The following is a 57,671-nucleotide window of genomic DNA, read 5'->3' on the forward strand; positions in this document are numbered from 1 at the left end:
GGATGGTCAGCTTCGGGCTGGCGAGCGGGGAGTGGTCCCCGGTGTCGGCGGAGGCCGCCACGGCACGGCAGGTCACAGTGGTCCGACCGGACGTGCCACCGGCCCGGCTGCGGGCGTACACCGAACAGGCCCTGGTGGACGCGGCGGCCGGTCAGCTGCGACCGCTCATCGGCCAGCGCTTCCCACTGGAACGCGCCGCCGACGCGCACGCCGCCATCGAGGCGCGCGCGACGGTCGGCAAGACCCTGCTGGACGTGGCCTGATCAGGCTCAGAGATACATGCCGGTGCGGTGCTCCGACTCGTCGCGCCGGACCGGCTTGTCACCCTCACCGAAGAACCGCTTGCCACCGAACTCGCCGTGCAGACGGTCGTCCAACTCGTCGGCGAGACCGGTCATCACCTGCACCGCCAGCATCAGATGGGTCGCCTGGAAGTTGCGGCCGAACACCGGGATGGACGCCCACACCGTGTCGTCGGCGCAGTAGAGGCGGCCGATCGGCATTCGGTTCGTCAGCTCCGAGAGCTTGACGTAGAGCCGCTCGGTCGGCTCCACCTCGGTGAGCACCGGGGAGAAGACGTCCACCAGGGGCGGATTGTCCCGTACCCGTACGAAGACCATCGCCGAGCCGGCGCGGATGGTGATGTCGCCGTCCGAGTCGATCTGCAACCGGTCGGTGTCCGACTTCAACATCGTGGAGACCACGGTGCGGACCCGCTCGGCCAGGTCGAGCACGTCGTCCCGCTCGACCTGCGCGGCGGCCGCCTCGGCCAACGCCTCCTCCAGGTCCGCCTCGACGTCGGCGTCCGGACCGAACTCACTGCGGGCGGTGCCCAGCGGCTCCACGGCCAACGGCTCGCCCTCGGCGTCGTGCACCAGATAGACGAGGAAGGCCGGGTGCGGAGCCCCGTAGACGTCCCGCAGCGTGCGGGAGAGCAGCGTGGCGACCTGGGTCGACTCGGCCGTCGTGGCGTTCAGCCCGAAGGAACCGCCGGAGCCGGCGACCACCCCGGGCGGGGACCAACCGAGCGCGACCATGTCCGCCACCGCGCCCCGGTCCAGCCGGTAGCCCGCCGGCAGAGCGGCGTTGCCGACCGCGCGGGCGGACAGCACCCGGTCCGCGTCCACGTCGACGCTTATCGAATAGACGGCGTCCCCGGTGCCGGAGGCGGTGGGGTCGAGGGTCACGTCGAGGTGCGTGCCAACGGGAAGTTCCCGCAGCCGTACGGCGAGCGCGCGGGCAAACTCCCGCCACGCCTCGGTCACCTTCGCCCGCAGGTCGGTGGTGCTGGGCTCGTCGAGCAGGATCGATTCCGGCGGCTCAGTCGAAGCGCCGGGTAGCTCACCGTGCGGCGCCGAGGGGTGGTCAGCCGTCATGATCGCCTCCGTCCGTCACGATCACCCTACCCACGCCGCCCGTGGGTCGAATCAGCCCGGACCGGGATCGGACAGCGGCGGTCAGGGGGCTGCCGGGTCCGCGGGTTCGGCACCCAGCTCGACCGGCCAGGCGGTGGCCAGCGCGCTGAGCCGGGCCGCGGCGTCCGCCGGCTCCGCGCCCCGGCCAACCGCCAACCCGAAGAGGTACGCGGTGACCGGCGCACCCGGACGCAGCACCTGGTGGGCAACGTCCCGGGCCAGGTCCAGCACCGCCGGCACCGGCACCGCGGCCGGGTCCAGATCCAACTCGGCGCACACCGCCGTGACCCAGTCGTCCATCACCGTCATCGCGCCCACTCCTCCGCCCGGCGTACGTCCTCGTCAGTGTCGCAGTCGAACCACGGCGGCGGGCCCTCGCCGGACCAGGCCACCTCCCGCACGACGAGACCGGCGAGCAACGCCCGGACCGGGGCTCCGGACAGACTTCCGCCCCGCTCGACCGTCAACCGCTGCACCGCTGCCCGCAGCGCGGCGACCCGCCAGACACCGCAGAGTGACTGCCGCCGCCCGTCCCCGTCCACGAAGCACGCCCCGTCCGGTCCCCGCTCGCCGTCGAGGCCGCTGTGGGCCGGCGGCGCCGGAGCAAGGCCACTGCCGGCCGGCGGCACCGGAGCAGAGCCGCTGCGGTCCGGCGGCGCGGGAGCAGAGCGGCCGCCCGCCGGTTCGGTGTCGGAGGTCTCCGGCTCGAGGTGCTTCAGCAGTTCACCGATCGCGGCCGGGGTGAGCAGCGGCAGGTCGGCGGCGAGCAGCGCGACCACGCTGACGGCGGGATCCAGCAGCGCCAGGCCAGCCGCCGCCGCCGCGACCGGCCCTCCGCCGGGCGGGTCCTCCTGGACGACCCGCACACCCGACGGCACGGCGTCGGCCGCACCGACCAGCACCCGCGGCGTCGCGTCGCTGACGGCGGCCAGCACCCGGTCACGCATCGATCGGCCACCGACCGGCAGCGCGGGCTTGTCGAGCCCGCCCATCCGTCGGGCGGCCCCACCCGCGAGCACCACGGCGGCGTACGTCCCCATCCGGCCACCGTAGCCGTGCCGGCGCTCGGTCGTGCCGACCCCGCGCCTCGCCTCGCCTCGCCTCGCCTCGCCTCGGTGATCATGGAGTTGTCGCTCGACACACCGACGACACGCGCGGACAACTTCATGATCAACGCGCGGGGTTGGGGGTGGTTGGGGTTGGAGTGGGGTGGAGGATGGCGGGATGGGACGGGCAACTGATCGACGGGGCGTACTCCGGATCGACCTGGACGCGGCGACCACCGGACGCGGATCCGTCCGCCGACCGGACACGCTCGCCGTTGAGGAGCCGCTGGAGATCCGGGTCGGCGCGGCCGGCCCCGGCCGACGCCGGCCGCTCGCCGTCACCATGCGTACCCCCGGTGACGATCTGGACCTGGCCATCGGGTTCCTGCTGACGGAGGGGCTGATCCGGTCGACCGACGACGTGTTGACCGCGCAACTCTGCGCCGGCGCGGAGACGCCGAACACGTACAACGTGGTGGACGTGGTGCTCGCCCCCGGCGTACCGGAACCGACCACCGACCCGTCCCGGAACTTCTACACGACCAGCTCCTGCGGGGTCTGCGGCAAGGCCAGCATCGACGCGGTACGCACCCGGTCGCTCTTCCCGGTCGCGGCGGACCCGCTCAGCGTGCCGGCCACGCTGCTCGCCGAGTTGCCCGACCGGTTGCGCGCCGCCCAGCGCGGCTTCGATCGGACCGGCGGGCTGCACGCCGCGGGGTTGTTCACCCCCGACGGTGAGCTGGTGGTGCTCCGGGAGGACGTGGGCCGGCACAACGCCGTGGACAAGGTGATCGGCTGGGCCGTACGGGAACGCCGACTGCCGCTCGCCGGGCACCTGCTGCTGGTCTCCGGACGGGCCAGCTTCGAACTGACCCAGAAGGCGTGGATGGCGGGGTTGCCGCTGCTGGCCGCGGTGTCCGCCCCGAGCACCCTCGCCGCGGAACTGGCCGACGAGGCGGGGATGACACTTGTCGGCTTCCTGCGCGGGCGGACCATGAACGTCTACACCGGGCCGCACCGGATCACGGTGGAGCAGCCAGCCTGACCCGAGCGGCCCGTCAGCGACCGATCCGGTCGATCAGGTCGAACAGGGCCAGCCGTGCGGCGGCATCACGGGCGATCAGGAAACCGGCGATGCCGAGGATCCAGCCCAACGCGCTGCCCGCCTTCGTGACGATCCAGTTGTTCAGGCGGGCCAGCACCGGCTCGACCAGTCGCGGGCGGGCCACCCTGGCACCCAGCAACAACACCGCCGGCAGCACCATGACCAGGCAGTACCCGGCAAGCAGCGCCACCACGCTCGCCGCTCCCACTCCCGAGGTGGCCAGCAGACCCACCGCACCGAGGTACGGAAGCATGGTCGCCACCTCGGCGAGCGCCGCGAGCAGCGCCAGCCCGACCAACCAGCGGGCCGAGGAATCTCCGGCGGTGGCCCGGTCCCGCCAGCGCAAAACACCACCGGTACGGGGGCGCCGCTTGCCGTCGTAGCGGAAGCTGAGCGCCAGCATTCCCACGCCGAGGACGAGTTGTGCCCAGAGGACGCCCCGGTTGTCCAGGGCGCCGCCCAGCGCGTCGCCCAGCCTGCTGCCTCCCCAGACCAGCAGCAGCCCAACCGCGAGGTAGAACACCGCGATGGTGGCGAGGTAGCCCAGGATTCGCCGGACGTTGACCGGCCCGGGGGCGAGCAACAACCAGACGGGGATGAAGAGGGTGCCGATGCTGGTGCTGTCGATCAACGCCAGCCCGGCCAGCGACAGCAGCAACTCGGGGGTCATGTCGTACCAACGCGGAGAACGGCCACGAGATCATTCTCCGGCGGCGGTGACCTGTCCGCGTCGGCCGTGGACAGGAGCAACGCGTACATCCTTCGACGGAGGCGTCGCCGGAGGACCCGTCACGCCAGGTTGAGGATGCTCCAGTTGGTGGGGAGCACCTTCGCCGCCACAGTGGGTTGCGCTGTCGCGTAGTGCGCCTCGTGGGTGAGTGCCGCACGGGCGGCCTGGCCGAACGAGATGTCTCCGGCCGCGGCGCGGGCCAGCCTGCCGGTGTCGCGCACGTCCTCGGCGTCGAGCGGCAGCAGTCGGATCATCGGGGCGGTCATCATCAGGGCCAGTAGCGCGGCATCGATCTCGTCGGCCACACTCGCGAAGGCGACAGCCAGGCAGGTCGCGGGGATGGCCACCTGCCGACCCTCGTCGGCGACCTCCAGCATCAACTCCCCCACCGAGACGTTGCCCTCGATGTAAGCCGTCAACGCCGACGCGTCGAACACGACAGCGATCTGATCGCTCATCCGGCGCCTCCCAACATCCGGCGTCCCTCGGCCAGAGCGTCCGCCGGAATGGGCGTCGCCAGGCGCTCCCGCCATCGCGCCCGACCCGCCTCGGTCACCTCGATGCCTGCTCGCCGCAGCACCTCGTCGAGGTGCACGCGTGCCATCTGCACCCGCACCGCAGCGGTGATGGCGGCCGAGACGTTGGGCTGCTGGTCGAGCCAGTCCGCGACGTCGTCGGGGAGGCTCACGGAGCGCTTCACGGTCACGTCCGCCAGCCTATCAACCTCGGTAGCACCGGCGGTATTACCGCGCGGACGGTGGGGCTGGTCAGCGGCGGCCACGTCGGCTCCGTCGGCGGGGCCGGATGACGCCGGGCATCCCGACCGACGGCCAGCCGTCCAGCTCGGCCGGAGGCACGCCCCGTCGGAGCAGGTCGTCCAGCAGCAGGGCGAGCGAGTAGTCGGGGTGCAGGCTCAGCGTGCGTTCGAGCGCGACCGCCGCCAACGCGCCCTGTCCGGCACGCCAGGCGGCGAACGCCAGCAGCGCACCCGGCGCGGCGGCCACCTCCGGCTCGGCGCGGCGCAGCACGTCGGTCCAGAGGGCGATGTCCCGGTCCCGGCCGTCGGTGCGTTCCCACGCGTGATCGCGGACCGGCAGGTGGGTCATCAGCAGGCTCAACCAGGCCACCTCGTCGTCGTCGAGCCGCTCACCACGCCGCTGCCGGCGCTGGGCCTCGCGGACCGCCGCCACCCCGGCGGCGCGCAGCGCCCGCGCCCCGAGCAGGTCACTCTCGGGTGCCTGCTCGACCAGCTCGGCCAGTCTCAGCTCGGCGCGGGCGGTGGCCGCGCGGGCCGCCTCCCGGGCCGGGCCGTCCACCGGTGCCACCTGCGCCACCAGGGCGCCCCGGTCGGGGAGTGCGACCTGACCGGCGAAGACCGCCGAAGCGGTCAGCCGGTTGACGGTCGGGTCGTAGCGGCGACCCTCGGGCGGGCAGCAGTCGGGCTCGGTGCAGAGATAGGACCACCAGCGGCCGTCGGTCACCCGCAGCGCGTCGAGCACGTGCAGCCCGAAGTCGTTGAGCGCGTCGCGCACCGCGTCCACGGCCGGGGTGACCCGCTCCGGTTGCCCGTAACCCACCACGGTGGCGGCCTCCGCGCCCTGCCTGCGGATCACACCGGCCAGGTGCCCGGCCAACCCGCCCAGCTCGGTCGGATCGGGCAGGTCCGCGCGGGCGGCGAAGACGATCTGTCGACCGACCAGCGCCACGGCGACCACGCTGTCGGTGGGATGGAAGCCGAGCAGGTACGGCACAGCGGCGATCAGATCGGCGGGTGAGCGGACGGCGAGCTGAGGGCGTTCGGTCGAGGTCATGTCGGAAGCCTGCGGCGGGCGTACCAGGCCCTGCCACCCCTGTGGACGACACGCGACTTATCCACAGTTACTGAACGTGTTTTCCCTGCTCACGCCACACCTACGGGTGCGGAAAGAGCGCCGATGTCGTCGGGCGACACCTGGCTGTCGTAAGGAGCGGTTACCGTGCGCTGATGGACCTGGCGTACCTGCGCGCGCATCCGACACACCTCCCGACCTTCCGTACCCATCAGCGGCTCCGGGAGACGCCGGTCGCCGGTGGAAACATCTGCGCGGCCGCCCGGCTCACCCTCGACGACGGCCACTCCGTCTTCGCCAAGTCCTGGCCCGAAGGCGCCGACCGGCCGGCGCCGGAGGGCTTCTTCGCCGCCGAGGCCGCCGGCCTGCGTTGGCTGCGGGAGGCGGGCGGGGTCGGCGTACCCGAGGTGATCGTGGTGTTGCCGGAGCTGCTGGCGCTCGACTGGGTGGAGCCCGGCGAACCGACGCCGGAGGCCGCGGAGCGCTTCGGCCGGGAGTTGGCCGGGCTGCACCGGGCGGGCGCAACCGCCTTCGGTGCCACCTGGCCCGGGTTCATCGGCTCGCTCCCACAGGACAACACCCCCACCGGCGGGCGCTGGTCGACCTGGTTCGCCGAGCGGCGCCTCACCCCCTACCTGCGACGCTCGGTCGACGGTGGCGCGCTGACCAGCGCCGATGCCGCTCTGGTCGAGCAGGTGATCGGTCGCCTCGACGGGCTCGGCGGCGACGAGCCGCCCGCGCGCATCCACGGCGACCTGTGGCCGGGCAACGTGCTGTGGGGGGCCGACGACCGGGCCTGGCTCGTCGACCCGGCAGCGCACGGTGGGCACCGGGAGACGGATCTCGCCCAGCTCGCCCTCTTCGGCGGCGTCCCCCACCTGGATCGGGTGCTGGCCGCCTATCAGGAGAGTTGGCCACTACCGGACGGCTGGCGTGACCGGGTGCCAGTGCATCAGCTGCATCTGCTGCTCGTGCACACCGCACTCTTCGGCGTCAGCTTCCGAGATGTGGTCGTCCAGACCGCCCGCGGCGTCCTGAGCCGGGCCGAGCGCGCTACGGTCGACAGGTGAGCGTCGCCCCGGGGACCGACGGCGTCCTCGTCGACCGGTACGGCCGTGTCGCCCGGGACCTGCGCGTGTCCCTCACCGACAAGTGCAACCTGCGCTGCACCTACTGCATGCCGGCGGAAGGTCTCCCCTGGCTGGCCGGCCCCGAGCTGCTGTCCGACGAGGAGATCGTCCGACTGGTCCGGGTGGCTGTCGAGCTGCTCGGCGTGACCGAGGTGCGGTTCACCGGCGGTGAGCCGCTGATCCGACCCGGGCTGGTCGACATCGTGACGGCTGTCGCCGCCCTCGAACCCCGCCCCCGGGTCTCGCTGACCACCAACGGCATCGGCCTGGACCGACTGGCCCCGGCGTTGCGGGCGGCCGGCCTAAACCGGGTGAACGTCTCACTGGACACCCTGGACCCGGACCGGTTCACCAAGCTCACCCGCCGCCCCCGCCTCGACGCGGTGCTGGCCGGGCTCGCCGGGGCGGCGGCCGCCGGGCTCAGCCCCGTGAAGATCAATTCAGTGTTGATGCGGGGTGTCAACGAGGACGAGGCGCCGGCGCTGCTCCGATTCGCCCTCGATCACGACTACCAGCTGCGGATCATCGAGCAGATGCCGTTGGACGCCCAGCACGGTTGGGCCCGCGACACCATGGTCACCGCCGAGGAGATCCTGGCGTCGCTGCGTACCGTCTTCCATCTGAGCCCCGACCCGGCCGAGCGCGGCGCGGCACCGGCGGAGACCTGGCTGGTCGACGGAGGCCCCGCCCGGGTCGGTGTGATCGCCAGCGTCACCCGCCCCTTCTGCGGGGACTGCGACCGCACCCGACTGACCGCCGACGGTCAGGTCCGCGCCTGCCTCTTCGCCACCGAAGAATCGGATCTGCGCGCCGCGCTGCGCACCGGCGCGGACGACGACGAGTTGGCCCGGCGCTGGCGTACCGCGATGTGGGGCAAGCGCGCCGGGCACGGCATCGACGACCCCACCTTCCTCCAGCCGACCCGACCGATGTCCGCGATCGGAGGCTGAGCGTGGAGGGGCCACCGCTGACCATCCGCTACTTCGCCGGCGCCCGCGCCGCCGCCGGCCGCGCCGAGGAGGCCATCCCCGCCGGGCGGTCACTCGACGCTCTCACGGCCGAGCTGACCCAGCGCCACGGAGACCGGCTCGCCGGGGTGCTGCGGGTGGCGAGTTTCCTCGTGAACGGCGTCACCTGTCATGATCGTCAGGCACCCCTACCGGCCGGGGCCACGATCGATGTCCTGCCCCCGTTCGCGGGCGGCTGAGGGAGGCGCACACATGATGGCGGTTCTGGGGTTCGTGGCTGTCCTGGCGCTGGTCACCGGTCTCATCCACCTCTACCTGTGGAAGCGACTCGTACGGGACACCACCACGCCGGGCCGTTGGCGACAGATCGGCGGGATCGCCGCCCTGGTGCTGGCCCTGCTCGTGCCGGTCACCCTCGCCGGGACGCAGGCCGGGCTCTACTGGCTCGCCTGGCCGGGCTATCTGTGGCTCGCGCTGATGTTCTACCTGCTGGTCGTACTGGTCGTGCTGGAAGTCCCGATGCTGGTCACCCGGCTGGTGCTGCGTCGCCGGGTGGTTGCCGCGGAGCCCACCACCGCCGCGCCCGAGCCGGTGCTGGTCGGTGCAGCCGGGCCGACCGAGCCACCGGCAACCGGCGCCGTAGCGGCACCGGACCACGACCCGTCCCGTCGGTTGCTGCTGGCCCGTGGGGCGGCCATCTTCGCCGGCCTCACCGCCACCGGCGTCACCGGGTACGGCATCCGCACGGCGCTTGGCCCGCCGCATCTCGACCGGGTGCGGATCCCGCTGGCCAAACTTCCCCGCAGCATGGACGGTCTGCGCATCGCCACCGTCTCCGACATCCACCTCGGCCCGCTGCGCGGCCGGGCGCACACCGAGCGGATCGTCGCCGCGATCAACCGGCTCGACGCGGACATCGTCGCGGTCGTCGGTGACCTGGTCGACGGCTCCGTGGCCGAGCTCGGCTCGGCCGCCGCGCCGCTGCGCGACCTGCGCTCCCGCTACGGCAGCTTCTTCGTCACCGGCAACCACGAGTACTACTCCGGCGTGGAGGAGTGGGTCCAGGAGGTCGACCGGCTCGGTCTGCGGGTGCTGCAGAACCGGCGGCAGGAGATCCAGGCCCGGGGCGGTGTGCTCGACCTGGCTGGCGTGAACGACCTCACCGGGGCGGGCACCGGCCTCGCCGCCGGGCCGGACTTCGCCGCCGCTCTCGGCGACCGCGACCCGAGCCGACCCGTGGTCCTGCTCGCGCACCAGCCGCTGGCTGCCAAGGAGGCCGCCCGGTACGGCGTCGACCTGCAACTGTCCGGGCACACCCACGGTGGGCAGATGGTGCCGTTCAACCTGGCCGTCGGGCTGGAGCAGCCGGTGGTCAGCGGGCTCGGCGAGGTCGACGGCACCAAGGTCTACGTGACCAACGGCGCCGGTTTCTGGGGGCCGCCGGTCCGGGTCGGCGCGGAGCCGCAGATCAGTCTGGTGGAGCTGCGCTCGGCATAGCGGAGGTCACGTCCGCGCGTGGCGGCGGGTGGCCGGCGCGGCGGGCGTGACAGGATGCGGCGTGCCCCCGTTCAGCGCCGTACCCCCCGGTGGCCTACCGCCATTCGTCGCGGACCTGCACATCCACTCGAAGTACTCGCGCGCGTGCAGCCGTGACCTCACCTTGCCGAACCTCGCGTGGTGGGCCCGGCGTAAGGGCATCGGCCTGCTCGGTACCGGCGACTTCACCCACCCCGCCTGGTACGACCACCTGCGGGAGACGCTGCGCCCGGCCGAACCGGGGCTCTACCGGCTCGGCCCGGAGGCGGAACGGGACGTCGCCCGTCGGCTGCCACCCCGGCTCGCGCAGACCGCGGAGGCGGACCCGGTCCGTTTCATGCTGAGCGTGGAGATCTCCACCATCTACAAGCGGGATGACCGGACCCGCAAGGTGCACCACCTGATCTACCTACCGGATCTGGACGCGGTGGCCCGGTTCAACACCGCGCTGGGCCGGATCGGCAACCTCGGCTCCGACGGCCGGCCGATCCTCGGACTGGACTCCCGCGACCTGCTGGAGATCACCCTGGAGGCCAGCCCGGACGGCTACCTGGTGCCGGCACACATCTGGACTCCCTGGTTCTCCGCGCTGGGCTCGAAGTCCGGCTTCGACGCGATCGCGGACTGCTACGCGGACCTGGCCGAGCACATCTTCGCAGTGGAGACCGGGCTCTCCTCCGACCCCGCCATGAACTGGCGGGTCGGCAGCCTGGACGGCTACCAACTGGTGTCCAACTCGGACGCGCACTCGCCGCCGGCGCTCGGCCGGGAGGCGACAGTGCTGACCGCCGAACGGGACTACTTCGCCGTTCGGGAGGCGCTGCGTACCGGTGACGGCCTGGCCGGCACGATCGAGTTCTTCCCGGAGGAGGGCAAGTACCACGCGGACGGGCACCGGCTGTGTGGGGTCAACTGGTCTCCGGAGCGCACCCGTGCGGCCGACGGGCGCTGCCCCGAGTGCGGCAAACCCCTCACCGTGGGTGTCCTCAGCCGGATCGAGGAGTTGGCGGACCGCCCGGACGGGCACCGGCCGGCACACGCCCGGGACGTCACCCACCTGGTGCCGCTGGCCGAGATCCTCGGCGAGATCAACAAGGTGGGTGCCCGGTCGAAGAAGGTCGAGGGACGGCTCAACGAGCTGCTGGCCACGCTCGGCCCCGAGCTGGAGATCCTGACCACGACGCCGCTGGCCGAGATCGCGCAGGCCGGTGGTGAGCTGCTCGCGGAGGGCATCGGGCGGCTGCGGCGCGGCGACGTCCGCCGGGTGCCCGGTTACGACGGTGAGTACGGCGTGATCACGCTCTTCGACCCGGCCGAGTTGGGCGCGCAGGAGACGCTGTTCGACGTACCGGTGCCGGCGCAGCGACGACCCGCGGAGTCGGCTCCCCGGGTCCCGGCCAAGCGCCCGGCGGCGGCGAAGGCGGAGCCGAAGCGGAAGCCGGCCCCGGCGCCCGCGCCGCCGATCGCGTCGCCGCCGTCTCCGCACGAGCCGTTCGAGCCGATGCTCTCCGGCATGGAGGAGGTCGGCACCGGCCTGCTGGACCGGCTCGACGCCATGCAGCGGGTGGCCGCCTCCGCTCCCGGCGGTCCGCTGCTCATCGTGGCCGGTCCGGGCACCGGCAAGACCAGGACGCTCACCCACCGGATCGCGTACCTCTGCGCTGAGCTGAACGTCTTTCCCGAGCACTGCCTCGCGATCACGTTCACCCGCCGGGCAGCCGAGGAGCTGCGGCACCGGCTCGACGGCCTGCTCGGCCCGGTCGCCGAGGACGTCACAGTGGGTACGTTCCACGCGTTGGGGTTGACCATCCTGCGGGAGAACGCCGACGCTGCGGGTCTCCCGGCCGACTTCCGGATCGCCGACGACGCCGAGCGGGCGGCAGCACGCACCGAGGCCGGCGACGACAGCGCCGCGTACGTGTCGCTGCTACGCAAGCAGGACCTGGTCGACCTGGACGAACTGGTGACCCTGCCGGTGGAACTGCTGCGGGCCGACCGGAAGTTGGTGGAACGGTACCGGGACCGCTGGCGGTGGATCTTCGTCGACGAGTACCAGGACGTCGACGAGGTGCAGTACGAGCTGTTGCGCCTGCTCAGCCCCGCCGACGGCAACCTCTGTGCGATCGGCGACCCGGACCAGGCCATCTACTCGTTCCGGGGCGCCGACGTCGGCTACTTCCTGCGCTTCTCCGAGGACTTCACCGACGCCCGACTGGTCCGGCTCAACCGCAACTACCGTTCGTCGGCCCCGATCCTGGCTGCCGCCGTGCAGGCCATCGCGCCGTCCTCGCTGGTCCGGGGTCGGCGACTGGATCCGGCCCGGCTCGATCCGGAGGCGCCGTTGGTTGGGCGCTACCCGGCGGCGTCCGTGGCGGAGGAGGCCGACTTCGTGGTGCGTACCGTCGACGATCTGGTCGGCGGGTTGTCGCACCGTTCGCTGGACTCGGGCCGGATCGACGGCCGGTCCACCTCGCTGTCGTTCTCCGACATCGCCGTGCTGTACCGCACCGACGCGCAGGCCGCCCCGATCGTGGATGCCCTGACCCGGGCGAACATCCCAGTGCAGAAGCGTTCCCACGACCGGCTGCGGGACCGGCCCGGGGTGGCCGCCATCGCCCGCGAGCTACGGCACGCCGACGGTCTGGCCGGCTCACTGGCCGCCCGGGTGCGGCTGGCCGGTCAGGTGGTCGCCGAGCGGTTCGCCGTGCCCACCCTGGATGGCGCCGGCAGCACGGTCCGTCCCGAGGACGTCCGCTCGGCCGTGGACCTGCTGACCCCGCTGGCGCGACGCTGCGGTGACGACCTGGAGGCCTTCCTGTCGCAGTTGGCCACCGGCGCGGAGGTGGACGCGCTCGACCCGCGTGCCGAGGCGGTCACGCTGCTCACCCTGCACGCCGCGAAGGGCCTGGAGTTCCCGGTGGTCTTCCTGGTCGGTGTCGAGGACGGGCTGTTGCCGTTGCGCTGGCCGGGCTCGACGCCCGACGAGGAAGCCGTCGCCGAGGAGCGCCGGCTCTTCTTCGTCGGCGTGACCCGAGCCCAGGACCGGCTGTACGTCAGTCACGCCGCCCGCCGCACCCGGCACGGCACCGAGCGCGACTGCGCACCTTCGCCGTTCCTCGGCACCATCGACCCCGGCCTCTTCGAACGCTTCGGCGAAGCCGAACCCCGTCGCCCCAAGGACCGCCAACTCCGCCTGATCTGACCCCCGGTCCTCCACGCCCCATGCCCTGTCGATCTTGCACTTTCGGTCGTCGTTGTGCGTGGGATGCACCTTATGTCGGCGCAGAAACTGCAAGATCGACGAAGCCGGGGGCGGGGCGAGGGGGCGGAGGCGAGGGCGGTCAGTCGAGGAGGACGGCGAGCCAGGCGCCCACCAGTAGGGCCGGGCCGAGGGGCAGCAGGGTGTTCCGGTGCACCCGCCGCGCGGCAAGGAGACCGAGCACCAGACCGCCGTGCAGCACGTGCGGCAGGAGCAGCCCGGCCAGCAGGGCGTCCCACCCCAACCAGCCGAGCGGCAGGCCGAGGACCGCGGCGAGTTTCACGTCCCCGAAACCCAGCCGTGAGCCGGGCAGCAGGGCCAGCAGCACGTGTGCCGCGCCCGCGACCGCCGCACCTCCCAGCGCGCCGAGCAGCCGGCCGGGAGTGCCGGACAGCAGCGCCGCGGTGGTCAGCCCTCCGAGGGCCAGCAACCCGGCGACGAGCACCAGTGGGTCGGGCAGCCGCAGGCAGGCCAGGTCTACCCGCGCCAGCACCAGACCGACCGCCGCGACCGCGAGGAAGACCGGCAGCGCCAGGTCGTCACCCACGGCGACGGCAACGCCGACAAAGACGCTGGCCGCCACCATCGGGTCGACCCAGGGCCGTCGGACCGGCTGCGGCAGTGGAAACTCCCATGGCCGGACGTCCGCGGTGGCGAAGCGCCGCGACACCAGGGGTACGACGAGGCCGACCAGCGCGCCGAGCAGCGCGATCGACACCAGCGCGGCGGCCGACATGGGCCGGACGTTACTGGCGGTCGCGCTCCGGCGTGTCCCCCGATCGTGATCCCGTGCCCGCCTGACGCGGCCGTTCGGTGGTCACCACCAGGGCGACCCCGGCGACGATGACAGCACCGCCGAGCAGCACCTGCGGGGTGATCGGCTCGGCCACCAGCAGCGCGCCGAGCGCCACCGCGACCGCCGGGTTCACGTAGGCGTACGTCGACACCAGCGAGATCGGCGCGTTGTGCAGCAGCCAGACGTACGCGGTGAAGGCCACCAGCGAGCCGGCCACCATGAGGTAGCCCAGCGCCAACCAGGACCGGGTGCTCACCGCCGCCGGGTGGAAGTCGGCCAGTTCGCCCCGACCGGCGGCGAGGGCCACCAGCGCCAGCGCGCCAGCCAGCATCTCGTACACCGTGGCCACGAACGGGTCGGCGGGCATCCGGATCCGTCCGGACAGGAACGACCCGACCGACCAGGAGGTGGCCGCCGCCACCACTGTCAACGCCCCGAGCAGCGGCACCGCGGCCGAACTACCGCCCGGCAGCACCAGCAGGATGAGGCCGACGAAGCCGAGGGTGACCCCGGCGAACGTCCAGATCGGCGGCCGGTCCCCGGTGGCCGAGCGCAACAGCACCACCAGCAGCGGCACCGTGGCCACCAGCAGCGCGGCGATCCCGGACGGCACCGCCACTCCCGGCGGCCCCGATTCGGCGAGCACCACCAGGCCGTTGCCAGCGGTGAGCAGGAGCACCCCGACCAACGCGGCCGAGCCGAGTTGCCGTCGGTCCACCCGCAGCGCGCCGGGGCCTCGACGCAGTCGCAGCACCACCGCCAGGACCAGGCCGGCCACCGTGAACCGGAGGGCGGCCGACAGCAGCGGAGGCATCGTCTCCACGGTGATCCGGATGGCCAGATAGGTCGACCCCCAGAGTACGTAGACCACGATCAACGCGGTCCAGATCACTGTCGGCGTGCTGCTGGCACGACGGCCGACGAGGGCCGTGGTGCTCGGTGGAGGTGAGCTCATCAGTGGACCACGCTACGGTGGCCCCGGAGCCCGCGTCGCGCTTTGGTGGCCGGCCTCTCACCACTCGTGCAGGAGGGCGGCATGACGAACTACGGACAACCGGGGAGCGGCCACCCAGGGCCGTGGCGTGGGCAAAGACCCGACGAGACGCCCGGTCGACCGGCGCAGCAGCCCTACCCGCCCGCGTCGGAGCCCTACCCGCCGGCGGTCCCGTCGTACCCGCCCGCACCGCAGGGACGACCCGGGCCGTACGGCGGCCCACCCAACCCGCCCTACGGTGCGGCGCCCGGCGCGCCCTACGGTGGCGGGACGGACACGCCCTACGGCCACGAGCCCCGCACGCCCTACGGCGGCGCGTACCAGCCGACCCCGCCGACCCCGCCGTACGGCGGGCAGCCGTACCGACCCGACGACCCGTACGGCGAGGATCCGGCACCGAACCGGCGCGGTCGGGGGCCGCTGATCGCGGTACTGGCCGTCGTACTGCTGGTGGTGGCCGTCGCCGGGGTGTTCTGGTTCCGCCGCGGGCAGAACGACCCGGCACCGGCGGCCGCGCCGAGCAGTTCGGCCGTTGCCGGTGAGCCCAGCGCGGACGCGGTCGAGCCCGCGCCGAGCGCGGCCGCGCCGGAGTCGTCGGCCGATCCCCGGTTCGCGAAGGTCGGCCAGTGCGTCCGCAACGACGGCACCGCCGGCGGCAAGCCGAAGCTGCTGATCAGCGGCTGTACCGCGAAGTCGTACGAGGTGTTGAGCCGGATCGACGGCCCGACCAGCGGCGAGCGGGACGCCGAGGCCAAGTGCGGCAAGGTCGAGGGCTACACCAACTGGTATTTCTTCGACAGTGAGCTGGACACTCTCGACTTCGTCCTCTGCCTCAAGCAACGCTGAGACCACCCACCCCCGGGGATGACATGACGACCTACGGACCTGCGGGTTCCGATCAGCCGGACGATCCGTACCAGCGCCCGCCCAGTGGGCCTGACAGCTCACCACCGGTGGACCCGACAGTGCCCCAGTGGAGCACCCCGCCGCCCGGTGACGACCCGACCCGGCAGCAGTGGGGTCCGCCGCCGACCGGCGCGGAGCCACCGACGGCACCCATGTGGGCGCCGCCGCCCACCAACCCGGAGCCGCCGACCACACCGATGTGGGCGCCGCCGCCCACCTCGGGCCCGGGTTACCCACCGCCCGGGCCGTTCCCACCGGCCGGGCCGTACCCACCGGCGGGCCCGATGCCCGGTCAGCCGGGCGGGCCGTTCCCACCGGCGGGCCCGATGCCGGGTCAGCCAGCCGGGCCGATGCCGGGTCAGCCGGCCGGGCCGATGCCGGGTCAGCCGGCCGGGCCGTGGGATCAGCAGCCTCCCGGTGGGTACGGGATGCCGCCCGTCGCGCCGGCGAAGAAGACCGGCCGCAACGTCGCTCTCATCATCACGGTGGTGGTGCTGCTCGTGCTCTGTCCGTGCCTCGGCCTGGCCGGATGGGCGGTCTGGAAGGTGGCCGACGCTGGCAGTGACGCGGCGCGTACCCCGTCGACGAGTGCCCCTGACGTTCCACCCGCGCTGCCCAGCGACGCCCCGACGTCGGCCGCCCCGACTCCGGGCGAGGAGTTCGCCAGGGGTGACTGCGTGGTGAACGACGGCAGTGAGACCGACGCGGAACTCCGCAAGGTGCCCTGCGGCCCGAACACCTATCAGGTGCTGCTGCGAATTCCGGCGACCACGGACGGCGACCGGTGCGAGACGCTCGCGCCACAGGCGACCGCGAACTACGTGCACGACAACTCGGTCGATCTGTTCGACTACGTGCTCTGTCTGAAGAAGCGTTAGTCCGATCTGGCCGATCGGTGGTCCGATTGCCAAAACTAGGGCTGTCTAGCGTCCACGCTAGACAGCCCTAGTTTGTGCTCGACGGGCTCAACACGCCGGTAGCCCCATCTATCCATGTCTAGCCTCGCAGCTAGATGGCCCGATAATCTGCGATGCGTGGATCCGGTCCGCAACCCGTACGCGCCGGGCGCCGGTCAGCGTCCGCCCGAACTTGCCGGGCGGGGGCGAGAGCTTGACGTCTTCGACATCGTGCTCGAGCGCATCGCCCGGGGCCGACCCGAGCGCAGCCTGATGCTCACCGGGCTACGTGGCGTCGGCAAGACGGTCCTGCTCAACACCCTCCGGTCCCAGGCGATCAACCGGCTCTGGGGCAGCGGCAAGATCGAGGCTCGACCGGACCAGTCGTTGCGCAGACCGGTCGCCGCCGCACTGCACATGGCGGTCCGGGAGCTCGCCCCCCGCCACCGCGCACCGGACCGGATCGACGCGTTCCTCGGCGTCCTCAAGGCGTTCGCCCAGCGGTCCAACCCGACCGGCCGGGCCGGTGCGGCCACCAAGCTGCGCGACCGGTGGCAGCCCGGTATCGACGTGCCGGCCGCCAGCGGCCGGGCCGACTCCGGCGACATCGAGATCGACCTGGTCGAACTGTTCAGTGACGCCGCCGCCGTGGCCAGCGACGTCGGCACCGGCATCGCCATCTTCATCGACGAGATGCAGGATCTCGGCCCGGAGGACGTGTCGGCGCTCTGCGCCGCCTGCCACGAGCTGTCCCAGCTCGGCGCGCCGCTGATCGTCGTCGGCGCCGGCCTTCCGCACCTGCCGGCCGTGCTCAGCGCCGCCAAGTCGTACTCCGAACGGTTGTTCCGCTATCAACGCATCGACCGGCTCGACCGGATCGCCGCCGACCGGGCGCTCTGCGCACCCGCCGAGCGCGAGGAGGTCGAGTACGAGCAGAAGGCACTCGACCTGCTCTACGAGAAGTCCGGCGGCTATCCCTACTTCGTCCAGGCGTACGGCAAGGCCACCTGGGACCACGCGCCACGCTCGCCGATCACCGCCGCCGACGTGCGGGTCGCCGCGCCCGAGGCGGAGGCCGAGCTGGCGGTCGGGTTCTTCGGTTCCCGGTTCGAACGGGCCACTCCCGCCGAACGCGAGTACATGCGGGCGATGGCCATGATGTCCGCGGTCGAGGGCGAGCCCGGCGCGGTGGTCCGCGACGACATGGACGCCGCGGTGCCCACCGCGGAGATCGCCCGTGCCCTCGGCCGCAAGCCGGCCAGTCTGTCCCCGGCCCGGGACGCGCTGATCAAGAAGGGGCTGATCTACTCCGGTGAGCGGGGCACTGTCGCCTTCACCGTCCCGCACTTCGGCCGGTACCTGCGGACGCAGCCAGCCTGACCCCCGACAATCGCGTCGACCCGGTCAGACCTTCGACCAGGGCGCCGGAAAGAGCACCTCACCGCGAGGCGGGGGCCCCTCCTCGCTGGTGGACGGCGGCAGCACCAGCGCCTGCCAGGGTTCACCGAGGCCGGCCCACGGGCCGGTCAGGCCCAGTTCACTCGCCGGGCCGAACCCGAACCGGCGGTAGAAGACCGGGGCACCGAGGACGACGACGAGCCGCTCGCCCAACTCGGTGGAGGCGTCCAGGGCAGCCTGCACGACCGCCGTGCCGTGCCCGACACGCTGTCGGTGCGGCGCGACAGCCACCGGGCCGAGGGCCAGGACGGGCACGTCCGAGCCTCGCTCCGGCCGCAACCGCACCCGGGTGAGCAGCGCGTAACCGACCACCTCACCGCCGTACTCGGCGACCATGGCCAACTCCGGCAACCAGGCGGTGGTGTCGCGTAGCTCGTCGACCAGGCTGACCTCGGGCGGTGTCGCCACGTCCGGACGGGCGAAGGCGGCGGCCAGTACGCGGCGGACCGGTCCGGCGTCGGCCGGGTCCTCGGGGCGTAGCCGCAGCGTGGTCACCCGCGCGACGTTACCCGCCAGCGCCCGTCCATCCGTGACGGTCGCTCGATTCGGCGTGGCGTACGTGTACGAACACCAATCCGATCCTGCGGTTGACGGGGTAGCAAACGTCGCGACGGGGTATGACTGATCCATGACGCCCGTACGTTCCCTCGCCCGCGCCATGCTGAGCGGCATCTTCGTGGTCAGCGGGTATCGCAACTTGCGCGACCCCGGCCGGCTCGCGGTGGCCGCCAAACCGGTGACCGACAAGGTCGCACCAGTGCTGAAGAAGGCGCACCCGAGCTTCCCCACCGAGACCGAGACCTTGATCCGGCTCAACGCGGCCGTGCAGGTCAGCGCCGGTCTGATGCTGGCCACCGGCCGGTTCAGCCGACCTGCGGCGCTGGTTCTGGCCGGCACGCTGGTCCCGGTGACCATCGCCGGGCATCCCTTCTGGAACAACGACGACCCGATCGCCAAGAACAACAATCAGATTCATGTCCTGAAGAACCTCGGGCTCCTCGGCGGTCTGCTGCTCGCCGCGGCGGACACCGGCGGCAAGCCGGGTCTGCGGTGGCGGACGGGCCATCGCATCGGCCACTCTCGACGTTCCATGCAACGCGCCGTCCGGACCGCCCGCCGCGAGGCCCGAATCGCCGTCCGCTCCGCGTCCACCGCACGTCGACTCCCCGGCTGACCTGCGTCGATCCGTCTCCGTCCCACCCACACCCCTCGCTAAGGCCACGAATTACCTGAACCACCCGGTAGGCGTTAACGCGGTGGAAATGTCAAAAACATGTGTGGGATCGGACACGGTCGCATAACGCGGGAGGCACTGACGTGAGGCGCCGTTCTAGGCTCCGTGCAGGACCTGGACGGGTAGGACGACCTTGGTACGGGGGTGGCCACGCCATGCCGACGGATGTCGGTAGACGGGCGGACCGCCTCGCCCCAATCCAACGTGTGACACGCGGGATCGACCGCGTGACGCGCGGGATCGATCGCAGGAACGTCGTACGGGGCGCCATCGTGGCCGCCGTCGCCTATGCCGCATGGCTTGCCATCGGCACCTTCGGGCGGCCGTACAACTTCTTCGACATGAAGATCTACCACGGTGCCGTGGTGTGGTGGGCGAGCGGTCACGAGCTCTACGAGTTCATCGCGCCCGAAACCACACTCGGGTTCACCTATCCGCCCTTCGCCGGGCTGGTCATGCTGCCGATGGCGCAGCTGCCGATCGGCGCGGCCGGCCTGGTCAACGCCGCCGCCAGCATCGCCGCCCTGGCGCTGGTGCTGGCCGGGCTGCTCCGACCCATCGTGGACCGACTGGGATGGCCACTGTGGTTCACGGTGGCCCTGGCGGTGCCGCTCGCCGTCGCCATCGAGCCGGGTCGGGAGACGCTCGGCTACGGCCAGGTCAACATCCTGCTGTTCGCATTGATCATGGCTGACCTGATCGGCCTTCGCTGGCGGTCCCGCCGGGGCACCCACTACGCCGCCACCGACGGCCCGCTGCTGCGCTTCATCTACGGCGGGGCCTGGGCGGGGGCCGGTATCGGCCTCGCCACCGCGGTCAAGCTCACCCCGGCGCTGTTCATCGCCTACCTGCTGATCACCCGTCAGTGGCGGGTGGCGGCCACCGCCATCGGCACCACGATCGGCGTGACGTTGGGGACCTTCGCGATCGTCGGTGACGAGTCGCGGACCTACTTCGGCAGCGTGCTGTGGCAGACCGAACGGGTCGGCGCGGCGGACATGACGCCCAACCAGTCCCTCGCCGGTCTGCTCGCCCGGCTGTACGACTCGATCGAGACCCCGGGGCTGCTGTGGCTCGCCTTCTCGGTGCTGGTCCTGGCGCTGGGCCTGTCCCGGGCGGCCAGTTCCCGCGCCGACGGTGACGAGTTGACCGCCTTCACGTTGGTCGGTCTCACCGCGAACGTGATCAGCCCGATCTCCTGGACGCACCACCTGGTCTGGGTGATCCCGGCGATCATCGTGCTGGCCGACGCCGCCGTGCGTCGCCGCGAGGCGAGCCGGGGGATGCCGCAGCGCACCGGCCAGGGGGCGGTCTTCGGCGGTCTACCCGGGGTCAACGGGCTCCGCCCGCCGATCTGGTACCCGACGCTGACCGGGCTCCGCCACGGCTTCGCCGCGATCGGGCTCTACCTGCTCTTCCTGATCTCCCCGATCTGGCCGTACGAACACCAACTGCCGGAGATGTCGCACTACCAGGACGGCCTGTTCGGGGCACTGATGGAGAACTCGCTCGCGCTCGCGCTGATCGTGCTGGTCGCCGCGCTGCCCTGGCGGCCAGGCGCAGAGCCGGCGTTCTACGGCGACCGGCTCGCCCGGGCCGTGGTCAACGGCCGTCGCTGAGCGGTCAGGGGCAGTTGACCCATTCCTCGGTGCCGTCGGTGAAGACCTGCCGCTTCCAGATCGGCAGTCGCGCCTTGACCTCGTCGACCAGTCGGGCACAGGCCGCGAAGGCCGCCGCCCGGTGCGCGGTGCTCACCGCGGCGACCAGCGCCACGTCACCGATCACCAGGGGGCCGACCCGGTGCGAGACCGCCACCGCGTAGACATCGGGCTCCGCGGCGATCTCTGCTGCCACCTCGCGCAGCACCTGTGCGGCACTCGGGTGCCCCTCGTACTCCAGGCTGGTGACCTGGCGACCGTGGTCGTGGTCGCGGACCACACCCTGGAACGACACCACGGCGCCGGCCCGGCGGTCGGCGACCGCCGCCTCGTGCGTGGCGAGGTCGAGCGGCTGGTCGGTGACCTCGCCGAAGGTGATCGCTGGTGCGGTCACGATGCACGCTCCCCGGGAAACAACGGCAGTGGCACGATCGGCACCCGGTCGCCAGGCTCACCGCTGGTGCCGGGTCGGATGACCGCGAACCCGTCCGCGCCGGCCAGGCCCCGCAGCATCGCCGAGCCGACGTGACGAACCGGGAACGCGACGCCGGCGGACCGGTCCAGTCGGACCAACGCCAGGTGGGTGTGGTCACCGCGACCGGGCACCGCCTCGGCCAGCGTGACCTGCGGCAGCACCGGCATCGACCGGCCCTGGAGGCCGGCGAGCAGCGGGGCGACAAGCGACACCAGCGCCACGATGGCCGACTGCGGGTTGCCCGGCAGCCCGGCCACGAACCGGGCTCGCCCGTCGGGGCCGGTCAGCCGGGCCAGCAGCATCGGGAAGCCCGGGCGGACCGCCACCGTGTTGACCACGTAGTCGGCGCCGAGCGCCTCCAGGGTCGGGTGCAGGTGGTCGACCGGACCGTTCATCGTGCCGCCGGTGGTGCAGACCAGATCGGCGTGGCCCAGCGCCGAGCGTAGGGCCGCCACGTGCGCGGGCAGCGTGTCAGCCACCGGGCCGACCACGTCGGATGGGCGGACCTGGCAGCCGTACCGTCGCAGCCAGGCCGGCACCGCAGGGCCCAGCGCGTCACGGATGCGACCCGCCGCGGGCGGGCCCGCCGTCAGCAGTTCGTCGCCGAAGACCAGCAGCGCGGCGCGTGGCGCCCGCCGGACCCGCAGCGTGTCGTGCCCGCAGGCGGCGGCCAGGCCGATCACCGCCGGGTCGACCGGCGTGCCGGCCGGCAACAACTCCTCATCGGCGTACGCCTCCTCGCCGGGGTTCCGCCACTCGGGCGTCTTCCGGGGAGTGCCGCTGATCAGCCCGGTGGTGGATGCGGCGGACTCCTCCACGCGGAGCACGGCGGTGGCGCCCTCGGGCACCATCGCGCCGGTCGCTATCTCGACGGTGGTGTCGTCCTCGGTGAGCGGCGCGGGGGTGCTGCCGGCCAGGACCCGGCCGACGACGCGCCACGGCCCACTGCCGCGCACCGCCCAGCCATCCACGCTGGAGGTCGGGAACGCCGGCAGGTCAGTGCGGGTGGTCAACGGCTCGGCCAGGGTCGACCCGTCGGTGTCGACAAGTGGTCGGGCGGCGGCGGGCAGCGCGGCGGCCAGACCGACCGCGTAGACCCGCGAACGGGCTTCTTCCCACCCGGCTGGCGGTGGGGCGGTGACCCGATCCGCTGTGGGTGCGGTTTCCGTGCTCACCGACCGAGCCTATCGGCACGGACCGACACCCGCCCGGGCCTGGCGCGCACCAGTCGGTGGTCGCCACCGCGAAGCGGTCAGTGGTCGCCACCGCGGAGCTGGTCGACGGTGTGCCCGAGGATCGGCCCGAGAACGGCCAGGCCATCCCGGGCACCGCCGGTCGAGCCGGGCAGATTGACCACCAGCATCCGGCCGGCGACCCCGGCCAGGCCCCGGGACAGCACCGACGTCGGCACCCGGTCACGACTGTGCGCGCGGATCGCCTCGGCGATGCCGGGGATCTCGTAATCCAGCAGACCCCGGGTCACGTCCGGTGTCCGATCCGTCGGGGTCACTCCGGTGCCACCGCTGGTCACCACCACCTCGACACCATCGGCGCGGGCGGCCCGTAAAGCGTCCCCGACCGGCTCACCGTCGGGCACCACCACCGGGTCGTCGACCTGGCAGCCCAGCTCACGCAGGCCGGCGACGAGCAGCGGCCCGCTGGTGTCGGCGTAGACACCGGCCGCGGCCCGGTTGGAAGCGACGATCACCCGAGCCCGGATCACGGCCGGTCCTCCGGACGGACCCACTCGCCGGTCTTGCCGCCCTCCTTGCGCAGCACCCGGACCGCCTCCACCGAGGCCGCCGGGTCGACCGCCTTGACCATGTCGACCAGGGCGAGACCGGCGACAGCAACCGCCGTCAGTGCCTCCATCTCCACCCCCGTCCGGTCTGCCGTGCGGGCAGTGGCCGTGATCTCCACGGTGTCGGCGGTCAGCCGTAGGTCGACGGTGACACCGTGCAGGGCGATCGGGTGGCAGAGCGGGATCAGATCAGGAGTGCGCTTGGCCCCCATGATCCCGGCGAGCCGCCCGACGGCCAACGCGTCACCCTTGGGCAGCCCGTCGCGATGCAACAGGTCGATGACCTCGGGCGTGGTCCGCAAACGGCCGGCCGCGACGGCCAACCGACCCGTCACCGCCTTGGCAGAGACGTCGACCATACGGGCCGCGCCGGCGCGATCGACGTGGCTGAGCTGCGCGGGTTCGGTCACGGTCGTGAGCCTATCGGTGCGGTACGACGGCGGTCGGAAGGAGCGGCGTCACACTGACGACGCACCGGGTGCTGACGGCGCAACGGTCCCGACGCCGCTCCTCCCTCACCGACCCGCCGCCGAGGTCGCTGGGGGGACCTGGCAGCGGGCGCGTGTCGACGACCCGGTTCTGCCCAGGGGCAGAACCTCCCCCGTTCGCCGATACGGCCGCCAAGTTACCGGGCCCGCCGATAAGAAATCGATAAGCGCCGTTCAGGCTGGTCAGCGCGCTGCGACCACTGTCGCGCCAGTCAACTCGGCGAGGCGACGTTCGGCCTCGAAGCGCTCCGGCACGCCCATCCGTCGGAAGATCGCCAACGCCCGCTCCCAGTGCCGCCGCGCCTCGGCCGGGTCGATGCGGCCGAAGTGTTCGGCGAGCCCGGCCAACGCTCGACCCTGCTCGTGGGGGTGCGCGATCCGCGTGGCCAACCGCAACGCCTCCTGGTGCACCTCGAACGCCTCGCCGCCCCGACCCTGCGCCAGCAGGGTGCGGCCGAGTTCGTTGAGCGCAGCCGCCTCGACGTGTCGCTCCCCCGAACCGATCGACAACTTCCGGGCCAACTCGTGCTCCTGCTGGGCCTCCACCAGACGACCCAGACCGCGATAGGCGATCCCGAGGTCGTTGCGCACCTCGGCCTCGGCATACCGGTGGCCGGTCCGATCGCGCAGCGCCAACGAGGCCAGGAGAATTCGGATCGCCTGCGGAAGGTCACCCATCCGAAGGCGAACGGCGCCGATGTGGCTGAGAGCGTTGAGCGTGTGGAAATCGTCGGAGTTCGTTCGGGCCCACGCCAGGTGCAGGCGGTGCATCCGTAACGCCTCCTCGTAACGCCCCAGGGCTGAGAGCGCTAGACCGAGATTCGGCAGCAGGATGGACCCACCAATATTTCCGTACACCTTGTAATCGCGCAGACACTCGAAGCCGAGCTTCACAGACTCGGAGAGGTGACCGCTCCACCAGTAGACAGCGGCGAGGTTTGCGCGGTACCGGGCCGGGTTCAGCAGGTCCCGCGAGTTGCGGGAGAGGTCGACCGAGCGGGTCAGGTGGTGGAGCGCCGCCTGCTTGTTCCCCGTGCGGACGTAGGCCGAGGCCAGGTAGTTGTTCATTAGCGCAAGCGCATCGATGTCTCCGGCAGCCTCCGCCGCCTCCAGCCCATGACGGTGGGTCAGGATGATGTCTTCGAAGTAACCGCGGATGTAGCAGAAACGCCAGAGAGCGCGGGCCAGTTGCCAGCAGTGCTGGTGGAACCCCGACTCGCTTGCCGACAACACCATCGCCACCAGGTCCATCCGCTCAGCCTCCAACCAGTCAGCGGTCGGCTCCCCGATGGCCTCGAAGAGTTCGAGCTGTCCGGTCGGAATGTGCGTCACCTGGGATCGGATGACGCCCGGCTCCAGCAGGTCGGCGACCTTCAGGACGGCCTCCACCGTGAAGTCGAACAGCCGAGCCAGTCCACGGCGGCGGTCATTCGCGGAGTCGGTACGCGAACAGAGTTCGATGGAGTACTGCCGCATGAGGTCGTGCAGTCGATATCGCGTCGAGTCCAGGTCCTCCACCAGGTTGCTGTCGACGAGGTCGTCGAGCGCCGCGCGAGCTTCCGCGATCGTCAGACCGGTCAGCGCGGCGATTGCCGGCGTGCTGAAGCGGCTACCGGGATACAGACCCAGGAATCGGAAGACACGCTTGGTCGAACTCGGAAGCGGCTCGTAGGAAGCGGCGAACGCTCCGGTGACGGTGCTTTCTTCCTGAGCGAGATGGCGCAGCACCGGAGCGTCGTCGGCCATCTGTCCGGCGAGGTCCGCCAACCGCCAGCCCCGCCGATGCGCCAGCCTGGCACCGGCCAGCCGGATCGCCAGTGGGAGGTACCCGCATCGGCGCACCACCTCGGCGGCCGCCTCCGGCTCGGCTTCTGCCCGGTCCCGACCGACGCTCAGGCGGAGCAGATCCACGCTCTCCTGCGGGCTCATCACCGGCAGCGTCCGCGATGGCCCGGCATCCGGGTGGGACAGCCGTCGTCGCGACGTCACCAACACAACGGTGGTCGGCTCGGCCGGCAGCAGGGGCATGATCTGCTCGCTACTCGCGGCGTTGTCGAGGATCACCACTGCCCTACGGCGAGCCAACTCCTGTCGCCACAACTCCACTCTGTCGTCGAACTCCACCGGAACCCGGTCGGCCGGCACCCCAAGCTGTCGAAGCAGGGTGAACAAAGCACCCGCCGGCTCGATCCGGTTCTTGTCACCGTGCCCGCACAGGTCGATGAACAGCGCGGCGTCCGGGTATCGATCGGACAGCCGACGGGCGAGGTGCACGGCGAGGGCCGTCTTCCCGCTGCCCGCCATGCCGTCGATGATGTGTACGGCCGGCACCCGCTCCTCGACCCGCCGGGTCTCCGCCAGCAGCCGCGACACCACGTCCGCTCTGCCAACGAAGTCGGTGACCGCTCGGGGAAGGTGATCCACTGGGCTGATCCGAGCCGCGTGCTCCGGTGCCGCGCTGCCCGCCCCGCCCGCTAGCGAGCGTGCCCGGTCAGGTCCGCCAACCCGTACGGCGGCACGCCCCGAACCTGGGCGTGACATCGCCGTGAGGATGGAGCGGCGCAACTCCTCGAGATTGCCCCCGGGGCCGACACCCAACTCCGTGGTCAGCGTTGTTCGAATCTCGTCGTACACCGTCAGCGCCTCCGCGTTGTCCCCGCGCTCGTGCAGGGCCCGCATGAGGAGGACGTAGGCCGGCTCGCGGAGAGGATGTCGAGCCACCACTTCACGCATCAGCGAAATTGCCAGGTCGTCCCGGCTCGACCTCAGATGGATGTCGGCGAGAAGCTCCGCAGTCAACAGCCGTTCCTCCTCGGCTGTGATGGTTCGGGAGGTGAGGACGGGCCCGAGCGGAAGACCGGCGAGCATCGGACCCCGCCACCGAGCCAAGGCGCGCTCCAGTAGCTCGCGGGCACCGTCCAGATGGCCAGCCGTCAGTGCCTCCCGCCCCGCGTTCCGTTCCAACTCGAAACAAAAGACGTCGACCTCATCCGGGTCGACTATGAGTCGATAGCCGTTGCGTTGGCGTTCGATGGCACCGCGGCCGGCCGGGAAAGCCTCGAAAGTCCGGCGCAGATTGGCGGCATAGGTCCGCACATTAGCTACGGCCGATCGCGGTGGGCGATCGACCCATAACTCATCGACGAGGTCGTCTACGGTCACCAGTCGCCCACACTGGGCGGTGAGCATCGCGAAGACCACCTGTTGTTTTGGCGTACCCAGCTGCAAAGTGCGGGCCGGCAGTTGCACAGTGAGGCCGCCAAGAACTCGTATCTCCACCCGGCCCCCCATCCTCACGACAGTCCTGTATCCGGTTGATCACGCAACGAAGCTTACGGACACGAGCTACCCCGCCCACGTCGCCAGGCTTAGCTTCAACTGGAATGATCTGCTCAGATGCTTGCGCACGAACACCCGATTCGTCTCGGATGGCGGTCCACGCGGATGAGCACGCTAGCGGGCTCCACAACACTTAATGAGCCGCAACGGGCCGGTCACGAATGGTCGATCCGTCCCGGCCGCTTGGCGAGAGGGTTGAGCGCTCCGCTCAGGAGTGCCGACAGAAAGTGACATATCCCCTTCAGCTTGGCTAATGTTGCGCATACCGACATAAATTGTTCCTTCCTGCCCATCGACTCTCCTACTCTCAGCCCTACGAACGAATGGCGCCGAGGTGGCGCTCCGTGGTGGCGAGGGAGGTCGAAAGATGCGCAACAGCACCGAGTGGGACTAGTCCACCTTCAGCCCGATGCAAATCCTCGACGCTGAAGGGGTGTCAGATGCGTAGCACCGAATGGGACTGACTCCTTACCACCGTGGCGACACAGCGGTACGCTGCCCGTCAGCGGACATCGACGGTGGGTTACGGGTGAGGTTGAGTGAGCCGGACGACGCGTCGTCACAGGGGAGCCGACCCACGCCTGCTGAGCCTCGTCGGACTGATGGTGATGCTGGCAACCGTCGTCGCCGTGACAGCAGCGATCGCAACGACACGCAACGTGCCAGACAGCGCAGGGCATGTCTCGACAATCTCGGCGCTCGTCCTGATGATCGCTCTAGGGGCGATCGTCAAAACGCGCCTCCGGATCAGGTCGACGACTTTCTCGTTCGCCTGGGTGGAGACGGCCATCGTCCTCGGACTCGCGCTGGCCCCGCCACCCTGGGTGATCCTGTCCACGGGCCTCGGCATCGCCTGCGTATCACTCGTCAACCGGCTGACCGCGATCAAGGCAGCCTTCGCTATCGCCAAGCACACCCTCGTGGCCGGCGGCGCCACCCTAGTGATCATGCTTCTCGGCCAGCGCTGGCCGCCGGACGGCCTTTGGAATCACCTCATAGTGCTCGGGACGGTCTATCTCGTCGCCGCAGTACTCGATGACGTGTTGGCCATTCCGGTCATCGCCCTGGCGTCGGGCACGCGGATCGTCCGGCAGTTCCGTACCCACTTCGACCTGCGGCTGGCCGGATTCGCCGTCCGGTTCGTAGTGGCCGCCCTGACCTTGATCATCATTCAGGCGGATCAGCGTCTACTGCTCGCCGTTCCGCCCCTGGTGCTGAGCCTGCACCTGGCCTACTCCGCGCGCATCCGCGGCCGCACCGAGCAGCAGGCGTGGCAGCGGCTCGCCCGCACCACCGACGCGCTCAACGTGGTCGACCTGGACAACGTCCTCACCACAGCTGTCACCCAGGCCGCCGAGTTGTTCTCCGCCGACGAGGTCGAGATCGAGCTGCGCGACGGCGGCCGCACCGTACGCGGCGGCACCGGCGGCATCACCTTCGACGGCCCGACCGGCACGCCCACCGACGTGGACGGCACGATCGTCCCCGCGCCGCTGGAAGGCCACGACCGGACGGTCGACGTCGGCATGCTTCGACTGCGCTTCCGCGGCCCGGTCCAGCTCTCCGAGCGGGAGCAGTACACCTTGCGCACCTTCGCCTCTGCGCTCTGCACGGCCGTCCGCAACGCCCAGGCGTACGCCGAACTGGCCCGGGTCGCCGACGAGCACGCGTACGCGGCCTCACACGACGCGCTGACCGGCCTGGCCAACCGCCGGCACCTCCTCGACGAGGGCACCGAACAGTTGAGCACCCGCCACGCCGACGGGGTGACCGCGCTGGTGCTGATCGACCTCAACCATTTCAAGGAGGTCAACGACACGCTCGGGCATGCCGCCGGCGATCAGGTGCTGGTGCAGGTGGCCGACCGGTTGCGGGGTGCGGCCCAGCCGAGCGACCTGGTGGCCCGCCTCGGAGGCGACGAGTTCGCCGTACTCATGCGCGGTCTGCCGGCCCCGGCGGTCGCCGCGCACCGGGCCGAGACGCTGCTCGCCGCCCTGCACGAGCCGTTCGAGTTGGACGGCATGCGAATCAGCGTCGAAGCCAGCGGCGGGATCTCCGGCGCCCCGTCCAACGGAGGCATGGCCGAGTTGCTGCGCCGCGCCGACGTGGCCATGTACCAGGCGAAGCGGGCCGGGCAGCGGATCTCCACGTACGCCCCGACCCGCGACACCGCCGACCTCGGTCGTCTCACCCTCGGCGGTGACCTACCGCGCGCGGTCGCCGACCACGAGTTCGTCGTCAACTTCCAACCGATCGTCGACCTGGGCACCGGTGAGGTGACCAGCGCTGAGGCGCTGGCCCGCTGGCACCACCCCACCCACGGCCTGATCGACCCGCTGCGGTTCCTGGAGGCGGTGGAACGGTCCGGGCTGCTACCGGCCTTCGCCGAAGCGATCCTCGACCAGGCGCTGATCGCGGCGGTGAGTTGGCGCGACGCCGGCTTCGACGTACCGGTCGCGGTCAACGTGTCCCCGCGCAGCCTGCTCGACGCACGGTTCCCGGGCTCGGTGCTGGCCCGGCTGCGCGCCCACGACCTACCACCGGACCGGCTGGTCCTGGAGTTGACCGAGACGCTGACCCTCAGCCAACTCGACGTGGTCGACCGGGTGCTCAGCCGACTACGCGACGAGGGAGTCCGGTTGGCGTTGGACGACTTCGGCACCGGCTACTCCTCACTCTCGCTGCTCTCCCGAATCCCGGTTCACGAGCTGAAGATCGACCGGAGCTTCGTGACGACGATGGAGAGCTCGGCGGAGGCCGCCGCCGTCATCCGCTCCACCCTCGACCTGGGTCGCAGCCTCGACCTGGACGTGGTGGCCGAAGGGGTGGAGAGCGAGCCGCAGCGGCGCGCCCTCTGGGAGTTGGGCTGCGTCGCCGGCCAGGGGCACCTGTTCGCCCGGCCGATGCCGTCCGGCACCCTGCTCGCGGCGATGCAACGCGGCTCGGGCGGCCGACCGGGCGCCCTCGCCGCGCCTCTGCACGACACGGGGGCGGTGATCCGGTTGAGCCAGAACCGCCGCCAGGCCGGCCGCTCCAGGCCCGACCGCCTGCCACACCTGCCCGCCTGAGCAGGCATCGCCCCGCTACGCGGGCAGCCCGGTCTGCCAGACTGTCGCGCGTGATCGTCGACGACCCGACCGCCCACCGCAGTCGCTGGCACTGGCGCACGCTCGACAACGCCGCCGGCGGACTCGCCCTCGACCTGGGCCTCTACGCCGTCTCGGCCACCTTCGCCGCGATCACAGCGGTCACGTCCACCCTGCCGCCGCACCGCGCCTGGGGCGCGGTCGCCGCCGTCGGCTACCTGCTCGCGACGCTGACGGTGATCGCCCAACTTCTGCTACGTCGACGCTCTCCGACCTCCCGGCTGACCGGTCTGCCAGCCCGCTGGGCGGTCACCGGCCTCGCCTGGGCCACCACCACACTGCTGCCCCTGGCCTGGCAGAGCATCGACCGGGCCGGTGGGCGCACCGACCGGGCCCAGGAGGAGGTGCTGGTCGTGGAACAGGCCGGCAGCCGCCTCCTGGAACACGGCACGCCATACCTCGGACCCGACGCCATCGCCGCCCTGCCACCGGGCGAGCAACTGATGGGCTACACCCCGTACCAGCCCGGCATGGCGATGTTCGGCCTGCCCAGAGCATTGCTCGACACCTGGTGGACCGACTCCCGGGTCTGGTTCGCGGTGGGCACCGCGCTGGCGCTCGCCCTGGCCGTGGCCGCCCTGCGCAGAACACCCGCCACCGCCGGGCAGGCCACCACCGCCGCGACCCACCGGCGGGACGCCGCCCTGCTGCGCGGCGTGCAGGCCGCCACCGTCCTACCGATCTGTGCCCTCACCCTCGCCACCGGCGGCGACGACCTACCCGTACTCGCGCTCTGCCTGCTGGCCCTCGCGTTCGCCGCCGCCGACCGACCCGGCCGGGCCGGCCTCGCGGTCGGGCTCGCCGGCGCGCTGAAGCTGTTCGCCTGGCCGGTCGCCCTGGTCCTGATCGTCTGGGGCCTGACGCGGCGCGCCGGCACCCGAGTCGCTGTCGGCGCCATCGGACTGCCCATCGCCGCACTACTGCCGGCGCTGCTGGTGGACCGCGACGCCCTCACCGAGAACGTGCTGCGCTTCCCCCTCGGCCACGGGCTGGTCACCAGCCCCGCGCAGTCCCCATTTCCCGGCTACCTGATCGCCAGCGCGCTACCCGCCGGCCGGCTGATCGCCGCCGGGCTGCTGGTCGCCGTCGGAGTGGCCATCGCCGTCCGGCTCGCCCGCCGCCCGCCCCGCACCGCCGTCGCCACCGCGCTCATCTGCGGGTACGGGCTGCTCGCCGCCATCGCCCTGATGCCCTCGACCCGCTTCGGCTACCTGCTGTACCCGCTGGCACTGCTGACCTGGGCTCCCGCCCTGCACCGCCCGGGCGACACACCGACCGCCGCGGCTGCCGATGAGGGGTCCGGTCGGACCACTTCGGCGTAACTTCCGAGCGGAACGGCGCGTCAGGGCGTAGACCTGAAGGCATGACCACGTACCGCGACCGGGCCGACGCCGGCCGGGCGCTCTCCGAACGGCTCACCGCACTCATCGGCGACCCGGACGTCGTCGTCCTGGGCCTCGTCCGTGGCGGCGTGCCGGTCGCCCGGATCGTCGCCGAACGCCTCGGCGCACCACTGGACGTGCTGGTCGTCCGCAAGCTCGGCATGCCGTGGGCCCGGGAGGTCGCCTTCGGCGCACTCGGGCCGGGCGGTGTCCAAGTGCTCAACGACGCGGTGGCCAGCCGACTCAGCAGCGACGACATCGCCGAGGTCCGCCATCGGGAGCAAGCCGAACTGGAACGCCGGGAACGGCTCTACCGGGGCGATCGCCCACAGCTGGACCTCACCGGGCGGACGGCCGTGATCGTCGACGACGGCCTTGCCACCGGCGCAACCGCCCGCGTCGCCGTCGAGGTCGTCCGCCAACTCGGGGCACACCGCGTCGTGGTCGCGGTCCCGGTCGGCGCGCAGGAGGCGTACGAACTGCTCGCCGCCGAGGCCGACCAGGTCATCTGCGCGCAACGCCCGGCGGACTTCGGCGCGGTCAGCGTCTACTACGACGATTTCCACGAGGTGTCCGACGAAGAAGTCACCGAGGCGCTCACAGCAACTGCATAGGTCCACCAGGTACCGTCGGGCGATGAGTAGCCTCACCTGTCCCAAGTGTCACGGAGAAATGCGCCAGTACGAGCGCAGCGGCGTCGTCATCGACCAGTGCGGGGAGTGCCGAGGCATCTTCCTGGACCGCGGCGAGCTGGAGAAGCTGTTCGAGGCGGAGGCCAACTGGAGCCGCCAACAGACCGGCGGCGCGCCGGGGCAGCCCGCGCAGCAGCCGGCCGGCTACCCGCCCCCGCCGCCCCCGCCGCACCAGCCCGGTTACGGCGCCGTCCCGCCGCCGCCCCCGCCCGCCCACGGCTACCCGCCGCAGCCGGCCTATGGCCACCAGCAGCAGCAACACCACGGCTACCACGGCCACTACCGGCAGAAGAAGCGCAAGGGCTTCCTCGACGAGATGTTCGGCTGAGCCCAGGCCGACCCCCCGCCCGGGTCGATCACGCGTCGGCCCGGGCACACCACCCGGGCCATTGATCGTTGGCGGGCACGATGCTTCATGCGAGGCTGAGTCGCATGACCGCGATCCGACCGGACGAGGCGCTGGCCCAGGCGTACGACGGCATCACCGCGGTGGTCGGTCGCCTGGACGATGCCGGCCTGCAACAAGCCACCCGCTGCCGGGGCTGGCTCATCGCCGACCTGCTCCTGCACGTGCTCGGCGACGCCCAGCGGGCACTCGTCACCCTGGCCAGCCCCGTCGACGGCCCCGCCGACGTCGACGACGTGAGCTACTGGCGTGACTTTCCCGGCAACGACGACGAGGCCGCCCGGCACGCCTGGTGGGTCCGCCGATCGGCTGCCGCCTTCGACCGCCCGAGCGGGATCGTCGAGCTCTGGCGCGACACCGCGCCGGCGGCGGTCCGCGCCGCCACGTCAGCCGACCCCGAGGGGTACGTGACCACCCAGGGACACGTGCTGCGCGTGCCGGATTTCCTCGCCACCCTTACCACCGAGGCCGCCGTCCACCACCTGGACCTGACGCTGGAACTGCCCGACGCGCCGCCGCCCGGCCCACTGGCGGTACGCGTCGCGGTAGCGACAATGGACAGCCTGCTCAGCGACGACACCGTTCGACCCACCGCGTGGGACGACCACGACTTCCTGCTGAAGGCCACCGGGCGCGTACCGCTGACCGACCGGGACCGGCTGGAGTTGGGTGAGTCAGCGGGCTGGTTCCCACTGCTCGGCTGACGAACGACGGTTGCCGCGCCGGTCAGCCGATGGCCATGTCGACGAAGCGGGACAGGTGCAACTGGGCCGCGACGGTCACGGTGTCGGTCGGTCCATTTCGATGCTTGGCAACAATAAAATCCGCCTCCCCGGCCCGCGGCGACTCCTTATCGTAGTAGTCGTCGCGGTGCAGAAGGATGACAACATCCGCATCTTGCTCAATTGAACCAGATTCACGCAAGTCCGACAATTGGGGTCGCTTGTCGGTGCGCTGCTCGGGGCCACGGTTCAGCTGACTGACCGCGATCACCGGGCACTCGACCTCCTTGGCCAACAGCTTGAGGCCACGGGACAGGTCCGCGACCTCCTGCTGACGACTCTCGGTGCGCTTCGGTGAGGTCATCAGCTGGAGGTAGTCGACCACGATCATCTTGAGATCGTGCCGCTGCTTGAGCCGCCGAGCCTTGGCCCGGATCTCCATCAGGTTCATGCTCGGCGTGTCGTCGACGAAGAGCGGCGCCTCGCTGATCTCGCCCATGCACCGGGCCAGCTTGGTCCAGTCGTCGTCGGAGAGCTGGCCGCTGCGCAGCACGTGCAGCGGCACCCGCGCCTCAGCGGAGAGCAGTCGCATGACGATCTCGACCTTGCTCATTTCCAGCGAGAAGATGGCTGCCGCCTGGTTGGCGCGAATAGCAGCATTTCGAGCAAAGTCCATGCTGGCCGTGCTGTTGTGGGTAGGGATCATCGCCCGGCTGGCCAGGTACAGGTGTTCGTCGTTGTCGACGGTCACGCACCGCACCGGAACGCTGGGGACCGGCCGGACGTCGACGATGAACCGCGAGGTCGTTCGAACGTCGGAGGTGGTGCGGCGGCGTTCGGCGTGTGCATCCTGCTTCCGCCTGAGCCGGAAGATGACATCCGGTGTGGAGAAGTTCAGCGTGTACGCGATCGACGACTCGTCGGTGCGTCCGCGCACCGGCTTCGCGTTGACCGTGCAGCGGTAGCCGAGGCTGACGATGAGTTCGCGTACGTCATCAGCCAGCCGCTTCGAGGTCGACGTGTACTGCAAGTTGCCGGAGGGGGCGACGGTCCCATCGGTGTCCATCAGCCCAGCGAGCAACGCCCTGCGCTGAGCCTCCGAGGCGCGCAGATAGACGCCCGGGATGTGCTTGTTCCCCGCTACCCCGACCTGACGCAACAGCCCGAGGAAGGAACCGTTCCGGTGACGGCAGTCGGCACACTTCCTCGTCGCTGGATTCTCACGCAACGCCCTGGTCGAAGCGCCACAGTCCACGCAGACACCGCTCCCGGCAGCAGCGGACGTGGGCTGCAGCAGAATGGTGTAGACCATCGGCCCGCTGGGCCGCACGACGAATCCGTCCGCCTCGACGTGCGCGACCATCTCCGGATCTGCCGTGGTGAAGCGGCTGGCGTCGCTGTGCCCGTCACCGAGCCATGTTCCCAAGGTGTAGGGCGGGACCAGCAGCTCACGGTCCGGGAGTTGGATGGGAGCGCAGTTGCGTACGGCATGGTTGAGCCGTCGCTGGGCGGTGTCGGTACGTAGCGTGGCCGCGATCTGGGCGGTGGTGACAACGCCGTCGTGGTCGGCCCGGCTGCCGGCATTGACCTCCCGCTCGGCTCGTTCAAGAAGCGTGCCCAGAAGCGGACCGGCCGGATAGCCCGGTGCAGTCCAGTTCTGTGGCTTGCCGTTGCGGACAATGGGACGGCTGATCCGGCCAACCGACCCGACCTCACGGGCGACGGTGTGCAGGACATGCCGGAACTCCGGCCCAACCTGCTCAATCGTGTCGAAGAGCGTGATCGGCTGGTTCCCCAGGGAGCTCAGCCGCTCATGTGCCGCACGCACGTTGGCCAGCGACGATTCGGGCCAGTGCCGCCTCTGCCGCGCCGGTTCCTGCCGCCGGATCGCCCGCGTGGTCGTCTTCCACAGGTGCTCAGCGTCCGCCACTATGACGGTGCCGTCCGAGAACTCGACCGCGTAGCAGGGACGGTCGTGCATCACGTCGAAGGCGTGTGTGACAGTGGTCGGAGATCCGTCCGCAGCCAGTAGCTGATCGCCCGCCTTGACCTCGCCCATGGTGGTCCAGCCATCCGGGGTCGGCAGTGGGGTGTCGAGCGCGAGCGCCTTGCCCAAACCCGGCCTTCCGGCCACGATGATCAACTGTCCGGCGTGCAGGCCGTTGAGCAGTCGGTCCAGGTCGCTGAAGCCGGTCGGCACGCCGGTCATCATGCCGCCGGTCGCCCCCACCGCCTCGATCTCGTCGAGCGTCGGCTGCAACATGTCGGCCAGGACCGCGAAGTCCTCGCTGACCCGCCGTTCGGTGACGTCGTACACGGCCTGCTGGGCGAGGTCGACGACGTCGTCCACGTCTCGGCTGCCGCCGCTGGCGGTGCCGTAGCCCAGTTGCACGATCTTCGTGCCAGCCTCGACCAGTCGGCGTAGCACCGCCCGCTCGCTGACGATGCGGGCGTAGTAGGCGGCGTTGGCGGCGGTGGGCACGCTGGCGATGAGTGTGTGCAGGTACGGCGCGCCACCGATGCGTACCAGATCCCCGGAGTCGGCGAGCGCCGCCGCGACAGTGATCGAGTCGGCCGGCTCACCCCGGCCGTAGATGTCGAGGATGATGTCGAAGATGGTGGCGTGCACCGGCCGGTAGAAGTCGTTGGTCTTGAGGATCTCGACGACGTCGGCGATGGCGTCCTTGGAGAGCAGCATGCCGCCGAGGACGCACTGCTCGGCCGCGACGTCCTGGGGCGGGGTCTTGTCGAACTGGCCATCCCGCTGCGCGGGTGGCTGGCCCCCGCCGGAGCGTGGCTCTGCCCGCATGTCGTCGGTGACCGACACGGGTCCCCCCTCCACTGCGCCGGATCCAACCCCAGCTCTACCGCTGGGGTACGACACTTCTCCTTCGACCGGGCCGGTCGATCGGGGGCCATCGCCGGCGGTCGAGGGCCAACCATACGGACCCCGAGGTCAGAGACTCAACAACGCCGGTGGACGAGCCTCGGGACAACCTGTGGATCCCGGTGGACAGCATGTGCGCAGCGTGTGCACAGCCTGTGGATAACCATTGGGGAATTCTCGGCCATAAGTGGTTGACCTGCGAAAACACGCTCCCCAGCCTGTGGAGGAGAATATTTCGGTCGGGCCTGTGACACGATCGTCCCGTACTATCTCCAGCGAACGGCTACACCTGGACAGCGGATTCCGCTTTCGGTTCAGAAGGGTCACACTCCGGCCGTGAATTACCGGGACTGGGGACGCGGCGATGGCAGCCCGCGCGAGCGCCAGCCAACCGCCTCGTGGGGTGAGCGCGCGGCGTCTGTTCCGGTTGACCCGTACGACGAGGACGGGCGCTACCGCACCTCCAGCAGGCGGCGTGCGTTGGACCGCGGCCAGGACGAGCCTGTCGACGCCTACCTTCCCCGGTGGGCGCTGGAGTCCGGGGTCCGGCACGCGGACGGCGGTGGTCGCCACGCGGCACCGGACGACGACGAGGACGAGCCCGAGCGGCCGATCTCCGGGGCAGGCCGACGGTCCGCCGAGTCGTCGAGTGGTCGGCGGCGGGGCAGCGAGCCGCGTCGGCGGGAGCAGGCAGCGATCGGCCCGGCGCCCGACTCGGACCACACCCGGGAGTGGACGCTCGACCGGCCGCAGGAACAGGGCTACTCCGGCCGCCGGCGGGCCGATGCCGGGGAGGACGAGCCGGTCTCCGGCGCTGTCTCGGACCGGCGTCCCCGCCGCGCGCCCGTTGGCCGTCCGCAGGTTATCTGGTCGGGCGGGGAGCCGGAGTCCACCAAGAGTGAGCAGGTGCCGGAGCAGGAGCCGAGCCGTCCCAGCCGGCGTAGCCGCCGTGCGGCGGAGGAGTCCTGGTCACGTCCGGCGGCCGACCCGTGGGCCCGCGGATCGGACCGGGTGGCGGAGCCCGAACCGTCGTACCCGCCCGCGGTGGACCCGTGGGACGCCTCGGGCGTGCACGCGTGGCCGCCGACGGCCGGCACGGACAGCGGGGACCTGAGCGGGCAGTGGTCGGCGGTGGAGAGCGTCGGTGGCTGGGAACGGTCGGACCGCACCGGCCAGTGGGAGCGGTCCGCGATCGAGGACGACCAGTGGGACCGTACGCTGGCGCCGCGCTCCGATCGCTCGGTGGCGGCCGAGGGGTGGCCGAGCCGGGATGACGGGTTCTGGTCCGGCACTCGGTTGGCCGATGACGACCCGCGTTGGATGGATCCGACGACGTCGGCGCCCCGGTCTCCGGTGGTGGGATACACCGCGCCACGGCCGCGCAGCGCGCCTGCGCCGCGTCCGGGCGCGCCGCGTCCGGGTACGCCCCGGCGTCGGGCGGACCGGCCGGCGGTCGGAACGGCGTCGGTACGTCGGCGGGTCGAGTCGGCGGCCACGGGTGCCTGGGCGCGGCGTCTGGAGGACGACCTGCTGGACCCGGATCCGGGTGGGTCCGTCCGGCCTCTGCTGTACACGGCGGCCTGTTACCTGGTGCCGGCGATGCTGATCTTCGTTTGGCTACTGACGTTGGACAGCCAGGCGCCGGCTGGTTGCGTGACCGACATCAGCGGGGGCGGGTGTGAGTCCGCCCGGTCCCGCGCACTGGAGTCACTTCTGGCCGGTTCGCCGCGCTTCGGTCTGGCTCTGGTGAGCAGCCTGGTGGTGGCGGCGCTGCTGCGGCGGGTGGGTACGACCTGGCGCTCGGCGACCATCGCGGTTGCCGCCGCGGTGGTGGGCGGCGGCCTCTCCACGGTGCTGATCAGCGCGGTGACGGGCCAGCCCATCGGTTGAGCCGTCGGCGGGCCGGGCCAGAGCGGGCGGGCATCGGGCCGGGGCCCCTGGCCGGAGGCAGGTCGCGGCCCGCTGGGCACCCCGTCGGGCACGCCGGGCGAGCCTGTCTTGGCCCGGGCAGTGCCGGGTTGGATGACGTACGCACGAGGGCCCGCACCGATCGCTCGGTGCGGGCCCTCGTGGTGGTGTTGCGGACGTCAGCCCTGAACGACGTTCAGGTTGAACGCTGCGGTCACCTCGGGGTGCAGCTTGATCTTCACCGGGTAGGTGCCGGTCGACTTGATGTGACCGGGCACCTCCAGCCGACGCCGGTCGAGGACCGGGCCGCTGGCCGCCTTGACGGCGTCCACGATCTCGGCCGGGGTGACCGAGCCGAAGAGCCGTCCGCCGTCGCCGGCGCGGACCTTCAGGTTGACCTTGAGACCCTCGAGCTGAGCCTTGACCTCGTTGGCGTGGTCGAGGTCGCGGATCTCGCGGGCCCCACGGGCCCGCTTGATGACCGTGACCTGCTTTTCCGCGCCCTTGGTCCAGGCGATCGCGAAGCCCTGCGGCAGCAGGTAGTTACGGCCGTAGCCGTTCTTGACCTCGACGATGTCGCCCGGGGCACCGAGGCCGGACACTTCCTGAGTCAGGATGATCTTCATATCGGTGCCTCCTCTCAGCGGGTGGTGGCCGTGTATGGCAGGAGCGCCATCTCACGGGCGTTCTTGACCGCACGGGCGATCTGCCGCTGCTGCTGCGAGGTCACGCCGGTCACCCGACGAGCGCGGATCTTGCCGCGATCGGAGATGAACTTGCGCAGCAGCGCGGTGTCCTTGTAATCGATGTAGGCGATCCCGTCCTTGTCGAGCGGGTTCACCTTCTTCTTGGGCTTGCGCAGTGCCGCAGCCTTGGCCGTTGCACGTGCTCCTGGTTTGCGATCGCGAGCGCTAGGCGCCATTAGAACGGTGGCTCCTCGTCAAAATTGGCGCCCGAACCGGCACGCGCGGGAGAAGGAGCAGCCGAAGCCCAGGGGTCGTCGAAGTTGCCTCCGCCGCCACCCTGGTTGCCACCGCCACCGCCGCCACCGAAGCCGCCGCCGCCACCGCCGGAGCGGGACATCTTCTGCACCTTCGCCGTGGCGTAGCGCAGCGACGGGCCGATCTCGTCGACCTCAAGCTCGATGACAGTGCGCTTCTCACCCTCGCGGGTCTCGTACGACCGCTGACGAAGCCGGCCCGACACGATCACCCGAGCGCCACGCTGCAGCGACTCGGCGACGTGCTCGGCGGCCTGCCGCCACACGGTGCATGCGAGGAACAGCGGCTCGCCGTCCTTCCATTCGTTCGACGCCTTGTCCATGAAACGGGGCGTCGAAGCGACTCGGAACTTGGCGACCGCAGCCCCGGAGGGGGTGAACCGCAACTCGGGGTCATCGGTCAGATTGCCGATGACCGTGATGGTGGTGTCTCCTGCCATGACCATCTCCTCGCGCACTCAGCGTCTCGTCGTACAGGCTCGCAGAGCCGTACGACAGAGTCGCGGAGGCTGATCCGGACGAACCGGGGTTGGATGCTCTAGCGCATTTCCGGTCGGATGACCTTGGTGCGCAGCACGGACTCGTTGAGCCGGAGCTGACGGTCCAGCTCGGCCACCGCAGCAGGCGTGGCCTGCAGGTCGATGACGGCGTAGATGCCTTCGGCCTTTTTGTTGATCTCGTACGCGAGGCGCCGACGGCCCCACACGTCGGTCTTCTCAACCGAGCCACCCGCGGTCCGAATCACGTTCAGGTACGTGTCGAGCGACGGTGCGACGGTGCGCTCCTCGAGGCTGGAGTCGAGGATGACCATTAGTTCGTAGTGACGCAAGACGTGCTCACCTCCTGTGGGCTAAGCGGCCACGGTCCTTCCGTGGCAGGAGGTCTTGTGTCGCTGCCCGCACGCGCCGAGGGAACCCGGCCGGACGCGGACAACCTGACCAGGATACCCGGTCCCAACGATCATGCCCGGGGTGGTCGGGTCCGGACCCGGACGTGCCGACGGGGGCCCACCGTCCGACCGTCAATCGGTCGTGGTGGACCCCCGTCTACGAGGCCGCGGGGCGTCCGGTCCGCATTCCTTGGGTGGGACCTGGGGAGGAACGACCACACCGATGAGGTTGGACCGAAGACGCCCCGCGGAGCTTTATCGTGTTGTTATCTGACGATACAACAGCACTCGTACCTTGTCGGGGGGAAAAGCACAATTTTCCGAGATTCGTCGTCGCTCGGTACTGGTGTGCGATGGGGTCGCCCCCGCTGCGCCGGGCCGCGCCGCGGGGGTGACCTCGCTGTCGGCCGTCGACCGCCGGTCGCCGTGTGCGACGCTCGCGCCGCTGGCGGCACCGGGATACTGGTCGCCGGTTCAAACCCATCAACGATCGTCGGTCCCTCCGGTGACGCGACACCGCCCCGGCCGTCGCCCCGCCGGTCGGGGTCGCGACGTAGGCTCGCTCGCATGCGTATCGGAGCCCACGTCGACTCGACCGACCCGCTGGCGGAGGCGGCCGCCCGGTCCGCCGAGACCGTGCAGTTCTTCCTCGCCGACCCACAGGGTTGGAAGGCGCCCAAGCCTCGCGAAGATGCCGAGCGGCTGCGCGCCGCCGAGGTCGACCTCTACGTGCACGCGCCGTACGTCATCAACGTGGCCACGCTCAACAACCGCATCCGGATCCCGAGCCGCAAGCTGCTGCTCGGACACGCCAACGCGGCCGCCGCCATCGGTGCCAAGGGCCTGATCGTCCACGGCGGCCACGTCAACGCCGGCGACGACCTGGCCGTCGGCTTCGACAACTGGCGCAAGACCTTCGCGTACGCGGCGGACTCCGGCGGCTTCGGCGTACCGGTCCTGATCGAGAACACCGCCGGCGGCGACAACGCCTGCGCCCGACGGCTGGACGCGCTCGCCCGACTCTGGGACGCCATCGGTGACTACGAGGTCGGCTTCTGCCTGGACACCTGCCACGCGTACGCGGGCGGTGAAGAGCTGCTCGGTCTGGTCGACCGGGTCAAGGCGATCACCGGGCGGATCGATCTGGTGCACGCCAACAACTCCAAGGGCGCGTTCAACTCCGGCCAGGACCGTCACGACAACCTGGGCGGCGGGACGATCGACCCGGAGCTGGTGGTGGCGGTGATCCGGGCGGCCGGCGCGCCGGTGGTCGTCGAAACACCGGGCGGTGTGACCGGCCAGGCCGCCGACATCGACTTTCTGCGTGAGCAGCTCGGAGCGGAGAGCCCGGCAGCATGACGAGCGGACAGCCCGGGACCGGCAACGCTCGGCCCACCCCCACCGGCGCGGCCGCCGAGAGTCAACCCCCCACCAAGGCCGCGGCCGGCACCCCCACCCAGCAGAACGCCGCGACCAAGCAGGATGCCGCCGAGAGCGGCACCGCGGCCAGCGACAGCACTACCAAGGGCACCGACGCATCCAAGGACAGCGACCCGGCCGAGGACAGCGGCACGGTGGATGGCGCGGTCAAGGACAGCGCCGCGATCAAGGACAGCAAATCAGCCAAGGACAGCGACCCGGCCAAGGACGGCGACACAGCCAAGGACGCGAAGGCGGACGGCACCGGCGGTAAGGACAAGGCCGACAGCGAGGTCAAGCCGGTCGGCCCGGAGCGTTGGGAGGCGTTCGCCTCCGCCCCTGAGCCGAAGCCCTCCATCGTCAGTCGGGTGGTCCGGGCGGTCGGTCGATTCCTGATCCACGAGTGGACCCTGGCCGCCCTCGGCGCTTTGGCACTGGCCGTGTTGATGACCTGGCCGACGCTGCGCTATCCGCGCTACACCCTCCCGCAGGACTACTGGGACCCGAGCCTGCAAGCCTGGCAGATGGCCTGGTCCGGGCATATCCTGCTGGCCGAGCCGGCGAGGCTGTGGCAGTCCAACACGTTCTTCCCCGAGCTGTGGAGCTTCGCGTTCTCCGACACGCTGCTCGGGTACGCCCCGGCCGGGATGGTCGGCAGCGGTCCCGAGGACGCCGTGCTGCGCTACAACATCATGTTCGTGCTGGCGCACGCGCTCGCCACGCTCGGGGCGTACGCGCTGGCCCGACAGCTCGGGGCCGGCCGGATCGGCGCGGCCGTCGCGGGGGTGAGCTACACCTACGCGCCGTGGCTGCTGGCCCAGGCCGGGCACCTGCACGTGCTCTCCAACGGGGGCATTCCGCTGGCGCTGGCAATGTTGGCGCGCGGGCACGGGTGGTCCCTCCGACACGGCTACCGGCCGGAGCGCCGGCATGACGGTTGGGTCTACGCCGGTTGGCTGGTGGCGGCCTGGCAACTCAGCCTCGGTTTCGGCATCGGGCTGCCATTCGCGTACTTCCTGGCCGGCGCGGTGCTGGTCACTGCCGTGCTGTTCTTCGCGCGGCGGCTGCGCACCGGGCAGGCCGTCCCGTTCGGTCGCCGGTTGTTCGCCGCCGACGTGCTCGGCGGGGTGTTGTTCGCCGGTGTCGGTCTGCTGATGGCGTTCCCGTTCTTCAAGGTGACCGAGCTGCACCCGTACGCCGAGCGCACCATCGCCGACATCAGCCTCTTCTCGCCGCCGGCGTCGGGCTTCGTGACGGCGCCCGGGGAGTCGCGGATCTGGGGTGGGCTGCACGAGGGTGCCCGGGCGGCGCTGCCGTGGCACCCGGAGATGACCCTGCTGCCGGGCTTCGTGCTCTACGCGCTCGCCGCGGGCGGGTTGCTCTTCTCGGTCTGGCGGCTGCGGCATCGACTGCTGCTGCTCGCCGGGGTGCTGCTGACGATGGCCTTCGCCATGGGCACCCGTTTCTTCGACGGCACCTTCACCTACGTGCCCCTCTTCGAGCACCTGCCGGGCTGGAGCGGGTTGCGTACCCCCGGGCGGTTGATGCTCTGGACCACGTTGTTGCTCGGCCTGCTCGCGGCGGGCGCGGTCACCGCGCTCACCGACCGGGTCCGCGAGTTGACCGCGCAACGGATTCCGTCGTGGCCGGGGCCGTGGCTGCGGATGGCCACCCTGCTGCCGCTGCTGCTGGTCACCGTCGAAGGCCTGAACACCACCCCACACCCGGTGGTGCCGACCCAGCCGGCGGCGATGCGTTCGGCGGAGGGTCCGTTGCTGGTGCTGCCCAGCAATCAGAGCCTGGATCAGCACGTGATGCTCTGGTCGACCAGCGGGTTCCCGGACGTGGTCAACGGCGGTAGCGGCTTCACGCCGCGCCAGCTCGACGACGTCCGCCGGGTGAGCCAGTCGTTCCCGGACCAGACGAGCGTCGACTACCTGCGCACGCTCGGCGTCCGCACGGTGGTGCTGCTGCGCGGTCAGGTGGCCGGCACACCGTGGGAGATCAGCATCGACGCGCCGGTCGAGTCGCTCGGCATCAGCCGGCAGGACGTCGGCGACGCTGTCGTCTATCGCCTCTGAGGCTTAGGGCGGTTTTCGGGGGAGCCCGCCCGGCTCCGGGCGGTCAGGCTTGATCCCTGCGCCGGACGGGCTCCCCCGAAAACCCTGACCTGGTCCGGGTCGCGTTCAGCCCAAGGGGTCAGGTGGTGATGGGCTCCACGGAGTGCTCGCTTCTTGCGGGGCGGCGCCATCGGTCCATCCAGGGGGCGTCGGGTGCGCCGTCGAGAACGCCACCGTCCGGGTCGTCCGGGTAGGTGGCCCGCACCGCGTCCTGCTCGGGGTGCAGGATCTCCTTGACGACGAACACGCAGAGCACCACCACAGTGGCCAGTCGCAGCGTCGAGGCCAGCACGAACACCCCCTCCGGGAAGACCGGCTTGCTGGTTGCCGCGCCGAGCAGTTCGCCGTAGAAGGCGACGAAGTAGCAGACCTCGGCGATCTGCCAGGCCAGGAACGCGCCCCACTTCGGTCGAGCCAGCACCACCAGCGGGAGCAGCCAGAGGACGAACTGCTGCGACCAGACCTTGCTGAAGATGAGGAACGCGGCGACCACCAGGAAGGCGAGCTGACCCAGCCGCGGTCTGCGCGGCGCTCGCAGCGCCAGCACGGCCACGCCGAGGCAGGCCAGCCCGAACAGCGCGTACGACAGGGTGTTGAGGGTCGGGATGTTGGCGTTCAGCCACTCGAACGGGCCTAGCTTGGCGGGGTCGTTGCCGACCTTGCCGTCCAGGTAGCGCCCGATGTACCAGAACGTGCCCCAGTCGATCGGCCGGGTGGTGTTCAGCTCGAAGAACCGGTCCCAGTTCTCCGGGTACGCCCGCGCGGCCGGCAGGTTCACCAGCACCACTGCCGCGATCGCCGTACCGATGGCGACGAGCGCGGCACGAACCCGGTCGGCCCGCAGCGCCAGGATGAGGATCGGCCCGAGCAGGAACAGCGGCCAGAGCTTCGCCGCGCCGGCCAACCCGAGCAACACGCCGGCCACGGCCGGTCGTTTACGGGCCCAGGCCAGCAGCCCGAAGGCGGCCAGCCCGATGGCGAGCAGGTCCCAGTTGACGGTGGCGGTGAGTACCAGCGCCGGGGCGAGTGCGAACAGCGCGGCGTCCCAGGGTCGTCGTCGGCGCAACGCCAGGATCACCGCAACCGTCGCGACCGCGAGCGCGCTCAGCACCAGCGCGTTGAGGTTGTAGAACCACTGACCCTGGTTGATGCTCGGGTCGCCGTCGCCGATGGCGTGCACCGGCAGGCCCAGCGCCCCCATGAAGTAGCCGGTCAGCACCGGGTACTCGACCGGGTGGTCGCGGTAGGGCACCTTGCCCTCGTTGAGACCTTCGGCGTAGTAGAGGGCAAGGACATCGGTGTAGCAGAACCGGGTGTACTGGACGTTGTTCTGCCAGGCGCCGTCCTGGCAGGGCGACTTCTGCACCCAGTGCAACGCGAGCGTGAGGCACGCCAACGCCAGCACGATCCGCACGGCGGTCCAGAAGCGACGCTCCCGACCGGCCGGCCGGTCCAGCGCGGTCGCGTGATCGCCCAACGGCCCGCCGATGACGCTGGAGATGCCGCGGACGAACCCGTCGGAGCGGGACGGGTGATCGTTGGTTCCGGCGTCGTCGATGCCTTGCGTCGACTGCGTGCTCATGAGGGTGCATCCTGCCCTATTGCGGTGGCCTCCAGAAGCCGACTCTGCCGGATCTGTTACGGCAATCAGCGCCGCGCGCCCCTCGGCGACATGCGGCGTCAGCCACCGAGCGCGGGCACACCGTTTCGCCTCCCCGGCGCTGGCAGCAGCCGGATCCGCGACGTCCCCGCCTGGATCAGTCAGCGTTGCAGCGCCGCCACCGGCTGGATTCGCATGGCCTTGGCCGCCGGCCAGAGGCCAGCCAACAGCCCGGTAGCAGCGCTGAGTGCGACCGCCAACGCGGTTGCCCTGAGATCAAGGACCGGCGACCAAGTGTTGATCAAGCTGACCACACAGATGGCGACGACACCGGCCCCGACGCCAACCAGCCCACCGAGACTCCCGAGGGCGGTGGTTTCCCCGATGAGTTGCGCGAAGATATGGATTCGGCGAGCGCCGATCGCGCGGCGGAGACCGATTTCTGGAGTACGTACGGCGATGGACGCCATCGCGGCGTTCGCGATCGACAACGCACCGGCCACCAAGGAGATGAGGCTGAGCAGAAGGCTCGAGGTGGTAATGCTCGACTCGATCTCGCGTCGCATCGTCCGAGGATCGGCGGGTGCGATGGAACGCAACACGCCCGGCCCCTCGGGCCGCAGCGCCAATGCCGCTTGGCCGCCAATGAGTTGAGCCGCTCCCGGCGCTGTCGCCACGAGGACGTCGCGTTCGCCAGGCTGCCTTGAGTTCTCCAGCTCCTGTGCTGCCGAGGCGGGCATGAGAATTGCCAGTAGAGACTCCGGCCGGCGCTGCACTTCGTCGAAGATGCCGGCTACCGTGTATGCGCGATCATGAATGAAGATGGCCACACCAGGCCGATCAACGGCAAGCGACTGAGCGAGCGCCTGGGGAACCAGGACTACCCGGGAACGAGTCCGCTCATGAAATGCGTCGTAGCTGCGGCCCTGCAGGATTCTGGGTTGGATGACCGCAAGTGCGCCGGGGTCCGCGCCGATCACGTTCATGGCGCTACCTTCCACGGCCAGCGCCCGGGTGACTGTCTGCTCCGGCAGGGAAAGCCGCCGTCCGACCGAGGTGACCCCGTTCAGCCGGCGTACCCGCTCCAAACTCGCGTCCGACTGCCACTGATGGTCGATGCTCTTGTCTTCCGGCCGTACCACGACCTCGGTGGCCCGCCGGACGTCGAACGAGTCCGATACCTGCCGCTGCAATGTCGAACCGAGACCGAGCGTCGCAACGAAAGCCGCGGAGCCGAGGGCTGTTCCCAACACGGTCACCGTGGATCGACCGGCGTTGCGGCTCACGGACAAGGATGCCTCACGCACCCAGTCAGCCATACGGAGTCGCGCCGTGCGCACCGGGAGGGTTTCGGACACGGCACGGATCTGGCGCCTCGTCGAGGTGAATCGAAACCTGAACAAGGTCATCCTTCCGTCACCGTGCCATCGGACAGCATCAGTCGTCGAGGTGCCGCTGCTGCCACGTCGGCGTCATGGGTCACCACCACGACGGTCAACCCGCTAGCGTTGAGTTCCTGAAGAAGTCCGAGCACCTTGCGGGTGTTGGCGCTGTCAAGGTTTCCGGTCGGTTCATCACAGAAAAGCACCCGCGGACGTCCGGCTACCGCCCTCGCGATCGCGACACGCTGGCGTTCACCGCCCGACATCGTTCGCGGGTCGGAGTCCCGCCTGTCCGCCAGACCGACCCGCTCCAACGCCTCGTACGCGCGGCTGCGGCGACCACGTCTCGAATGCGGGCCGTAGAGCATGCCAAGCTCCACATTCTCGACGGCGCTTCGCCCAGGCAGCAGGTGGAAAGCCTGGAAGACGAACCCGAATATCTGACCGCGGATTGCACCCCGTGCTGTGTCGGTCAGTGAAGTCGTATCGATACCACTGATGCGATAGAGCCCCGACGTCGGCCTGTCAATCATCCCGAGGAGGTTGAGAAGCGTGGATTTTCCGGACCCAGACGGGCCCGTGATTGCGATGTACTCACCATCATTTATCGCGAGCGTCGTCGGCCGCAACGCTTCAATAAGGTGACCGTCGTCGTAGGAGCGCGAAACGTCGACCAGGTCGAGCAAGAGAATCTATTCCGTTCCTGATAGACCGGATCCAGAAACACCTACAACGACCAGATCCCCCTCGGCCACCTGATCGAGCACCTCCGGCTTTATCTCCACCCAACCGCCGGCGACCTGACCCGTCCGAACACCTATTTCCTGCGTGCCGCTCTGCTCGTTGTCGAGTGTCACGAAGGTAGTGCCGTCCGGTCGCGACGAAACTGCGGTCACAGGAACCGCCAGTACAGGCTGGGCGCTCGCGGCGACCGGAATCGTCACCCGCACGGACCTGTCTGCTGAGGCGTCCATGCTGGAGCTTGTGAACGCGAAGGCCACCTGGTAGCCGGCTGCTCCGGTCGTGCTGTCCACAGCCTGTTTCGTGCCCACCGAGGAGATGGCGGCCTGCGCCTCTACTCCGGTCGCATCGTCGAAGACGCTGCCCTGCATGCCAACTCGCAGGAGGCTGACCTGCTCGCTATCCACGACGGCGGAAATGTACACGGGGGCACCGTCCAACTCGGCGACTGGTTCGTCCCCGGCCTTCAGCGTCGTTCCAACCTTCACGCGTAGCGCCGTCACGGTTCCGCCATTCTTCGGCAGCAGCATGACCTCGGCTCGCGGCAACGACGGACCAGCAAGAACCTCGGTCTTGGCGAGTTGCCGCCGGGCCTCCGCCAACTGCTCCTTCGCCTCGGCGACCGTTGGCTGCGTAGGATTCGGCTCTTGGCCTTCCTCCGGAGTCGCGGTCGGAGCACCCTGAGGTTTCGTGGCCGCTCTGTAGGCTGCTTCCGCCTGTTCGAGTCCGTCTCGGGCGACCTTCGCCTTGTCACTGGCCTCGCTGTCGACCGGAGCCTGGTAGCCACGATCCCGGTAGAACCGGCCGAGGGCCTGCTGCGTCTGCAGGTCGAGCTTCCCGCTGCGGCTCGGGGAGTAACCCAGAGCACGCAGAGCCTTCTGGACAGCCACCACGTCCGGGCCCTCCATGCCACCGAGTATGTCTCGGTAGAGCGTGAAGGGGAGATTCAGAGCGAACAGGGGCCTTCCGGCGATCTCCACCACCGGATCACCCGACCTGATCCGCTCGTTCTTCGCCGTGTGCACCTTCGTGACGACGCTGTTCGGCCCGACGACATCCGGTGGAGGCATCAGCTTCACGCTCGCTCCCGGCGTGACCTTGCCACGAAGGACAACCGGCTCGCTGAGGATCCTCCGTTCGACCCGGCTCGTCACGTTGGAGGCCGGCGGCGGGGCAGCATCCGCAGCTGCCTGGGCAGGAGAGCGAAGCTGGCTTCCGACCCACACCGCGCCAGCGACCAGGGCAGCGACCACGGTAAGGCCTACCAGGGCGACGAAACGGAATGACCTGCCCGTAAGAAGACGACTCATCAGCGCGCCACCCCTACGGTATCGGCCAGGAACCCGTCTCGGGCACTCAGTCGCGATGCTTCCGTCCTGCCGGGGAGATGCCCGAGCACGACGGCTCTACCGAGGCCCACCGCGACCACAGCTGCCCTTCTGGCTCTGGCCGCCGGGATCTCTTCGACGAGCACGGTAGCGATCACCAGAGCGACCGCCCAGATCGCCAGTACCGCCAGTACCGCCAGGGCGACGATCGAGTGCTCTCCGAGCAGCGAGGTAAAGGCTAGTGGTGACGCCACCACCGGTACGGCGACAGCGAGTACGCCTACCGGAACGAGACGCGCACTCCTCAGGGCCAGCAGCCGTCCGAGCCAGCCGACGCCGACCGCTGAGACGACCCACCAACACCCGGACGCCACGGCCTCGGCGCGGCCCGAGAGCGCCTCCGCCACTACCACCAAAACTACGGCGTAGACGGCTGCCGTCGACAGCGGCAGAAGCGACAGCGCGCTGCTTCGGGTACCACGGTCTTTCATGTGTTCTCCGTGTTCGAGCAGGGTAGGGAGCGATCGCCGACCTGGTGCTGGGCCTGTGCGAGCGCCCGGCACTGGAGCAAGGAAACAGCCAGGACTCCTCGGCCGTCGCCACCTACCGGGTGCCAAGACGGATGGTCCGACCTGCACAGTGAACCTGATCCGCTTCGGCTCCCACTTGTCGCCGCCGTTCTCAAGGTCTCCGGGCGAGACGCCGAAGAGTTTTGGAGCCGGATCCTCGAGAAGCGGCAGTGTCCGCCACAGCGGTTACGTTGACTCCGTGAGCGCCGCGGCTTTCTTGGCCAGACTGGTTATCTGCGGATTGAGCTCCGTGAACTGGGTTTCAAGGCGATCAATCGTGATCTTCTGCTGCCGCATTGACATATCGAGAAAAAAGTCGTCGAATCCCGCTGCCGTCCCACACTTCCGCCAGGCTGTCGCGAGCTTCTTCTCGCCTTCGGTGGGAACATATGGGGCCGGTGGCACCGCCGGTCCGATCTGCACATCGCCCGCATCGCGTCTTGGCTGCCAGCGTGCCTCGACTGGCTCAGCGTGACGGCCGAAGGGAACACCGAAAACATTGATCGACGGCTCTTTAACCCAGTGATCTTTGTTAGGGATGACGTAGCCTTCACCGGCAAGGCATTCAGCCATGCTTTCGCCCACCTTGCTCGGTGGGTGCGCGCGATAGACGGGCACCATAGCCTGAGTCAACTCATTGCCCAACTCGAAGTAGGTCTTCCAGACTTGGTTCGCGTCAGGACCAATCGCCTCCCACGACTGCTTGCCACACCTTTCGAGATTCTGGTCGAAGCTGGGGTCCTTCGAGACCAGTCTCGCCGGCTTGGCGGGCAGGTCTCGTCCGAAGCCCCGACTCCGTGCGAGTTCATCGCTGGCTGGCATGAAGGTTCCGGGAGTTACGATCAGTTCCTCAAACAGACGGGCCGGTTTGCCGGTCGACACCTTTTGCAACTGAGGGAAGCCGGCGTCACGCATGCATGCGTCCCGGATCTTCTTGGTGGCGTATTCGATGAATCCCAACTCTGCACCAAGGAAGACGTCGAACGGCTGCGGCGCTGCATCCTCTTGCGAGGAGCCCGCGCCGGAGGGAGTACCTTCGGGACCCTGCTTGGCTTCGGCCGTACAGCCGGCGACCAGTGCCGCGGCCATGAAGATGGCCGCAGCACTGTGCCCGGGACGGCGTGACAGCCACCCCTTCGTGCTCATCATGTGATCCGAATCCTTGCAATTGGTCAGCAGGGGTAACGGTCGTGGCCGTTGTTGTACGGGTTGGTGTTCTCCTGGTTGTAGTAGGCGCCGCCGAACTCGATGTTCTGGTAGACGTACCAGGTGCCCGAGCCGTTGACGTCCCACATACGAACGCCGCACTGAGTGTCCTTGTTGTGGACAGACTTCACCTTGTCCATGACAACGATGCCGTATTCGTTCTGGTTGGGCAGCCAGAAGCGGTCGTCCCGGTGGTTCATGTCGTCATACCAGAACTGCCGGCTGCCATTGTTGCTGTCCACGTAGGCGTACTGAGCCTGGTAAAGGCAGATCTCCCCGCGGTTGCAGGGCTCCCAGCCGTCACCGGTGTCCGCCGCTACGGCCGGGCTGCCTGGTAGCAACGCCGATGCCAGCAGGAACGCACCGGCCACTGCAGCGGTCCGCGTGATTTGGCGGACGACCTTTGACCCCATTGGCATGAGTCCCTCCTTCGATAGATCAACTGGCTTACTGGTGCCGAAGCATACGAGTGCGCGCACTGCCGCAGGGGGCGCTGTTTTCGAGAACGACAAAGCCGTGACCGAGATGTCCAAAAATCAAATACGCTAGGTAGCGCGGGCTCCAGCGGACCTTTCGAAGCCCAAGAAGTTTTGGCTGATCAAAGCTGACGAGATGCTAAGTTTCTACTCTGGATGTGAGGTAGGTCGCACTACTGTGCGATACGGCACGCTTGCAGGGCAAAAAAGGGTTGATGCCTGGCCCCATTCCTCAGACGCGCGCGCCAGCACGACCGCGTTGTGGTCGTAAAACCACTGCCCTGGCTGATGCTCGGGTCACGATCACCGATGCGTGAGGCACACCAGCGCCGCCAGCGTCAGCAAAATCCGCACGACGGTCCCGAAGCGCCACTCCCGACCCGCCGGCCGGTCGAGCCCAGGCGCGTGGTCGCAAAACGGCTCACCGATCAACGCAGAGACGCCCCGGCGCGGAGTGACGGGTACGAAGACGCCGCCGCCGGCCGGGACAGGTCGTCCGGCCGGCGGCGGCGTCGTGCGCTGGTGTGGCTCAGTCCCGGTTGGGTGGCAGGCTGGGCAACAGCCCACCGCCGCCACCACCTGTGCCATCGCCACCGGGATTACCGCCAGGGTTGCCCCCGGGGTTACCGCCGGGATTGCCTCCAGGGTTGCCACCGGGGCAGAACAGGTCGATCAGCGGGTTACAGGGGGTGCCCTGGCCGGGCCGACCGCCCGGGTTGGTCGGTGGCGGAGGTGGCGGAGGCGGCGGAGGCGCTTCACCGTTTCCGGAATCCGGATCGCCGACGTTTGCCGCTGGCGGGAAGTCGAGCTTGGGCTTGCCCTTCAGCGCCTCGTCCATGAACCGCTCCCAGATTTCACCCGGGAGGTTTCCACCGCTGACCTTACGGCCGTCCTTGAGGATGAGTGGCTTCCGGTCCCTCACGTTGCCCACCCACACCGCAGTGGCCAACTGTGGCGTGTAACCGATCATCCAGGCGTCGCCGTTGTCCTCGCTGCCGTCCTTGAGTTCCCAAGTGCCGGTCTTGGAGGCAGCCTTGCGGCCGTCATCGAGCCGGTGGTTGACAGCGGCCGGGTAGTCCTTCAGCACCGACGTCACGTCGTCCACCACGCTCTTGTCGATTCTGCGCTTCGAGTCGAGCTTCTCGCTGTAGACCTTGTCCCACTTACCGGTGTTCGGGTTTTGCTTCTCCACCGAGTAGAGGAAGTGCGCCTTGTTGTAGACGCCCCCGTTGGCGAAGGTGGCAACGCCGTTGGCGTGGTCCAGCACCGTGATCGGATACTGGCCGTAGCCGACAACGTTGAAGAACGGCTCTGGCGTGATGTCCTTCGGGTCGGTCTTGGTCAGGTCGTAGGCCTTCGCCGGGTTGGTGTCGGTGCGCCACATGGTGGTGACGCCCGCCTGCTTGGCCATGTCCACGACCTTGTCCGCGCCGATCTCCTCCGTGACGTAGTAGAACGGCACGTTCAGGGACTTGAGTGTGGACACCCGCAGCGTGCAGGAGTTACCGCAGTCGGGGTTGTCGTCGCCCGCGTTGCTGACCTTGAAGGTGCCTTCCGGCTTGAAGGCCTTACCCTTCCACCGAGACTCGAGCGCCTTCTTCTCCTTGAGCGCGGCCGCCAGGGTGTAGATCTTGAAGCTTGAACCGGGCGAGTGGCCGCCGCTGATCGCCCCGGTGGAGTCGGTGTTCTTGCCGGCATAGTCGGTGCCGGTGCCGTTGTCACCGCCGTAGTACGCGACGACCCGGCCGTTGGTGGGGTCGATCGACACCACCGCGGCCATGATGTTGCTGCGCTCACCGGCCAACTCGGAGCCCTTGGACTTGCGCTGGGCCGTCGCGACCGCCGCCGCCTGCATCTTGGTGTCGACTGTGGTACGGATCCGGTAACCGCCGGCCATCAGCGCCTGGGAGCACAGCGGCTTGGCGTCCGTCACCTGGGTGTCCTTGTCGACGCAGATGCCCCTGTCCCGCATCTCTTCCCGGACGTAGTTGATGACGTTGCCGTACGGCGTGTCGACGCCGAAGTCGACGCCGATGCCGCCCTTCTTCGGAGCCTTGAGGGTCTTTGTCGGGTACTCGATGGGCCGGTCCTTCTTGCCGGGCACACCGAGCCAGCCCTCCTTGACCATGCCCTCGATCACGTAGTTCCAGCGATCCTGGGCCGCGGTCGGGTTGATCGCCGGGTCGTAGCCCTGGTGGGTGGAGGTCGGCTCCGGCTGCTTGATCAGGGCCGCGAGCACCGCTCCCTCGGCCGGCTCGAGCTTACTCACCGACTTACCGAAGTAGGTCTGCGCCGCCGCCTCAATGCCGTAAGCACCCCGACCGAAGTAGATCACGTTGAGGTAGTGCTGCATGATCTGCGGCTTCGTGTACTCGTCGTTGAGCTTGGAGGCGAAGATCGCCTCCCGCACCTTCCGGGCGTACGTATCGCCCTCCAGGCTGTCGTAGGCGTTACGGGCGTACTGCTGGGTGATGGTCGAGGCACCCTGCTTGTCGCCGCCGGAGACGTTGTTCCAGGCGGCACGGGCGATGCCCTTGTAGTCCACACCGGAGTGTCGGTAGAAGTTCCGGTCCTCGGCTGCGGCGACGGCGTTCTGGACCCACTCCGGGATCTGCTCGATGGTGACCAGAGTGCGGTTCTGATCGCCCACCTTGGCGATGATCGTCTTGTTGTCGAAGGCGTACAGGGTGGTCGCCTGCGGCGGAGTGATCTCGTCCGGAAGCACCACGCTTGTCGAGTAGTAGGTGAACCCGACCACGCCGATGCCGGCGAGCATGATGAAGACGGCGAACCCGGCGATCAGCAGGTTCATCCGCTTGCGCTTCTTCGCCCGCGCCGCGGCGGCGCCCGAGTCGCCCGGACCACGACCGCCCGGCCCACGACCGCCCGGCCCCCCGGGACCGCCCGGACCACCGGGACCGCCCGGACCACCGGAGACCGGTGAGACGCTCGCCCGCGCGACCGCGGCGCGGCCACCGACCGATGCGGAGCCGACGCTGGCCCGACCCGCCGAGGCGGTGCCGACCGAGGCCGCACCGACTGCGGCGGCACCGACAGCGGCCCGACCTGCCGGTGCGCCCGGTGCCGGGGAGACCGGGACCGAGGCCCGACCGGCGCCAGCGCGGCCGCCGGGCACAGACGGCGCCGGCGAGACCGGCACCGAGGCCCGGCCGGCCCGGCCGGCCGCTGCCGTACCCACCGAGGCGGACCCGGCGGCCGCAGCGCCACGCGGCGGCACCGAGGCCGAACCGCCGACCGTGGCGCGACCACCGGCCGCCCGCGGGCTCACCGAGGCGCGGCCCGGGGTTGCCGCGCCGCCTTCCGAGGCTGACCAGCCGCTTCCGTCGGAGTTGCCGCTGGGTCTGCGGTACGCGTCGTCCGCGCCCGGTCCGGGGTCACCGTCTGGACCCATGTGCTGGGTCCGTCCGCGCGCAGAACTGGGATCGCCGTACGAGTTCATTCCTCACACCCTGCCGGTCGCGGTGGGGCGCGGCTGCGCCGCCACCGGGTTGCCGTGAGTTGCTTCACCCGGGACGCCGGCACGAGGGTGCCAGTTAACCGGGGTCATTGCCGTATCAATCGGGCCAATCGGACCAACAAGCGGTCGACCGTCTCGGGTTTCGTCCACGGCCCCGAGGCCGGTCCAACCAGCTGAGATCACCGTTGCGCCTCTCGCCTCCGCCGACCGCCACCTTCGGCGGCTGCCGCGTCCTGCTCACTGGCGCCCTCGCTGTCGCCGGTCAGGCCGTCCCGGCCGAGCAGGTACTGCTCGACGAGATGGTTCCAGTCACAACCGAGGCACACCTCCACCACGAAGACCTGGAACTCACGCAGCGTCATCGCCAGCACGGGCAACTCAGTCAGTGTCCGAGCCTGTCCGGCGGACTGCTTGAGTTCGTCACCGTAAATGTAGTGGACCAGGGTCAGGTTTTCGCTCCGGCAGATCGGGCAGCGCCGGTCGGTCGGCTCACCGTGGAACCGAGCGGCGTTCTTCAGGTACGGCGACGCGTCGCAGACGTCGTACGTGCCGACCCGGCCGGCCAGGAGCTCACGCAGCACTGCTCGCTTCTGAAGCGAGTAGTCGACGACCTGGCGCTGCGTACGCATGCGGAGAAGGGTACGCGGTCCGGCCCGACCAGGCGACCACGCTCACAATCCGTGACGGCAGCATCTCGGAACGGGGGTTTGCCCTGGCCCGCACGACCCGCTAACGTGCGATGTATCGGTCCGATACATCGCGGCGGTTACCACTTCACGCCGGAGGGTAAAGAGAGGGTGGCCAGTGCTCGAGTTCGCCATCCTCGGCCTCCTGCAGGAGTCTCCGATGCACGGCTATGAGCTGCGCAAGGAGCTGACCGCCAAACTCGGCGCGATCCGGGCGGCGATCAGCTACGGCTCGCTCTATCCCACGCTACGCAGGCTCCAGGCGGCGGGATGGATCACCGAAGCTGCTGAGACACCCGCCACTGCCGAGGAGGTTCCCGCGCTGACCAGCCGACGAGGTCGGGTGGTCTACAAAATCACCGCGGAAGGCAAGGAACGCTTCGCCCAGCTGATCGCACAGGCCGGGCCCGAGACGTACGACGACACGGGTTTCGGGGTGCACTTCGCGTTCTTCGCCCGGACCGACCAGGCGACCCGACTGCGCATTCTGGAGGGTCGCCGCCGCAAGATCGAGGAGCGTCGCGAAGGGCTTCGTGACGTGCTGGGCCGGGCGGCCGAGCGCCTCGACGCTTACACGCTGGAACTGCAGCGCCACGGCCTTGATGCCTGTGAGCGCGAGGTCCGCTGGCTGGAGGAGCTCATCGCCAACGAGCGCTCCGGCCGAGCCCCGACGGTCCCGAACATCGGGACAGCCGGCGGCCGACGAGAAGACAACAGCCCGCCTCCGCCTGGAGAGACCAGGAATGAGCGGCCGTGACAGAAAAGAAGGAGGCAGACGCTATGGGCTCCGTCCGCGTCGCCATCGTCGGTGTGGGTAACTGCGCCTCGTCCCTGGTTCAGGGCGTCGAGTACTACCGGAACGCCAACCCGAACGACCGCGTCCCGGGTCTCATGCACGTCGCCTTCGGCGACTACCACGTCAACGCCGTGGAGTTCGTCGCGGCATTCGACGTGGACGCCAAGAAGGTGGGCATGGACCTCGCGGAGGCGATCGTCGCCAGCGAGAACAACACCATCAAGCTCTGCGACGTGCCGCCGACCGGCGTCAGCGTGCAGCGCGGTCCGACCTTCGACGGTCTGGGCCAGTACTACCGCGAGATCGTCGAGGAGTCGGACGCCACCCCGGTCGACGTGGCGCAGGCGCTGCGCGACGCGCAGGTCGACGTCGTCGTCTGCTACCTGCCGGTCGGCTCCGAGCAGGCCGCCAAGTTCTACGCCCAGGCCGCGATCGACGCCGGCTGCGCGTTCGTCAACGCCCTGCCGGTCTTCATCGCCTCCGACCCCGAGTGGGCCAAGAAGTTCGAGGACGCGGGCCTGCCGATCGTCGGCGACGACATCAAGAGCCAGGTCGGCGCCACCATCGTGCACCGCGCCCTCGCGAAGCTCTTCGAGGACCGCGGCGTCGAGCTGCTGCGCACGTACCAGCTCAACTTCGGCGGCAACATGGACTTCATGAACATGCTGGAGCGCAAGCGGCTGGTCTCGAAGAAGATCTCGAAGACCCAGTCGGTCACCTCGCAGATCCCGCACGAGATGAGCAAGAGCGACGTGCACATCGGCCCGTCGGACCACGTGCCGTGGCTGGACGACCGCAAGTGGGCGTACATCCGCCTGGAGGGCCGCTCGTTCGGTGACACCCCCCTCAACGCCGAGCTCAAGCTTGAGGTGTGGGACTCGCCGAACTCGGCCGGCGTCATCATCGACGCGGTCCGGGCCGCGAAGATCGCCCTGGACCGGAAGATCGGCGGCCCGATCCTGTCGGCCTCGTCGTACTTCATGAAGTCCCCGCCGGTGCAGTACGCCGACCACGACGCCCACCAGGCCGTCGAGGAGTTCATCGCCGGTGAGGTCACGCGCTGACGCGCTGAATCATCAAGCACGTGGAAGGGCCGGGTCCGTGGACCCGGCCCTTCCACGTTGGGTCGGCTGCCCGGCGTACGAACGCTGTCTCGTGATCACCGCCACCGTTTCCGGGACCACGGGCGATCGGAAGGCTATCGATAATCGAGACATGGCCTCCCGCACCGGTACCACTGCGACAGTCCCGCACCCGGCCCGGCCTCCTCGGCCGCGCATCGTCGCTGTGGCCTGCCTGCTGCTGGCCCTGGCCGCCGTCGCGCAACTGGCCGTACTGCCACTCAGCTACTGGCACCAGGACTTCTTCCACACGGCCGCCAGGTCCTTCGAGCCAACGGACGGGGTGGCCTTCGCCGCCCTGGGCAGCACCGCCGACCTGGCGGCTGACCTGTTGACGGCGGTGCTGGCGATCGGACTCCTCACGCTGGCCGCAGCCAACGTCGTGGGCGTGAACGGCGCACGGATCGCCTCCTGGGCCTCGGCGCCCGTCCTCGCCTGCTGCGCCGCCGTCGGGGCTGCCCGGTCGCCGCGGCCGCTCTATTCCATCTACGCCGCCGAGGACATGGACCGGATCACCGCGATGGCACGGGATGACATGCCGAACTGGCTGGAGCCCCTGCTGCTCATCCTGGGCCTGGGCGTGCCGGTGGCGATACTCGTCGCGCTGGTCCTGCTGGCCCTGCCGTCGGCCAACGCCTTCTTCCAGCGGACCCC

51 protein-coding genes and 1 pseudogene (2 of these 52 only partly in view) are annotated in these 57,671 nt (G+C 70.0%); 23 read left to right on the forward strand and 29 right to left on the reverse strand.

What is annotated here, in order from left to right:
- On the forward strand, window positions 1-263 hold the final stretch of the coding sequence (locus MED15_RS21775) for a zinc-binding dehydrogenase (RefSeq protein ID WP_112736803.1). 694 nt of this gene lie to the left of the window's left edge; only the last 263 of its 957 coding nucleotides appear in the window; the start codon falls outside the window, past its left edge; it ends in the stop codon at window positions 261-263.
- 6 nt (window positions 264-269) lie between these two features.
- Here the strand turns inward: MED15_RS21775 and MED15_RS21780 are convergent, their stop codons facing one another.
- The 3 genes from MED15_RS21780 to mobA all read right to left on the reverse strand — a co-directional run bounded on the left by MED15_RS21780 (window position 270) and on the right by mobA (window position 2,455).
- Window positions 270-1,376 (reverse strand): T3SS (YopN, CesT) and YbjN peptide-binding chaperone 1, encoded by a 1,107-nt coding sequence (locus MED15_RS21780; protein ID WP_112601295.1) that lies wholly within the window; start codon window positions 1,374-1,376, stop codon window positions 270-272.
- A gap of 81 nt (window positions 1,377-1,457) precedes the next feature.
- Window positions 1,458-1,724 (reverse strand): DUF6457 domain-containing protein, encoded by a 267-nt coding sequence (locus MED15_RS21785; protein WP_112601342.1) that lies wholly within the window; start codon window positions 1,722-1,724, stop codon window positions 1,458-1,460.
- The gene (mobA, locus tag MED15_RS21790; protein ID WP_112736805.1) at window positions 1,721-2,455 is read right to left on the reverse strand and encodes a molybdenum cofactor guanylyltransferase; all 735 of its coding nucleotides are present in this window, start codon (window positions 2,453-2,455) and stop codon (window positions 1,721-1,723) included. Before mobA ends, MED15_RS21785 begins: the two co-directional genes overlap by 4 nt.
- A 184-nt stretch (window positions 2,456-2,639) precedes the next feature.
- Here mobA and fdhD point away from each other — a divergent pair, with 184 nt between their 5' ends.
- Entirely contained in the window at window positions 2,640-3,506 is an 867-nt protein-coding gene (gene fdhD / locus MED15_RS21795; RefSeq protein WP_112736807.1) for a formate dehydrogenase accessory sulfurtransferase FdhD, read from the forward strand.
- Between the two features lie 13 nt (window positions 3,507-3,519).
- On the opposite strand, the gene MED15_RS21800 is transcribed toward fdhD, so the two are convergent.
- The 4 genes from MED15_RS21800 to MED15_RS21815 form a co-directional block, all read right to left on the reverse strand.
- Window positions 3,520-4,236, reverse strand: coding sequence for a GAP family protein (locus tag MED15_RS21800; RefSeq protein ID WP_112583885.1), 717 nt, complete (start codon window positions 4,234-4,236; stop codon window positions 3,520-3,522).
- A gap of 119 nt (window positions 4,237-4,355) precedes the next feature.
- Window positions 4,356-4,754, reverse strand: a complete 399-nt coding sequence (locus MED15_RS21805; protein ID WP_112583886.1) for a hypothetical protein — start codon at window positions 4,752-4,754, stop codon at window positions 4,356-4,358.
- The gene (locus MED15_RS21810; protein WP_112583887.1) at window positions 4,751-5,002 is read right to left on the reverse strand and encodes a hypothetical protein; all 252 of its coding nucleotides are present in this window, start codon (window positions 5,000-5,002) and stop codon (window positions 4,751-4,753) included. Before MED15_RS21810 ends, MED15_RS21805 begins: the two co-directional genes overlap by 4 nt.
- A gap of 61 nt (window positions 5,003-5,063) precedes the next feature.
- Window positions 5,064-6,107 (reverse strand): DUF4192 domain-containing protein, encoded by a 1,044-nt coding sequence (locus tag MED15_RS21815; protein ID WP_112736809.1) that lies wholly within the window; start codon window positions 6,105-6,107, stop codon window positions 5,064-5,066.
- Between the two features lie 173 nt (window positions 6,108-6,280).
- On the opposite strand from MED15_RS21815, the gene MED15_RS21820 reads away from it, so the two are divergent.
- The 5 genes from MED15_RS21820 (at window position 6,281) to MED15_RS21840 (ending at window position 12,961) form a co-directional block, all read left to right on the forward strand.
- Window positions 6,281-7,195, forward strand: a complete 915-nt coding sequence (locus MED15_RS21820; protein ID WP_112736811.1) for a fructosamine kinase family protein — start codon at window positions 6,281-6,283, stop codon at window positions 7,193-7,195.
- Complete coding sequence (gene moaA / locus MED15_RS21825) at window positions 7,192-8,205, forward strand: GTP 3',8-cyclase MoaA (RefSeq protein WP_112583890.1); 1,014 nt, start codon at window positions 7,192-7,194, stop codon at window positions 8,203-8,205. The genes MED15_RS21820 and moaA overlap by 4 nt, the downstream gene beginning before the upstream one ends.
- Before the next feature lie 2 nt (window positions 8,206-8,207).
- Window positions 8,208-8,462 carry a MoaD/ThiS family protein gene (locus tag MED15_RS21830; protein WP_112736813.1) on the forward strand — a complete coding sequence of 85 codons (255 nt, stop codon included), beginning with the start codon at window positions 8,208-8,210 and terminating at the stop codon, window positions 8,460-8,462.
- Between the two features lie 13 nt (window positions 8,463-8,475).
- Entirely contained in the window at window positions 8,476-9,720 is a 1,245-nt protein-coding gene (locus tag MED15_RS21835; RefSeq protein WP_112601290.1) for a metallophosphoesterase, read from the forward strand.
- A 61-nt stretch (window positions 9,721-9,781) separates the two neighbouring features.
- Entirely contained in the window at window positions 9,782-12,961 is a 3,180-nt protein-coding gene (locus MED15_RS21840; RefSeq protein ID WP_112736815.1) for a UvrD-helicase domain-containing protein, read from the forward strand.
- Window positions 12,962-13,100: 139 nt separating this feature from the next.
- Here MED15_RS21840 and MED15_RS21845 read toward each other — a convergent pair whose 3' ends face one another.
- Together MED15_RS21845 and MED15_RS21850 are read right to left on the reverse strand one after the other, a co-directional pair.
- Window positions 13,101-13,754 carry a prepilin peptidase gene (locus tag MED15_RS21845; RefSeq protein ID WP_112736817.1) on the reverse strand — a complete coding sequence of 218 codons (654 nt, stop codon included), beginning with the start codon at window positions 13,752-13,754 and terminating at the stop codon, window positions 13,101-13,103.
- Between the two features lie 10 nt (window positions 13,755-13,764).
- On the reverse strand, window positions 13,765-14,769 hold the full coding sequence (locus tag MED15_RS21850; protein WP_181518407.1) for an EamA family transporter: 1,005 nt from the start codon (window positions 14,767-14,769) through the stop codon (window positions 13,765-13,767).
- Window positions 14,770-15,171: 402 nt separating this feature from the next.
- Here MED15_RS21850 and MED15_RS34305 point away from each other — a divergent pair.
- The 3 genes and pseudogenes from MED15_RS34305 to MED15_RS21870 form a co-directional block, all read left to right on the forward strand.
- Window positions 15,172-15,654: pseudogene (locus MED15_RS34305) on the forward strand (LppU/SCO3897 family protein); the annotation flags it as partial.
- Between the two features lie 488 nt (window positions 15,655-16,142).
- The gene (locus MED15_RS34700) at window positions 16,143-16,592 is read left to right on the forward strand and encodes an LppU/SCO3897 family protein (RefSeq protein ID WP_112584006.1); all 450 of its coding nucleotides are present in this window, start codon (window positions 16,143-16,145) and stop codon (window positions 16,590-16,592) included.
- 156 nt (window positions 16,593-16,748) lie between these two features.
- The gene (locus MED15_RS21870; protein WP_091396677.1) at window positions 16,749-17,990 is read left to right on the forward strand and encodes an ATP-binding protein; all 1,242 of its coding nucleotides are present in this window, start codon (window positions 16,749-16,751) and stop codon (window positions 17,988-17,990) included.
- Window positions 17,991-18,014: 24 nt separating this feature from the next.
- Here MED15_RS21870 and MED15_RS21875 read toward each other — a convergent pair whose 3' ends face one another.
- Window positions 18,015-18,563: a GNAT family N-acetyltransferase gene (locus MED15_RS21875; protein WP_091396674.1), complete on the reverse strand. Its 549-nt coding sequence runs from the start codon at window positions 18,561-18,563 to the stop codon at window positions 18,015-18,017.
- Window positions 18,564-18,696: 133 nt separating this feature from the next.
- Between MED15_RS21875 and MED15_RS21880 the strand changes: the two genes are divergently transcribed.
- The gene (locus MED15_RS21880; protein ID WP_112583895.1) at window positions 18,697-19,242 is read left to right on the forward strand and encodes a DoxX family protein; all 546 of its coding nucleotides are present in this window, start codon (window positions 18,697-18,699) and stop codon (window positions 19,240-19,242) included.
- A 215-nt stretch (window positions 19,243-19,457) separates the two neighbouring features.
- A complete protein-coding gene (locus MED15_RS21885) occupies window positions 19,458-20,921 on the forward strand; it encodes a glycosyltransferase 87 family protein (protein ID WP_112583896.1) in 1,464 nt (487 codons plus the stop codon).
- Window positions 20,922-20,925: 4 nt separating this feature from the next.
- On the opposite strand, the gene MED15_RS21890 is transcribed toward MED15_RS21885, so the two are convergent.
- From MED15_RS21890 to MED15_RS21910, 5 genes are all read right to left on the reverse strand, one after another.
- Window positions 20,926-21,354: a molybdenum cofactor biosynthesis protein MoaE gene (locus MED15_RS21890; protein ID WP_091396665.1), complete on the reverse strand. Its 429-nt coding sequence runs from the start codon at window positions 21,352-21,354 to the stop codon at window positions 20,926-20,928.
- Window positions 21,351-22,610, reverse strand: coding sequence for a molybdopterin molybdotransferase MoeA (locus tag MED15_RS21895; protein ID WP_112583897.1), 1,260 nt, complete (start codon window positions 22,608-22,610; stop codon window positions 21,351-21,353). The genes MED15_RS21890 and MED15_RS21895 overlap by 4 nt, the downstream gene beginning before the upstream one ends.
- A 77-nt stretch (window positions 22,611-22,687) precedes the next feature.
- Window positions 22,688-23,158, reverse strand: coding sequence for a MogA/MoaB family molybdenum cofactor biosynthesis protein (locus MED15_RS21900; RefSeq protein ID WP_112601339.1), 471 nt, complete (start codon window positions 23,156-23,158; stop codon window positions 22,688-22,690).
- On the reverse strand, window positions 23,155-23,646 hold the full coding sequence (gene moaC / locus MED15_RS21905) for a cyclic pyranopterin monophosphate synthase MoaC (protein WP_088987073.1): 492 nt from the start codon (window positions 23,644-23,646) through the stop codon (window positions 23,155-23,157). The genes MED15_RS21900 and moaC overlap by 4 nt, the downstream gene beginning before the upstream one ends.
- A 261-nt stretch (window positions 23,647-23,907) precedes the next feature.
- Window positions 23,908-27,003, reverse strand: a complete 3,096-nt coding sequence (locus MED15_RS21910; RefSeq protein ID WP_167457703.1) for an AfsR/SARP family transcriptional regulator — start codon at window positions 27,001-27,003, stop codon at window positions 23,908-23,910.
- 599 nt (window positions 27,004-27,602) lie between these two features.
- On the opposite strand from MED15_RS21910, the gene MED15_RS21915 reads away from it, so the two are divergent.
- The 5 genes from MED15_RS21915 to MED15_RS21935 all read left to right on the forward strand — a co-directional run bounded on the left by MED15_RS21915 (window position 27,603) and on the right by MED15_RS21935 (window position 33,393).
- Window positions 27,603-30,131, forward strand: a complete 2,529-nt coding sequence (locus MED15_RS21915; RefSeq protein WP_373861053.1) for a putative bifunctional diguanylate cyclase/phosphodiesterase — start codon at window positions 27,603-27,605, stop codon at window positions 30,129-30,131.
- Window positions 30,132-30,181: 50 nt separating this feature from the next.
- Entirely contained in the window at window positions 30,182-31,531 is a 1,350-nt protein-coding gene (locus MED15_RS21920) for a glycosyltransferase 87 family protein (protein ID WP_112736820.1), read from the forward strand.
- A gap of 41 nt (window positions 31,532-31,572) precedes the next feature.
- Window positions 31,573-32,205 carry a phosphoribosyltransferase gene (locus MED15_RS21925; RefSeq protein WP_112583901.1) on the forward strand — a complete coding sequence of 211 codons (633 nt, stop codon included), beginning with the start codon at window positions 31,573-31,575 and terminating at the stop codon, window positions 32,203-32,205.
- Window positions 32,206-32,227: 22 nt separating this feature from the next.
- Window positions 32,228-32,611 (forward strand): TFIIB-type zinc ribbon-containing protein, encoded by a 384-nt coding sequence (locus MED15_RS21930; protein ID WP_091396643.1) that lies wholly within the window; start codon window positions 32,228-32,230, stop codon window positions 32,609-32,611.
- Window positions 32,612-32,715: 104 nt separating this feature from the next.
- Window positions 32,716-33,393: a maleylpyruvate isomerase N-terminal domain-containing protein gene (locus tag MED15_RS21935; protein ID WP_112583902.1), complete on the forward strand. Its 678-nt coding sequence runs from the start codon at window positions 32,716-32,718 to the stop codon at window positions 33,391-33,393.
- A 22-nt stretch (window positions 33,394-33,415) separates the two neighbouring features.
- On the opposite strand, the gene dnaB is transcribed toward MED15_RS21935, so the two are convergent.
- The gene (gene dnaB / locus MED15_RS21940) at window positions 33,416-36,238 is read right to left on the reverse strand and encodes a replicative DNA helicase (protein WP_112583903.1); all 2,823 of its coding nucleotides are present in this window, start codon (window positions 36,236-36,238) and stop codon (window positions 33,416-33,418) included.
- A gap of 396 nt (window positions 36,239-36,634) precedes the next feature.
- Here dnaB and MED15_RS21945 point away from each other — a divergent pair, with 396 nt between their 5' ends.
- Window positions 36,635-38,188, forward strand: a complete 1,554-nt coding sequence (locus MED15_RS21945) for a hypothetical protein (protein WP_112601284.1) — start codon at window positions 36,635-36,637, stop codon at window positions 38,186-38,188.
- A 197-nt stretch (window positions 38,189-38,385) separates the two neighbouring features.
- Here the strand turns inward: MED15_RS21945 and rplI are convergent, their stop codons facing one another.
- The 4 genes from rplI to rpsF all read right to left on the reverse strand — a co-directional run bounded on the left by rplI (window position 38,386) and on the right by rpsF (window position 40,035).
- Entirely contained in the window at window positions 38,386-38,832 is a 447-nt protein-coding gene (gene rplI, locus MED15_RS21950) for a 50S ribosomal protein L9 (protein ID WP_112583905.1), read from the reverse strand.
- Between the two features lie 14 nt (window positions 38,833-38,846).
- Window positions 38,847-39,128: a 30S ribosomal protein S18 gene (gene rpsR, locus MED15_RS21955; protein ID WP_051723758.1), complete on the reverse strand. Its 282-nt coding sequence runs from the start codon at window positions 39,126-39,128 to the stop codon at window positions 38,847-38,849.
- Complete coding sequence (locus MED15_RS21960) at window positions 39,128-39,664, reverse strand: single-stranded DNA-binding protein (protein ID WP_181518404.1); 537 nt, start codon at window positions 39,662-39,664, stop codon at window positions 39,128-39,130. The genes rpsR and MED15_RS21960 overlap by 1 nt, the downstream gene beginning before the upstream one ends.
- Window positions 39,665-39,744: 80 nt before the next feature.
- The gene (rpsF, locus tag MED15_RS21965; protein ID WP_036391391.1) at window positions 39,745-40,035 is read right to left on the reverse strand and encodes a 30S ribosomal protein S6; all 291 of its coding nucleotides are present in this window, start codon (window positions 40,033-40,035) and stop codon (window positions 39,745-39,747) included.
- Between the two features lie 627 nt (window positions 40,036-40,662).
- On the opposite strand from rpsF, the gene MED15_RS21970 reads away from it, so the two are divergent.
- Together MED15_RS21970 and MED15_RS21975 are read left to right on the forward strand one after the other, a co-directional pair.
- Window positions 40,663-41,454 carry a deoxyribonuclease IV gene (locus MED15_RS21970; RefSeq protein ID WP_112583906.1) on the forward strand — a complete coding sequence of 264 codons (792 nt, stop codon included), beginning with the start codon at window positions 40,663-40,665 and terminating at the stop codon, window positions 41,452-41,454.
- Entirely contained in the window at window positions 41,451-43,595 is a 2,145-nt protein-coding gene (locus MED15_RS21975; protein WP_112601283.1) for a hypothetical protein, read from the forward strand. Before MED15_RS21970 ends, MED15_RS21975 begins: the two co-directional genes overlap by 4 nt.
- A 118-nt stretch (window positions 43,596-43,713) precedes the next feature.
- On the opposite strand, the gene MED15_RS21980 is transcribed toward MED15_RS21975, so the two are convergent.
- The 9 genes from MED15_RS21980 to MED15_RS22020 form a co-directional block, all read right to left on the reverse strand.
- Entirely contained in the window at window positions 43,714-45,216 is a 1,503-nt protein-coding gene (locus tag MED15_RS21980; RefSeq protein ID WP_112583908.1) for a glycosyltransferase family 87 protein, read from the reverse strand.
- Between the two features lie 179 nt (window positions 45,217-45,395).
- A complete protein-coding gene (locus MED15_RS21985) occupies window positions 45,396-46,520 on the reverse strand; it encodes an ABC transporter permease (RefSeq protein WP_167457704.1) in 1,125 nt (374 codons plus the stop codon).
- Between the two features lie 119 nt (window positions 46,521-46,639).
- Window positions 46,640-47,302, reverse strand: a complete 663-nt coding sequence (locus MED15_RS21990; protein WP_112583910.1) for an ABC transporter ATP-binding protein — start codon at window positions 47,300-47,302, stop codon at window positions 46,640-46,642.
- Between the two features lie 6 nt (window positions 47,303-47,308).
- Window positions 47,309-48,436, reverse strand: a complete 1,128-nt coding sequence (locus tag MED15_RS21995) for a peptidoglycan-binding protein (RefSeq protein ID WP_146758791.1) — start codon at window positions 48,434-48,436, stop codon at window positions 47,309-47,311.
- A gap of 230 nt (window positions 48,437-48,666) precedes the next feature.
- Window positions 48,667-49,176 (reverse strand): hypothetical protein, encoded by a 510-nt coding sequence (locus MED15_RS22000; protein ID WP_112736821.1) that lies wholly within the window; start codon window positions 49,174-49,176, stop codon window positions 48,667-48,669.
- 264 nt (window positions 49,177-49,440) lie between these two features.
- Window positions 49,441-50,403: a hypothetical protein gene (locus MED15_RS22005; protein ID WP_112601280.1), complete on the reverse strand. Its 963-nt coding sequence runs from the start codon at window positions 50,401-50,403 to the stop codon at window positions 49,441-49,443.
- Between the two features lie 23 nt (window positions 50,404-50,426).
- Window positions 50,427-50,879 (reverse strand): hypothetical protein, encoded by a 453-nt coding sequence (locus tag MED15_RS22010; RefSeq protein ID WP_146758792.1) that lies wholly within the window; start codon window positions 50,877-50,879, stop codon window positions 50,427-50,429.
- 586 nt (window positions 50,880-51,465) lie between these two features.
- Entirely contained in the window at window positions 51,466-54,396 is a 2,931-nt protein-coding gene (locus MED15_RS22015) for a transglycosylase domain-containing protein (RefSeq protein WP_112736822.1), read from the reverse strand.
- Window positions 54,397-54,593: 197 nt separating this feature from the next.
- Window positions 54,594-55,043 (reverse strand): DUF5318 domain-containing protein, encoded by a 450-nt coding sequence (locus MED15_RS22020; protein ID WP_112601084.1) that lies wholly within the window; start codon window positions 55,041-55,043, stop codon window positions 54,594-54,596.
- A 175-nt stretch (window positions 55,044-55,218) separates the two neighbouring features.
- Here MED15_RS22020 and MED15_RS22025 point away from each other — a divergent pair, with 175 nt between their 5' ends.
- From MED15_RS22025 to MED15_RS22035, 3 genes are all read left to right on the forward strand, one after another.
- Window positions 55,219-55,857, forward strand: a complete 639-nt coding sequence (locus MED15_RS22025; RefSeq protein WP_030331823.1) for a PadR family transcriptional regulator — start codon at window positions 55,219-55,221, stop codon at window positions 55,855-55,857.
- Between the two features lie 23 nt (window positions 55,858-55,880).
- Window positions 55,881-56,960, forward strand: a complete 1,080-nt coding sequence (locus MED15_RS22030) for an inositol-3-phosphate synthase (protein WP_091396616.1) — start codon at window positions 55,881-55,883, stop codon at window positions 56,958-56,960.
- Window positions 56,961-57,111: 151 nt separating this feature from the next.
- A protein-coding gene (locus tag MED15_RS22035) for a hypothetical protein (RefSeq protein WP_112726787.1) crosses the window boundary here: on the forward strand, window positions 57,112-57,671 show its 5' portion. It continues 73 nt past the right edge of the window; only the first 560 of its 633 coding nucleotides appear in the window; it begins with the start codon at window positions 57,112-57,114; the stop codon falls past the right edge of the window.

Source organism: Micromonospora noduli, from assembly GCF_003264475.1.
In the GTDB taxonomy this organism is placed as follows: domain Bacteria; phylum Actinomycetota; class Actinomycetes; order Mycobacteriales; family Micromonosporaceae; genus Micromonospora; species Micromonospora noduli.

Bases quoted from the DNA above. Each gene is read 5' to 3' on its own strand.
- mobA (WP_112736805.1), bottom strand. From the start codon at position 2,455: ATGGGGACGTACGCCGCCGTGGTGCTCGCGGGTGGGGCCGCCCGACGG.
- fdhD (WP_112736807.1), top strand. From the start codon at position 2,640: ATGGGACGGGCAACTGATCGACGGGGCGTACTCCGGATCGACCTGGAC.
- MED15_RS21880 (WP_112583895.1), top strand. From the start codon at position 18,697: ATGACGCCCGTACGTTCCCTCGCCCGCGCCATGCTGAGCGGCATCTTC.
- MED15_RS21970 (WP_112583906.1), top strand. From the start codon at position 40,663: ATGCGTATCGGAGCCCACGTCGACTCGACCGACCCGCTGGCGGAGGCG.
- MED15_RS21785 (WP_112601342.1), bottom strand. From the start codon at position 1,724: ATGACGGTGATGGACGACTGGGTCACGGCGGTGTGCGCCGAGTTGGAT.
- MED15_RS22015 (WP_112736822.1), bottom strand. From the start codon at position 54,396: ATGAACTCGTACGGCGATCCCAGTTCTGCGCGCGGACGGACCCAGCAC.
- MED15_RS21980 (WP_112583908.1), bottom strand. From the start codon at position 45,216: ATGAGCACGCAGTCGACGCAAGGCATCGACGACGCCGGAACCAACGAT.
- MED15_RS21885 (WP_112583896.1), top strand. From the start codon at position 19,458: ATGCCGACGGATGTCGGTAGACGGGCGGACCGCCTCGCCCCAATCCAA.
- rplI (WP_112583905.1), bottom strand. From the start codon at position 38,832: ATGAAGATCATCCTGACTCAGGAAGTGTCCGGCCTCGGTGCCCCGGGC.
- rpsR (WP_051723758.1), bottom strand. From the start codon at position 39,128: ATGGCGCCTAGCGCTCGCGATCGCAAACCAGGAGCACGTGCAACGGCC.
- MED15_RS21925 (WP_112583901.1), top strand. From the start codon at position 31,573: ATGACCACGTACCGCGACCGGGCCGACGCCGGCCGGGCGCTCTCCGAA.
- MED15_RS22000 (WP_112736821.1), bottom strand. From the start codon at position 49,176: ATGAAAGACCGTGGTACCCGAAGCAGCGCGCTGTCGCTTCTGCCGCTG.
- MED15_RS21820 (WP_112736811.1), top strand. From the start codon at position 6,281: ATGGACCTGGCGTACCTGCGCGCGCATCCGACACACCTCCCGACCTTC.
- MED15_RS21815 (WP_112736809.1), bottom strand. From the start codon at position 6,107: ATGACCTCGACCGAACGCCCTCAGCTCGCCGTCCGCTCACCCGCCGAT.
- MED15_RS21935 (WP_112583902.1), top strand. From the start codon at position 32,716: ATGACCGCGATCCGACCGGACGAGGCGCTGGCCCAGGCGTACGACGGC.
- MED15_RS21850 (WP_181518407.1), bottom strand. From the start codon at position 14,769: ATGAGCTCACCTCCACCGAGCACCACGGCCCTCGTCGGCCGTCGTGCC.
- MED15_RS22005 (WP_112601280.1), bottom strand. From the start codon at position 50,403: ATGATGAGCACGAAGGGGTGGCTGTCACGCCGTCCCGGGCACAGTGCT.
- MED15_RS22010 (WP_146758792.1), bottom strand. From the start codon at position 50,879: ATGCCAATGGGGTCAAAGGTCGTCCGCCAAATCACGCGGACCGCTGCA.
- MED15_RS21800 (WP_112583885.1), bottom strand. From the start codon at position 4,236: ATGACCCCCGAGTTGCTGCTGTCGCTGGCCGGGCTGGCGTTGATCGAC.
- MED15_RS21805 (WP_112583886.1), bottom strand. From the start codon at position 4,754: ATGAGCGATCAGATCGCTGTCGTGTTCGACGCGTCGGCGTTGACGGCT.
- MED15_RS22030 (WP_091396616.1), top strand. From the start codon at position 55,881: ATGGGCTCCGTCCGCGTCGCCATCGTCGGTGTGGGTAACTGCGCCTCG.
- MED15_RS22020 (WP_112601084.1), bottom strand. From the start codon at position 55,043: ATGCGTACGCAGCGCCAGGTCGTCGACTACTCGCTTCAGAAGCGAGCA.
- MED15_RS21930 (WP_091396643.1), top strand. From the start codon at position 32,228: ATGAGTAGCCTCACCTGTCCCAAGTGTCACGGAGAAATGCGCCAGTAC.
- MED15_RS34700 (WP_112584006.1), top strand. From the start codon at position 16,143: ATGCCGCCCGTCGCGCCGGCGAAGAAGACCGGCCGCAACGTCGCTCTC.
- MED15_RS21845 (WP_112736817.1), bottom strand. From the start codon at position 13,754: ATGTCGGCCGCCGCGCTGGTGTCGATCGCGCTGCTCGGCGCGCTGGTC.
- MED15_RS21835 (WP_112601290.1), top strand. From the start codon at position 8,476: ATGATGGCGGTTCTGGGGTTCGTGGCTGTCCTGGCGCTGGTCACCGGT.
- MED15_RS21975 (WP_112601283.1), top strand. From the start codon at position 41,451: ATGACGAGCGGACAGCCCGGGACCGGCAACGCTCGGCCCACCCCCACC.
- MED15_RS21780 (WP_112601295.1), bottom strand. From the start codon at position 1,376: ATGACGGCTGACCACCCCTCGGCGCCGCACGGTGAGCTACCCGGCGCT.